Annotated in this window: 38 protein-coding genes (1 of these 38 running past the window's edge); 18 read left to right on the top strand and 20 right to left on the bottom strand. The window is 69.2% G+C overall.

Annotation, left to right across the window (positions count from 1 at the left end; translation table 11 throughout):
- The 7 genes from ABZS64_RS23950 to ABZS64_RS23920 all read right to left on the bottom strand — a co-directional run.
- A protein-coding gene (locus ABZS64_RS23950; RefSeq protein ID WP_355833148.1) for a helix-turn-helix transcriptional regulator crosses the window boundary here: on the bottom strand, positions 1 to 893 show its 5' portion. Its footprint begins 358 nt before the window's first position; only the first 893 of its 1,251 coding nucleotides appear in the window; its start codon is at positions 891 to 893; the stop codon falls past the left edge of the window.
- 388 nt (positions 894 to 1,281) lie between these two features.
- Positions 1,282 to 1,572 carry a DUF3027 domain-containing protein gene (locus ABZS64_RS23945; RefSeq protein WP_355833145.1) on the bottom strand — a complete coding sequence of 97 codons (291 nt, stop codon included), beginning with the start codon at positions 1,570 to 1,572 and terminating at the stop codon, positions 1,282 to 1,284.
- Positions 1,572 to 8,051 (bottom strand): DUF5615 family PIN-like protein, encoded by a 6,480-nt coding sequence (locus ABZS64_RS23940; RefSeq protein WP_355833142.1) that lies wholly within the window; start codon positions 8,049 to 8,051, stop codon positions 1,572 to 1,574. The genes ABZS64_RS23945 and ABZS64_RS23940 overlap by 1 nt, the downstream gene beginning before the upstream one ends.
- 155 nt (positions 8,052 to 8,206) lie before the next feature.
- Entirely contained in the window at positions 8,207 to 11,875 is a 3,669-nt protein-coding gene (locus ABZS64_RS23935) for a LamG domain-containing protein (RefSeq protein WP_355833139.1), read from the bottom strand.
- A 270-nt stretch (positions 11,876 to 12,145) separates the two neighbouring features.
- Positions 12,146 to 13,255 carry a peptide chain release factor 2 gene (gene prfB / locus ABZS64_RS23930; RefSeq protein WP_355833136.1) on the bottom strand — a complete coding sequence of 370 codons (1,110 nt, stop codon included), beginning with the start codon at positions 13,253 to 13,255 and terminating at the stop codon, positions 12,146 to 12,148.
- Positions 13,256 to 13,293: 38 nt separating this feature from the next.
- Positions 13,294 to 14,532, bottom strand: coding sequence for a serine/threonine-protein kinase (locus ABZS64_RS23925; protein ID WP_355833134.1), 1,239 nt, complete (start codon positions 14,530 to 14,532; stop codon positions 13,294 to 13,296).
- A 134-nt stretch (positions 14,533 to 14,666) separates the two neighbouring features.
- Positions 14,667 to 16,298 carry a serine/threonine-protein kinase gene (locus ABZS64_RS23920; protein ID WP_355833131.1) on the bottom strand — a complete coding sequence of 544 codons (1,632 nt, stop codon included), beginning with the start codon at positions 16,296 to 16,298 and terminating at the stop codon, positions 14,667 to 14,669.
- A 421-nt stretch (positions 16,299 to 16,719) separates the two neighbouring features.
- Between ABZS64_RS23920 and ABZS64_RS23915 the strand changes: the two genes are divergently transcribed.
- The 4 genes from ABZS64_RS23915 to ABZS64_RS23900 all read left to right on the top strand — a co-directional run bounded on the left by ABZS64_RS23915 (position 16,720) and on the right by ABZS64_RS23900 (position 23,782).
- A complete protein-coding gene (locus ABZS64_RS23915) occupies positions 16,720 to 20,016 on the top strand; it encodes an FHA domain-containing protein (protein WP_355833128.1) in 3,297 nt (1,098 codons plus the stop codon).
- A 173-nt stretch (positions 20,017 to 20,189) separates the two neighbouring features.
- Entirely contained in the window at positions 20,190 to 21,551 is a 1,362-nt protein-coding gene (locus ABZS64_RS23910) for an ABC transporter substrate-binding protein (RefSeq protein WP_355833125.1), read from the top strand.
- 3 nt (positions 21,552 to 21,554) lie between these two features.
- A complete protein-coding gene (locus ABZS64_RS23905; RefSeq protein WP_355833122.1) occupies positions 21,555 to 22,904 on the top strand; it encodes a sugar ABC transporter permease in 1,350 nt (449 codons plus the stop codon).
- Positions 22,901 to 23,782 (top strand): carbohydrate ABC transporter permease, encoded by an 882-nt coding sequence (locus ABZS64_RS23900; RefSeq protein ID WP_355833120.1) that lies wholly within the window; start codon positions 22,901 to 22,903, stop codon positions 23,780 to 23,782. The genes ABZS64_RS23905 and ABZS64_RS23900 overlap by 4 nt, the downstream gene beginning before the upstream one ends.
- A gap of 374 nt (positions 23,783 to 24,156) precedes the next feature.
- Here ABZS64_RS23900 and ABZS64_RS23895 read toward each other — a convergent pair whose 3' ends face one another.
- Complete coding sequence (locus ABZS64_RS23895) at positions 24,157 to 24,762, bottom strand: TetR/AcrR family transcriptional regulator (RefSeq protein ID WP_355833117.1); 606 nt, start codon at positions 24,760 to 24,762, stop codon at positions 24,157 to 24,159.
- 135 nt (positions 24,763 to 24,897) lie between these two features.
- On the opposite strand from ABZS64_RS23895, the gene ABZS64_RS23890 reads away from it, so the two are divergent.
- From ABZS64_RS23890 to ABZS64_RS23875, 4 genes are all read left to right on the top strand, one after another.
- Entirely contained in the window at positions 24,898 to 25,800 is a 903-nt protein-coding gene (locus ABZS64_RS23890) for an ABC transporter permease (protein WP_355833114.1), read from the top strand.
- Positions 25,793 to 26,605: an ABC transporter ATP-binding protein gene (locus ABZS64_RS23885; protein ID WP_355833111.1), complete on the top strand. Its 813-nt coding sequence runs from the start codon at positions 25,793 to 25,795 to the stop codon at positions 26,603 to 26,605. Before ABZS64_RS23890 ends, ABZS64_RS23885 begins: the two co-directional genes overlap by 8 nt.
- Before the next feature lie 36 nt (positions 26,606 to 26,641).
- The gene (locus tag ABZS64_RS23880; RefSeq protein ID WP_355833108.1) at positions 26,642 to 27,886 is read left to right on the top strand and encodes a glycosyltransferase family 87 protein; all 1,245 of its coding nucleotides are present in this window, start codon (positions 26,642 to 26,644) and stop codon (positions 27,884 to 27,886) included.
- A gap of 212 nt (positions 27,887 to 28,098) precedes the next feature.
- Positions 28,099 to 29,052, top strand: coding sequence for a serine/threonine-protein kinase (locus tag ABZS64_RS23875; protein WP_355833104.1), 954 nt, complete (start codon positions 28,099 to 28,101; stop codon positions 29,050 to 29,052).
- Between the two features lie 70 nt (positions 29,053 to 29,122).
- On the opposite strand, the gene ABZS64_RS23870 is transcribed toward ABZS64_RS23875, so the two are convergent.
- Positions 29,123 to 34,060 carry an NAD-glutamate dehydrogenase gene (locus tag ABZS64_RS23870; RefSeq protein ID WP_355833101.1) on the bottom strand — a complete coding sequence of 1,646 codons (4,938 nt, stop codon included), beginning with the start codon at positions 34,058 to 34,060 and terminating at the stop codon, positions 29,123 to 29,125.
- A gap of 449 nt (positions 34,061 to 34,509) precedes the next feature.
- Here ABZS64_RS23870 and ABZS64_RS23865 point away from each other — a divergent pair, with 449 nt between their 5' ends.
- Entirely contained in the window at positions 34,510 to 35,076 is a 567-nt protein-coding gene (locus ABZS64_RS23865) for a DJ-1/PfpI family protein (RefSeq protein ID WP_355833099.1), read from the top strand.
- A gap of 136 nt (positions 35,077 to 35,212) precedes the next feature.
- Here the strand turns inward: ABZS64_RS23865 and ABZS64_RS23860 are convergent, their stop codons facing one another.
- Both ABZS64_RS23860 and ABZS64_RS23855 read right to left on the bottom strand, forming a co-directional pair.
- Positions 35,213 to 35,878 (bottom strand): HAD family hydrolase, encoded by a 666-nt coding sequence (locus ABZS64_RS23860; RefSeq protein ID WP_355833096.1) that lies wholly within the window; start codon positions 35,876 to 35,878, stop codon positions 35,213 to 35,215.
- 83 nt (positions 35,879 to 35,961) lie between these two features.
- The gene (locus tag ABZS64_RS23855) at positions 35,962 to 36,468 is read right to left on the bottom strand and encodes a hypothetical protein (protein WP_355833093.1); all 507 of its coding nucleotides are present in this window, start codon (positions 36,466 to 36,468) and stop codon (positions 35,962 to 35,964) included.
- A 288-nt stretch (positions 36,469 to 36,756) separates the two neighbouring features.
- Here ABZS64_RS23855 and ABZS64_RS23850 point away from each other — a divergent pair, with 288 nt between their 5' ends.
- The gene (locus tag ABZS64_RS23850; protein ID WP_355833090.1) at positions 36,757 to 37,191 is read left to right on the top strand and encodes an Rv3235 family protein; all 435 of its coding nucleotides are present in this window, start codon (positions 36,757 to 36,759) and stop codon (positions 37,189 to 37,191) included.
- A gap of 101 nt (positions 37,192 to 37,292) precedes the next feature.
- On the opposite strand, the gene ABZS64_RS23845 is transcribed toward ABZS64_RS23850, so the two are convergent.
- Complete coding sequence (locus ABZS64_RS23845; protein WP_355833087.1) at positions 37,293 to 37,736, bottom strand: MarR family transcriptional regulator; 444 nt, start codon at positions 37,734 to 37,736, stop codon at positions 37,293 to 37,295.
- A gap of 95 nt (positions 37,737 to 37,831) precedes the next feature.
- Here ABZS64_RS23845 and ABZS64_RS23840 point away from each other — a divergent pair, with 95 nt between their 5' ends.
- The gene (locus tag ABZS64_RS23840; protein ID WP_355833084.1) at positions 37,832 to 38,323 is read left to right on the top strand and encodes an SgcJ/EcaC family oxidoreductase; all 492 of its coding nucleotides are present in this window, start codon (positions 37,832 to 37,834) and stop codon (positions 38,321 to 38,323) included.
- An 89-nt stretch (positions 38,324 to 38,412) separates the two neighbouring features.
- Here the strand turns inward: ABZS64_RS23840 and secA are convergent, their stop codons facing one another.
- Positions 38,413 to 41,226: a preprotein translocase subunit SecA gene (gene secA / locus ABZS64_RS23835; RefSeq protein ID WP_355833081.1), complete on the bottom strand. Its 2,814-nt coding sequence runs from the start codon at positions 41,224 to 41,226 to the stop codon at positions 38,413 to 38,415.
- Positions 41,227 to 41,466: 240 nt separating this feature from the next.
- On the opposite strand from secA, the gene ABZS64_RS23830 reads away from it, so the two are divergent.
- Together ABZS64_RS23830 and ABZS64_RS23825 are read left to right on the top strand one after the other, a co-directional pair.
- A complete protein-coding gene (locus tag ABZS64_RS23830) occupies positions 41,467 to 42,042 on the top strand; it encodes a GNAT family N-acetyltransferase (protein ID WP_355833078.1) in 576 nt (191 codons plus the stop codon).
- Positions 42,043 to 42,163: 121 nt separating this feature from the next.
- Entirely contained in the window at positions 42,164 to 43,327 is a 1,164-nt protein-coding gene (locus ABZS64_RS23825; RefSeq protein ID WP_355833075.1) for a crosslink repair DNA glycosylase YcaQ family protein, read from the top strand.
- Positions 43,328 to 43,340: 13 nt separating this feature from the next.
- Here ABZS64_RS23825 and ABZS64_RS23820 read toward each other — a convergent pair whose 3' ends face one another.
- The 7 genes from ABZS64_RS23820 to mtnA all read right to left on the bottom strand — a co-directional run bounded on the left by ABZS64_RS23820 (position 43,341) and on the right by mtnA (position 51,935).
- Positions 43,341 to 44,102, bottom strand: coding sequence for a response regulator transcription factor (locus tag ABZS64_RS23820; protein ID WP_355833072.1), 762 nt, complete (start codon positions 44,100 to 44,102; stop codon positions 43,341 to 43,343).
- A 191-nt stretch (positions 44,103 to 44,293) separates the two neighbouring features.
- The gene (gene raiA, locus ABZS64_RS23815) at positions 44,294 to 44,983 is read right to left on the bottom strand and encodes a ribosome-associated translation inhibitor RaiA (RefSeq protein ID WP_355833069.1); all 690 of its coding nucleotides are present in this window, start codon (positions 44,981 to 44,983) and stop codon (positions 44,294 to 44,296) included.
- A gap of 332 nt (positions 44,984 to 45,315) precedes the next feature.
- Positions 45,316 to 46,041 (bottom strand): ComF family protein, encoded by a 726-nt coding sequence (locus ABZS64_RS23810; RefSeq protein ID WP_355833066.1) that lies wholly within the window; start codon positions 46,039 to 46,041, stop codon positions 45,316 to 45,318.
- Between the two features lie 197 nt (positions 46,042 to 46,238).
- On the bottom strand, positions 46,239 to 47,996 hold the full coding sequence (locus ABZS64_RS23805) for an LpqB family beta-propeller domain-containing protein (protein ID WP_355833230.1): 1,758 nt from the start codon (positions 47,994 to 47,996) through the stop codon (positions 46,239 to 46,241).
- Positions 47,997 to 48,081: 85 nt separating this feature from the next.
- Entirely contained in the window at positions 48,082 to 50,094 is a 2,013-nt protein-coding gene (mtrB, locus tag ABZS64_RS23800) for an MtrAB system histidine kinase MtrB (protein WP_355833064.1), read from the bottom strand.
- A gap of 1 nt (position 50,095) precedes the next feature.
- Positions 50,096 to 50,785: a two-component system response regulator MtrA gene (gene mtrA, locus ABZS64_RS23795; RefSeq protein ID WP_326765901.1), complete on the bottom strand. Its 690-nt coding sequence runs from the start codon at positions 50,783 to 50,785 to the stop codon at positions 50,096 to 50,098.
- A 4-nt stretch (positions 50,786 to 50,789) separates the two neighbouring features.
- Positions 50,790 to 51,935 carry an S-methyl-5-thioribose-1-phosphate isomerase gene (mtnA, locus tag ABZS64_RS23790; protein ID WP_355833060.1) on the bottom strand — a complete coding sequence of 382 codons (1,146 nt, stop codon included), beginning with the start codon at positions 51,933 to 51,935 and terminating at the stop codon, positions 50,790 to 50,792.
- 182 nt (positions 51,936 to 52,117) lie between these two features.
- On the opposite strand from mtnA, the gene ABZS64_RS23785 reads away from it, so the two are divergent.
- The 5 genes from ABZS64_RS23785 to ABZS64_RS23765 are packed head-to-tail and all read left to right on the top strand — an operon-like array spanning position 52,118 to position 57,536.
- Positions 52,118 to 53,344 carry a glycerophosphoryl diester phosphodiesterase membrane domain-containing protein gene (locus ABZS64_RS23785; RefSeq protein ID WP_355833058.1) on the top strand — a complete coding sequence of 409 codons (1,227 nt, stop codon included), beginning with the start codon at positions 52,118 to 52,120 and terminating at the stop codon, positions 53,342 to 53,344.
- Positions 53,345 to 53,348: 4 nt separating this feature from the next.
- Entirely contained in the window at positions 53,349 to 54,038 is a 690-nt protein-coding gene (locus ABZS64_RS23780; protein WP_355833055.1) for a DUF4129 domain-containing protein, read from the top strand.
- Positions 54,035 to 55,234 (top strand): DUF4350 domain-containing protein, encoded by a 1,200-nt coding sequence (locus tag ABZS64_RS23775; RefSeq protein WP_355833053.1) that lies wholly within the window; start codon positions 54,035 to 54,037, stop codon positions 55,232 to 55,234. Before ABZS64_RS23780 ends, ABZS64_RS23775 begins: the two co-directional genes overlap by 4 nt.
- Positions 55,231 to 56,214 carry a MoxR family ATPase gene (locus tag ABZS64_RS23770; RefSeq protein ID WP_355833050.1) on the top strand — a complete coding sequence of 328 codons (984 nt, stop codon included), beginning with the start codon at positions 55,231 to 55,233 and terminating at the stop codon, positions 56,212 to 56,214. Before ABZS64_RS23775 ends, ABZS64_RS23770 begins: the two co-directional genes overlap by 4 nt.
- An 11-nt stretch (positions 56,215 to 56,225) precedes the next feature.
- Positions 56,226 to 57,536 carry a DUF58 domain-containing protein gene (locus tag ABZS64_RS23765; RefSeq protein WP_355833047.1) on the top strand — a complete coding sequence of 437 codons (1,311 nt, stop codon included), beginning with the start codon at positions 56,226 to 56,228 and terminating at the stop codon, positions 57,534 to 57,536.
- Positions 57,537 to 57,671: the final 135 nt, after the last annotated feature.

The following is a 57,671-nucleotide window of genomic DNA, read 5'->3' as shown; positions in this document are numbered from 1 at the left end:
TAGTAGTCGGCCGGCAGCCGCTCGGCCATGGCGCGCGCCACATCCCAGTACCCCCACGCAGAACCGGTATCGCCCCGGCGCGCTGCCGTGTATCCGGCCTCGAACTGGAGAGCTCCCGCGATGGCGAGTACGTCATCACCCGCCTCCGGCAACAGCGGCTCCAGGTAGCGGACCGTCTCCAAGGTCACCGCATCAGCCGCATCGAAATGAGCCGGGCCACTGTCGCGGTGCGCCTGCGCGGCAAGCCAGGCCGCCACCCCGAGCGTGTGAGGGTCTTCCGATTCCAGCGCCGCGACCATCCCCCGCTCGACCACACGCCACAGCAGCGAAGCGTCAGGCTGATAGGCGATGAAGAACTGGCAGAGGCTGTACGTCTGCGAAAGCAGCGACTGCGCGAGGCGCCGCTCAGCCGCCGTCTCGGATTGCCGCACGCCGAGCTGCGCGTCACGGATCAACTCGGGCAGCAGAGAGCCGACGACGTCTCGATGGTTCGGTGACAAGTGCCGAGCTCTCCAAGCCCGCACAAGGCGAGCCTCCAAGTGGGCAGCAGGCGGAGCCTCAACGTCAGCCATGAACGGATACGCATCGATAGCCGCACGCACCTGCGGAAGTCGCGCATGCCCCGGACCGGCGAACAACGCGGTAGGTACGGACTGATCACCCATGAGCTCGGAAAGGTCCCGCACGCGCAACGCCTCGGCGATCCGCAACACCATGGGCAGCTTGGGCATCTGCAACTGCCCGCCCTCAACCTGCTTCACCCAGCTCGGAGACTTGCCAACCAGCCCGGCGAGCACAGTGCGACTCATCCCACGGCGGGTCCGCAGGACCTGCATCCGCTGGCCGAACGCGATGGGCTCGATGAGGGGGTTAGTGGTGACATCGGACGGCATGGCCCAGCCTCTCTCTGCGCAACCCACGTCACACGCAGAGTACGGCGCAAGGCCAATACGGGCATGAAGATCGGCCCACTTCACACGAAACGACGCTCAGCGGGCCAACTCGAACTTGGCGACATCTCCCAGGGCTTGGCTGCTGCCCTCGTGGTCCCCGCCCTTGCCTTGCCCAACGCGGGCCTAACCCCAGTCGTCCACTCTTGCCAAAACGGCTCGTGCGTTACGAGAGGTCACCGTGCGGCGGGCTGGCGACGCCAACACCAATCCCTCGGGACGCCACCTCAACTCGATTATCGGGGCCGCTGAATTCCTGTGCTGAACATCCAGTCAGCGCGCCATTGATCCGTGAGGCGTAGGTGACCGATCGGTGGTCTCTATTCACTGCTCATAGGTCACCAGGAACCATCCACTGTCCAGACTCCTCGAAAGCCTCACACCCGTCATGCTCGAACCGCACAGTTCCGTCGAACGGTGAGAGTCTATTTGCGCAAGCACCATAGTCAGATCCGAGATCCCCCGCCAACGGGAACCAGAACCTACAGGCGCCACACTGCTCGTCGTACCAAGCTTCCTTGTATTCAGGATCGTCAGTGCGCCGGTTACGGTTCTGAATCCAACGAGCGTGGATCGTCTCAAGCTCTTTCGAGCTCTCACCTGCATGCCCACTGCTTTTCACTAGTTACCTCTCATGACGCGCAAGATTCCATCTATCGACGTTATGCGACGGTCAATCTGTATCGCACGCGAGCCAAATCCGCCGTCCATTTGCCGTCCACGGTCTCGGGTGAGGACTCGTGCATCGAGTTGCTCGGCCAGCGTCATGAGCTCGGGGTCCAGTGTCCCACTGAGCCCCATTTCGGATACGCTCCGTGCATCGTATCCAGCCGCTCGAAGCTGCCCAGCAAACCTCGGAGACATGTTCTCGTCCACAATGATCCGCTGGCCATTACCAGTGAACCCAGCCTTCGCAGCGAGCAGCTCGTTCATCCCTGCCGCAGCTTCTGCAGAGCCACAGGCGCTACAGGCGAGTCCCTTCGGCAGGCTCCGAGCGGCCCCTCTAGCCGCGGCCCACTGCCATCCGGCTTCCACCAGATACAGGCCTATAGTGACGGCGGCCTCACCGCAGTTCTTTCCCTTGAAGACACACCGCCCGACAACCTTTACTCCCCACGGGTCGTCGCCGACCTCAAGAAGGCCCGCCTTCTTCGCGGTACTGCAGAAGCCCTTGAAGTCGGAGCTGACCCCATTGGGCCCAAAGCACTGGCCTTTGGCCCACTTCTCTATGCGGTAGCCATACGTGTCCTGAGATCGGTAAGCGGCGGCATAGAGGCTCAGCTCCTCGTACTTGGGCATTCGGATACCGCCGACCAACGGCTGGCCGTCTTTAGAGCTACTCACATTGCCAACGCTGTCAGTGGACGCGGTGCCGGGGTCGCCCGCGGAGTTGATTTTGCTGGGGCGACCGTTTCCTGTTCCATTAGGTCCACCCGGACACGCTTCGCCGGAGCCTCCCGCCCCGCCGCAGGCGAGGCCGAGGCCGCTGGGGTCGGAGAAGGTGACAGGGTTCTGCGCGCCGTAGCTGTAGCCGTTGAGGGTCTGGTGCTTGTCGAGTTCCATGAGCGGGTCGACGCTGATGAACTGGCCGATGCCGGGGTCGTATTCGCGAGCCCCCATTTGTGTGAGGCCGGTCGTGGCATCGGCCGGCTTGCCCAGGAACTGCTTGTCGTCCGGCCACGTGCCCACCGCTCCCCCGCGCGGAGCGCCGAACGGGGTCGTAGAGCGCTTGGTGATCGCCTGAGTCGTGGCATCCAGCGCCAGACTGCCCGTGCCGTGCTGATCGCCCGCCAGGAATGAGAGCTTCGACGTGCCGGACTCATTCGTGCGGAGCGCGATCGCCTGCGGGCCGGCCGAGTATGTGCGGCTCGCCCAGGTTTTCTTGGTCGTGCCCGCGACCTTGTGGTGGATCTCCGTCGCGCCCAGGTACAGGACGCTCTCCCCGTCGCCGCCCGCCCGGCGGATCAGGAGCGTGCCGTCCGCGTCGTAGAGATAGCCCGTCTTCTTCGTCCCCTCGGTCAGGGTGGCGATCTTGCCTTCGACATTCCAGGTGAGGGCCTGGGCGACTCCGGTCGGGCCTGGGCGCCCGGTGGTGTTTCCCGTCTTGTCGTAGCCGTAGCCCGGCGTGACGCCCGTGCAGTCCGGCGTCTTCGTCGTCGCAGTCAGCGTGTGGCGCTGAGACGCGCTCATGTAGCAGTAGTTGGTGGTCGTCGCGGCGCCGGTCACGGGAGTCACGGTCTCGGTGGCTCGCTGACCTGCCGGGTTGTACGTGTACCCGGTCCGGTACGGTGCCGGGCCGCCCTGGGTCTTGCTCGTGCAGTCGTCCGTCGACGGCGTCCATGCCTCCGTCAGACGACGTTGACCGTCGTAGGCGAAGCACTGGATGTCGGTCGCGAGCGCAGGCGCCACATTGGGGGTGTCGGTGATCTTCGTGACATTGCCCGCGTCGTCGTACGAGTAGCTCAGATCCTGTGGCTTGTACGGAGCGGTCTGAGGCGTCGTCACAAAGGATCGGGTGAGGCGGTCCGTGCCCTGCTCGTACCGGTTGTCGAGGTAGGTCGTTTTGGCTTCCGCCGAGGCGGAGACACCGAGCGTCAGCTGCTGGGGCAGCCCCAGCTCGCTGTAGCTCGCGCCTTGCAAGTAGCCGGACGTTCCCGAGTAGACGGCAGTCGGCTGGCCGGTGGGCGTGTAGCGGTTTTCGATGGTCTCCGCGGGCAGTCCACCGGCTGCCGGTTCGGTGGAGTTCTGCACAGTGCCGTCGAGGTTGTAGGCACTGTCGAAGGTGTAACTGCTCTGTGCGGCACCGGCCAGGACCAGCGGCTCGTTGGCGTCCAGCAGCAGCTGTGTCTTCGTGGGCCGGTAGAGGGTGTCGTAAGTGACGACCTTCTTCGTGTACGCCTTGCCGGTCGCCCCGCCGTCGTAGCGCGTGGAACTGTCTCCGTACCCCTTGGCCAGCGTGTCGAAGGTCCAGGCGGCAAGCTTGTTGGCGTCGGTACGGGCCGACGACCAGCGGCCGGTCCGGCGGCCGAGCTCGTCATAGCCGTAGAGCAGTCGCTTGCCCGCCGAGTCTTCGGTCCAGTCGACCTGGTCCAGGTCCGTGTATGCGGTCTTGGAAGTGCCCTTGTCCGGGTCCGTCGACGTGACCTGGCGGCCGAAGAGGTCATACGTATAGGACCACTTGGCACCGTCCGGCCCGGTGATCGTGTCCTGCTTGGCGTCACGGGTGTACGTGAAGGACGTGGAGGTGTACGGGACGCCGAGACCTCCGCCGTAGGCGACATCGGTGGGGTCCGGGCCCGCGTACTCGCGGCGCTCGACCGGCCGGCCGAGGGCGTCGTTGACGACCCGGGTGGCCTGTCCTCCCTTCACCGTGCTCGTCGCAGCGGAGTCACCCGTGTAGCTCGTGGTCGTGGTCCACTTCTCCACACCGAAAACAAGGAAGCTGCTGCTCGTGGCACGCCCGGCACCGTCGAAGACCGTGGCGGTCTGCTTGGGCGCACCTCCGTATTCGGCCCGGGCATACGTGCCGTTCGGTGTCTTGGCGGAGTCGTAGATGTCTGCGTACGTCTCGTAGGCCAGGCCCCGAGAGTCGTATCGCGTGTCCGTGAGCAGACGGCCGCCGTTCGGCGTCGGACTCTGTGTCTGCAGCGGGCGGAGCAGCGAGTCGAAGATCGCGTACGACGTCGTCACCGTGTCCGAAGACTTGATCGTCGAGGTGGCAACGAAGGGGGCCACGCCCCGCTTGACCGTGTACGCGAAGGTCATGCTGGCCGACTGGCCGCCGTCCTTGTTGCGGTTGGGCAGCCACACTCCCGTGAGACGGCCCAGAGCGTCGTACGTCTGCTCTGTCTTTTTCGAGTTGGCGTCGTAGGTGCGCAGTGGCAGGCCGCGCACGCCGTCGAAGAAGGTGATGGCCTTGTGGGTCATGGCGTTGGTGACAATCGTCTTCGTGACGATTCCGGCGCCGACCGGGGTGTAGTCCGTTGTCGTCGGCCGGCCGGCCGTGTCCGTCACCCTGCGGGGACGGCCGAGAGTGTCGTACGTGGTCTTGGACATCGTCTGCCAGGTCGACGGGTGGCGTTCGCCACCCGTCGCGGTGGCCGGGTAGGCGGAAGCGCGGCCGGTCCAGGTCGCCTCGCCCTTCGTGAGGGCCTGGTTGGCCGACCAGGCAGTGGCAGCGGCGTTGTCGTAGACGGTCGCGGTGTCGGACAGGACGTCTTCGCGCGTGGCCGCCGACGCGGGCAGTTTCAGCTGCGCATCCGCGATCGCGCAGATCCGGCCGACCGTACGGGTGCGGGAGACCAGGCTGTTGATGCCCTTCGCGTCATCGCGGGCGTACCAGGTGCGGGTGCATGTGTCGTCGTTGCCGTCGTCGATGTCACCCGCGTTGTCGGCCTCGTACGCCATGCCGTAGGCGTCGTACTTCGTGATCGTCCTCGCTGTGCGCCAGGTCTTGGGCACAGTGAGATAGGTGTGCGTGGACTGGGTCCCGGTACGCACGTAGTACGACTCGATGTCGGCGTAGGACTTGTGCTGCGTGGCAGTCCTGGCCGACCAGGGGGTGTTGACGGTGACGCCGACGGGGGTGCCGCCGTTGTAGGTGATCTGCTGGCGGGTGAAGCCGGCGTACTGGTCCGCGTCGACGGCGTCGGGAACGTCCAGCCCGCTGAAGTCGATACCGGGCACGTTCACACTGCGGGTGCCGCCCGCCTTTCGGGGGTCGCCGTGCATGCCCTGGAGGTAACTCGTCACCGTCCGGGAACGGGTGCCGGTGGAGGCGCCGGTCTGGACGGTGACCTTCTGGTAGCCGCGCCAGATGGACCAGGTGCGCTCGTCGGTGGGGACGAAGGGGCTGTCGTTGAAGTGCCAGGCGGGGTCCTCGTACGTGTACGCGTGCTCGACCAGTTCGCCAAAGCCGGACGGGTCCGCGGTGGTCACGGCGGTGACGCGGTACTTGTGGAACCAGTCCAGACTCGCGTCCGTCGCGCCGTTGATGTTCCAGTACTGCGGATAGCAGGACTCGGCGTTGCTGTCCTCGGCAGCAGGCATCCGCGAACCACGCACGCACTCCGGGTCGTTGTACGTGACCGTCGTGATGGCGCCCGCCTCTGACGTGATGGTGCTCACGCGAGGACGGGTGAGCGGGAGGATGTTGCCTCCGCCCGGCTGAGTGCCGCCTGCGACCCGGTTGGGTCGCTTGAGATACGTGAACGACACCGGATCGAGTGTGATGGCCGTCCCTGTGTGACCGGTGCGCTGGATGCTGTCCAGCCTTAGCGTCTGGTCGGAGGAGTCGGCGATGTCGCCGTTGTCGGCGTACTTCTGCGTGAACGCCCAGGAGTCGACCGGCGTGTAGGCAGCGCCCGAGTACACCGCGGTGTCGATCTTGGTGAGACGCTTCCGGGAGAAGAACGCCGGGCTCTCGGCAAGGCAGTCGGTGTCATTGGCCCCGGAGGCGCAGATGGCGTCGTAAGGGACGTCGGGCCAGTTTTTGGACGTGTCGTCGCCGAGCGGGGAGCAGTTGGAGACCGTGCAACGTTCGGCGTACGTGAAGTTGACCCGGCCCGGCGCCTCGGCGGTGAAGAGGGTGTCGAAGCGCTGTCCGTAGAGGATCTTGTTCAGATAGCCGCTCGGCGTGTACGGAGCGTTGGCGGTGCCGGCCTTGTGCCTGCGGTAGTGGTTGGTCTCGGCCGTGTACCAGTACGACATGGCGTTGCCGTGGGTGTCTTCGACGTAGTCGAGGTTCCAGCGCCAGGCCTGGTCGACCGCGCGGTCGGCGAAGGTGTCGCCCTTGGAGTAGCCGGGTTCGCCGAAGTCGTCGCCGAAGACGGGGACGGTCCATACGGAGTTGGTGCGCTCAGTGTCTGCGCCGCTCAGCTTGTTGAGACCGAACACGTACTTCGTGCCGTCGCCGGTGGTGACGGTCCAGTGTTCGCCGTTGTCGTCGCCGTTGGCGGCGCCCGTGCCGTAAGCGACGGTCGACGCGTCGTCGTTCTTCAGCCGCCACTTGCCGGTGATGTCGTCCTTGACGAGTTCGGTCGACTTGCCGTTGAGGACGAGGGAAGCGTTCTCGTACTTCCAGCACAGGTCGTACTGCTTGTCGTGCCCGTCCTTGTCGCACGAGCCGTACTGCCGCTCGACGTAGGAGACGGTGGACAGGTCGAAGCCCTCGCCGACCGAGGTGCCCTGGTTGTTCGTCGCGGCGGTACGGCCGTCGATGCTGCCCGAGTCGTACGTCAGATTCAGGGTCGGTGACGGACCCGCGGCGGGCTTGGGGGTATCCATCGGATACGACCAGGTGAACGAGCCCGACGATCCGCCGGACTCCCAGGCCGAGGAGGAGGCGAGCGGGGTGGCGGAGTAGTCACCGGCCCCGGAGGGGGACTGCCCGGGGCCTGAGGCGGTCACGGCGAGCACGGTCGGGGCGGCCAGACTCACGTCGGCCGACAGGCTCTGGGCACGGACGGCATTGCGGGAGTTCAGTGGCGTGAGCGTGCGGCACTTGGCGACCTTGGGCGTGGTCAGCGCACAGGCGGGGAGCTGTGAGAGCCGCAGTCGGCTGGACCAGCCGCCGCCGATGGCGGAGGCGAAGGAGGCGTAGTCGACGGTCAGTTCGGCCTTGCCGGGCTGGTGCGTCTGCGCGGTGAGCAACACACCGCGCACCCCGGCCGCCTTGGTGGTCTTGCGGTCGAGGACGCTGATCGTGGCCTGGCCCGCGGTCCCGTGGGCCGTCTTGACCGTCACCGGGACCCCGCCGAGCGTGGCTCGGGCACTCGCCGCGGTGAGCGGCACGGTGGCGCTGCCGGGCCCGGGCCAATGGGCGCGTTGCTGCTGGGAGGCCCGAGCGGCATCGGAGGCGTTGCCGGCCTTCCCCTGGGCCACTCGCTCGCGCGCCTTCTTGGCACCGGTGGCGCTCAGCTCCTTGACCTTGCCCTCGCGCGGCTTGGGGACCACGGGGCGGCCCGGACCGCCGTCGGCCGCCTGTGCCGCTTGCGCGACGGGGCTCAGCCCCGCAGGCACGGCGAGGACCGCGGCGAGAGCCGCGATCACCCAGGCCCGCGCGCCGGCGTGTCTGTGACGTGCTGTTGAACCCCTGCCCATGACCCCAACCCCCACGATGTCGCGTACGCACCAGGCGTACGCACGCGCCGATGCAGCTCAAGAAGTGCGTTGTGGAACGCGATGGCTCGATCGCCCGGTCCGGGTGGACCACTCGCCGTGGAACGCGATGTGGTGGTCCACCCGGAGCTGGGCGATCAGTCGCCGATCACGGCCTTGATCTGGTCCTCGCCGTCCATGGCTCCTGCCCAGAGGCGGACCTCACCGATCCGCGCAGGGAGGAAGTGACCCCAGGCCGTGGAGCTGTAGCCCTTGCCGACGGCGAGGTCGCCCGAACCGACGAGGGCGGAGTAGGCCTTGTCGCTGTCGTTCTGTCCCAGGCCGACGTGCAGGCGGATGACGGAACCGCCTTCGGAGAGGGCATCGAAGATGCCGGTCAGCCTGACGGACGGGCCCACAGCGGCTTCCTCGTCGGAGCTGACCCAGGTGCTGGTTCCGTCCTTGTTGACCCGGCCGAACCGCCAGTAGCCGACGGGCACGGCGTGCTCGTTGCCGTCGTCGTCGACCTCGGTCTGCGTGCCGGTCAGCTCGAACCAGAGGCCCCAGGAGGAACCGTCGGCAGTGCGCTGTCCGACGACCTGCCCGACGTATCCGGCCTGTTTGGTCAGCAACTTGGCCGTGTCCAGCTGAACGGTGGTGGTGACGGTGAAGGACGCGGAGTCGTCGACCACGGGGCCTGCAGTGGTCGCAGCACCGTCCGAGCCGCCCAGGACGATGGACTGACCATCCAGCGTGGCGCCGCCGGCCAATGACACAGTGCGCCCGTAGCCGGAGGTCGTGTCGGCGACGGCGGTGCCGCTCGCGCCCTTGGCGTTCCAGCTCCCGACCAGCTCGACATCCGGGAGGCCGGAGGTGCCGGACAGGGTGCGGGCTTCCCTGGCGACTTCCTCTGGCTCCAGAGCGCGCTGCCAGACGGCGACTTCGTCGATGGATCCGGCGAAGTAGTCCGTGTACACGTCGCCGTACATCAGGCGGCCGATCTGCAACGGGCCGTCAGCGCTCCAGGCAGTGCCAGTATCGGTAGTTCCCTGCAATTGACCGTTGATGTAGAAGCTGGCCTTGTGGGCAGCCACGTCATGAATTGCAGCGACATGCGTCCAGACCCCCTTCGGCACAGACTGCTTCGCCCTGATCTCATGCGCGTTCGAACCGCCGACGGACGACGTCGACAGCACACGCATTCTCCAGCCCGATGTTCCGTGGGACACCATGAAAGGGCTGTACTGACGACCCCATGGGCTGCTGGTTGCTGACTGCTGGCTCAAGGCCGTGACGTTTGTGGTGACCGAGGGATTCAGCCGCACCCACGCTGAGGCCGTGTACGACGATCGGGTCTCAAGCACTGGCCCGGACGTTGCCGCGTAGCCCGTTGCACCGTCGAGTTGCAGGCCCTTGTCCTGCTTCGGCGTCTCCAGCGGATTGCCCTGAGCGTCGTACCCGAGTTCCCCTCGACGCCCCTGGTCGTCGCGAACCGCACCCGCAGAGAGCGTCGCGTTGTCCTGGTTGGCGGCGTCCGCGGTCGACGAGTCCATCGCCTGGCCCGAGTCCTCGTCGAAGTGCCACCGCCCGACGGGCCCCGGCCCTTCCTGGACCAGGAAGGACACCACCTGCGACGCACCAGGGCGGCCCACATTGTCCACGGCCCGTACCTCCAGTTGGTACGTACCCGGGAGCTGCGGAGTGATCGTCTCCGTCACACTCGCGCCGGTGTTCTTCGGTGTTCTCCACACCGTCTCGGTCGACTGCTTGTACTGGTAGGCAACATTGTTCGCGTCACCGGCCGCAGGAGAGAAAGTGAAAGAGCCTGCTTTGCCCGGCTCGCCGCCCGGTGCACAGGCCGTCGTGGTGCACGGCGTGTATGTGGAGTTGATCGTCACCGTCGGCGCCTTGGGGGCTGTCTTGTCGACCTTGAAGTAGCAGGCCACGCTGCCGGGTGAGGTCAGCCAGTTCCCGAAGTTGTTCCAGTACGACCTCGTCCACGCCTGCACGCGATAGAGAGGCCCCTCCTCGAGTGCCTGCGGCACCGAGGGCCTGGCCGCCTGCCCCGTGCCGAGATAGCCGGATGTCGGTGACATGAAGTCGGGCAGCGCGGTCCACGTCGTGCCGGTCTGCTTCTCCACCTGAAAACGGACCCGGAGCTGCGCTTCGGGTGACCCGCCGACCACGGTGCGCGCGGTGGCCGACACCTGTGGCGTGGGGTCGCTGATCGTCCCGGGTTGATCGATCTTCGGCGAGCAGGACAGTCCCGTTCCTGTGACGAAGCCGAACGGTGTGGGGTAGTTGGGCTTTCCGACGTAGTCGACGACGAGCGTCGCGTCGTTCTTGAACCTCTTCCAGGCGCCGGTGTCCCCCTCGTCGTGCGCCCTGAGCATGAGCGTCAGCCGCGCGAACTTGCCCGCGGCGAAATTGCGTACCGTCGCCGTGAGGTTCTCGTTCGTCTCTTCCGGGTTGTCTGTGAAGTCGATGGGCGCATCAGGGGAATCCGGGTCGCACAGCGAGCCTCGGCCCGCGGATATGTTGCGGTCGACCATGAGGTCCAGTTCGCCGGGCCTGCTGGACCAGGCCGTCGACGAGGAAATGTTGTTCGTACGGACCAGATCCACCCAGCGCGGGTCGCACTGGAACGCCCAGGGTTCGGTCACCCGGAAGGTCGCACCCAGGATGTGCTTGCCCGCAAGATTGGCCGGCGAGAACTCGTAGTAGAGCCGCTGCACATAGCCGGGGCCGCAGTAGTAGCCGCCCCATGTGCCGCACTTGCCGACACCCTTGCCGCGCTCACCGCCGCCTTCGTCCTGGTTGTCGAAGTTGTAGAACCTGTAGCCGTCGGAGCGCAGCAGGGTCCGCTCGTCCTCGCCCCAGCTGACCGTCGGGTCGATGTAGAGCGGGAAGGCAGAGGCGTCGGTCTCCTTGAGCATCTTCGCGTCAGGGGCCAGGCTAATGGCGTCCTTACCCACCTGAATGCGCAGATCAGCCGTCTCATCTCCCGGAACGGGTCCGGCGGTGCGGTCCGCCTGCGCGGCGGGTCCCGTCGTCGTCGCCCGTGCCGAGGCAGCGTGTCCGGCCGCCGGTGAGGCCTTGCCCGACGAGTCCCACATCATCGCCGGAGGGGCGGAGAACACCTCGGTGGCGTTGGCGTCCACCGCCGTCATTCCGCCGCCCTCGGTCGGAGACAGCTTCAACCTGGTGGGCTTTGCCGAGAACGTGATCTTCTTCAGTTCCGGGTTGGAGGCAGCTTCGGGCGTCTTGACCACCAGAACCTCGCGAAAGCCCTCGACCGTGGCCGTCATCCGCAGGTCGATGTCCGGGAGGACGTTCGCGTACACGGCGCTGTTGCCGTCGAGCGTGGGCTCGGGCAGCCGGCCAGGCCAGCCCAAGGCCAGGGTCCTGCCCTCGCGGGTGATCTTCACCAGGCCGGTGCCGGCGCCGCCACCCGAGAACGTCAGGTCGACTGCTGCCGCCCTGGGCGCGACAGTCCCGTCAGAACGCTTCTCCAGCGTGGCGTCCGGCTTGGCCCAGGAGCCGCCTGGGCTCTTCACCCGTACCGGGACCACTGACTGTTCGAGCCGGAACGTGAACCCGTCGGGATTGGCGTACGTAGTGGCGAACTCGGTTCGCGCACCGACAACCTCGACCCGCTGGCCCGTTTCCGCGGCACGGGCGAGTGCCTGCTGCTCCTCGCCGGCCGGCGGACCAGCGGCATGTGCAGGAGCGGATAGGAGCACCGGCATCCCGGCCCACGCCAGCGTCCCCACCAGGACTGCCGTGATGGATCTTCGGCGCCACCACTTCACGGCACGTTCAGTCATTCCCCGTCCCCCCACCCCTGTGAGAACAAATGTTCCTGAGCTGCCGAATGCTCTCCGTTACGTCTTGTGCACGTCAAAGCTTTTGGAGGCTGAATCCCGCGCGTCGGAAACGACTGGCCGGTTCCGCACCCTGGGATGGCCGGGATTACGGGCCGACAGGCAAGTTGCACATGTCAGAGGTTGGCTCAAATTGGATCACCGGCTATCGCCGGACACAGCAGCGGCGCCGACTCCCGAAGGAGCCGGCGCCGTGGCATGAGGCGTGTGCGGTTACTTCTCCTGCTGCTTGCGCCAGCGAATTCCGGCCTCGAGGAAGCCGTCGATCTCACCGTCAAGTACCGCCTGCGGGTTGCCCACTTCGAACTCCGTACGCAGGTCCTTGACCATCTGGTACGGGTGCAGGACGTACGAACGCATCTGGTTGCCCCAGGAGTTGCCGCCCTCGCTCTTGCCGAGGGAGTCCATAAGGGCCTGCTCCTCCTGGCGGCGGCGCTCAAGGAGCTTGGCCTGAAGGACGTTCATCGCGCTCGCCTTGTTCTGGATCTGGGAGCGCTCGTTCTGGCAGGAGACCACGATGCCGGTCGGCACATGCGTGATGCGCACAGCGGAGTCCGTCGTGTTGACGCCCTGGCCGCCGGGGCCCGACGCGCGGTAGACGTCGATGCGCAGCTCGGACTCGTCGATCTCGACATGGTCGCTCTGCTCGACGACGGGCAGCACCTCGACGCCCGCGAAGGACGTCTGACGGCGGCCCTGGTTGTCGAACGGCGAGATGCGCACCAGGCGGTGGGTGCCCTGCTCGACGGAGAGCGTGCCGTAGGCGTACGGCGCCTTCACGACGAACGTGGTCGACTTGATGCCGGCCTCTTCGGCGTACGACGTCTCGTAGACCTCGGTGGAGTAGCCGTGGCGCTCGGCCCAGCGCAGATACATGCGCTGCAGGCGCTCGGCGAAGTCGGAGGCGTCGACGCCACCGGCCTCGGCGCGGATGTTGACCAGCGCCTCGCGCTCGTCGTACTCACCGGACAGGAGCGTGCGTACTTCCATCTCGTCCAGCGCCTTGCGGACGTCGGCGAGCTCGGACTCGGCCTCGGCGAGGGTGTCCGCGTCGTCCTCGGCCTCGGCGAGCTCGAAGAGGACGCTCAGGTCGTCGATCCGGCTGCGGAGTGCCTGGGTCTTGCGGAGCTCGGCCTGGAGGTGCGAAAGCTTGCTGGTGATCTTCTGCGCCGCCTCCGGGTCGTCCCACAGGGACGGGGCCGCGGCCTGCTCCTCGAGCACGGCAATGTCTGCCCTCATCTTCTCGAGGTCCAGGACGGCCTCGATCGACCCCATGGTCGAGGAGAGGGACTTCAGCTCTTCGGATACATCGACGACTGCCACGGGTCCAGCGTAACGGCTGGGCGCGACACCCCGACCCCCTAGGGCTCTGCCGGGCTCGACTGCTTCGAGTCCTGCGGGGGCGCCTGAGTGCCGTCGTCGCTCGTGGCGAGCCAGCCGCCGACGCCCACCGCGGCGGCGACCACGAGTGCCGCGACGCCCAGGGTGATACGGCGCTTGCGGACCGCGTCGGACTTGTGGCGGGCCGAGCCCGGGCGGCGTTGGCCGGGGGTTCGGGGGGCGCGGGCCGTGCCGCGGGCGCCGCCCGCGAGCTCGTCCGGGGCCGGGACGCGCATCGAGGTGTGGGTGTCACGGTTGGAGTCCGCGGGGGCTGCGCCGGGGACGAGGGGGACGGCGCCGCGGCGGCGGGGTTCGCCGGGAGTGGCCGGTGTCACGTCCTCGTACGGCTCGGGTGCGGGTTCGGAGTCCGGCTCGTCGACGTCCAGCGGCGGCATGCCCGCCAGCAGCGGGAGCAGATCGTGCAGGCGGGTGGCCAGCTCGGACGCGCGCAGCCGCGAGGCGGGCGCCTTGGCCAGGCACTGGACGATGAGCTGCCACAGCTCGTCGGGGATGCCCGGCAGCGGGACCACGGTCTCGGTGACATGGCGGCGCAGGACCGCGCCGGGGTGGCCGCCGCCGAAGGGTGTGAAGCCCGCGAGCAGCTCGTACAGAACGGTCGCGAGGGCGTAGATGTCGACCGCCCCCCTCGGCGGCAGTCCCTCGACGATCTCGGGGGCGAGATAGTCCGGGGTGCCGATGATGCGGGTCGCCTTCGTACGGCGCGGGGTGTCGATCAGCTTGGCGACGCCGAAGTCGGTGAGCAGCGCGGGGTGGGATCCGGCGGGGCCGAGCGGGCCCTCCATGTCCAGGAGGATGTTCTCCGGCTTGACGTCGCGGTGGACGATTCCGGCGGCGTGGGCCGCGGCGAGGCCCTCGGCGACGTCCGCGATGATCGCGACCGCGGCTTCGGGGGCGAGGCGGCGCTCCCGGTCCAGGCGGGTGCGCAGATCGGTGCCGCGTACGAGGTCCATGACGAGCGCGAGGTCGTTGCCGTCGACGACGAGGTCGCGGACACCGACGACCCTGGGGTGGTCGAGTGCGAGCAGGGCTGTGCGCTCCTGTACGAAGCGTCCGACCAGCTCCTGGTCGGACGCCAGGTCCTCGCGCAACAGCTTGATGGCGACGGGCCCTTCAGGCCCCTCGCCGAGCCACACCGTGCCGGCGCTGCCCCGCCCCAGGATCTGGTGGGCCGTGTACCGGCTGCCGATATTCCGTGCCAAGACTGCTCCCTCAGCGGCTGGCGTTGCCCACAAGGTACGCGGGCATCCGGGGGCTGTGTGCCCCGGATGACGCCAACCTTCACTTCTGCGGGGGAAATCACGCCGCAGAAGTCGACAAATCCGCAGAGTCGTGACTACTGCCGGGTGTTGGGCGTGTTGGGAGTGTCCGAACTGCTGCCGAGGTCGGAGATCCAGCCCGTCACCTTCGAGATGCCGTCGCCGATCGCCTCCCAGTAGCTCTTGCCCTGGGCGACCCAGTCCTGGAGCGGCGTCAGCTCCCAGATCAGCCAGCCCGCGACGACGAGCAGGATCACCGAGAACAGGCAGCCCTTGAGGCAGCCGAGGCCCGGGATCCGCATCGGGTTGGCGTTGCGCTGACGCGGCGGCCGCGGCGCGGGCTGCTGGGGCGGCGGCTGCGGGGGCGCGTACTGCTGTTGCTGCGGCGGCGGGGCGTACTGCTGCCGCTGCGGCTGGCGGCGCTGGGGCTGGGCCTGCGGCGCGTACTGCTGCTGTTGCGGGTGCGGGCGCTGCGGCGGCTGCTGCTGGGGCCGCTGCTGCTGGCGCTGCGGGCGCCGCCGCAGCGGGTCCTGGCTCGGGTCGAGGTACTGGACCTGCGTCTGCTCATTGCGGTCGCGGGCCGCCTGCAGCTGGGACTGCCAGGGGTGCGGGTCCTCCGGACGCGGCGGGCCCGGCGGGACGGGCGGCATGACAGCGGTCGGGTCGGCACCGGGCTGCGGGTTGCCGGTCTGCTGCATGACGCTGGTCGCGCCATTGGGATCGTACGAACCGGCATTGCCCGGCAGGACCTGCGTCGGGTCGGAGGCGCCCGGCATCCCGGGGACCGTGGCCGGTGAGGGGTCGGGCGCGAGCAGCGCGGCGACCCCGAGGGCGGCCTCGACCTGTGCGGCGGACGAGTGCACACCGATACCGGACGCGACGGTGCGCAGCCCGCGGGCCAGGTTCTCGGCGCTGGGCCGCTGGGCGGGCTCCTTGCGCAGACAGCGCTCTATGACCGTCCACAGCGGCTCGGGGACGGTGGTGGGGCGGCGGGGCTCCTCGCTGAGGTGGCGGTGGAGGACTTCGAGGGCACTGCCGCCCGCGAACGGGGGCCTGCCGGTGACCAGTTCGTACAGCAGAATGCCCGCGCCGTAGATGTCGACGGCGGAGGTCTGCGGGCGGCCCTCGGCGGATTCCGGCGCGACGTAGGCGGGCGTGCCGACGAATTCGTGCGTACGGGTCAGGCCCGGGGAGTCCGCGAGGCGCGCGATGCCGAAGTCGGTCAGCATCGGGTGCATCTGGCCGTCGGCGTCGGTCTTGAGCAGTACGTTCGCGGGCTTGAGGTCGCGGTGGACGACGCCGTCCGCGTGGCTGGCGGCGAGCGCGTCGGCGATCTGGGCGGTCAGCAGCGAGGCTGCGACCGGTGTGAGGGGCCCGTTGTCGCGGATGTAGCGGTGCAGGTCGGGGCCGTCGATCAGGTCCATGACGAGCGCGAGGAGATCGCCCTCGACCACGAGGTCGCGGGTGCGCACGATGTTCGGGTGGGTCAGGCGAAGCAGGACGGAGCGCTCGCGCAGGAAGCGCATCACCACGTCCGCGTCGTTCGCCAGCTCCTCCTTGAGGACCTTGATCGCGACGGTCTCGCCGGGCTGGCCCGCTACGGCCGCCTCGGCGCCGGCGGTCTCACGCTGGCTCGCTCGCCAGACGGTGCCCGTGGCGCCGCGCCCGAGGGGCTCCTCGAGCAGGTACTTGCTGCCTACCGGCCGCACGTCATGTGCTCCCTGCTGATCGTGGTCCTTGCGTGGTCCCGTGGCACTGTGCCCGGCCCGGGTGTCCGACCCACTTTAGTGCCGCCGAACGGGGCACCGGCCGGTCATGGCCATGTCCCCTCTTCCCGGCGGTGTTCGAAAGAAGGACGCGGGCATCGTACGGATGGTTGCCGAACGGCCGTGCCGCACACATCACTGTCGTTCCGGATCAGATCCCAACCAGGCATTTTTACGTCCAGAGCCGAACAATCAAGATCACTTACGGGTAGCCCCCGGGCGTGTTGTCAGTGGCAGGTGCGAGGATGCCCTCAGCACGGAGTCGTGAGGGAGGGAGCCTCGCGTCGCGTGCCGACCTGCCGGGTGGGGGATCACAGGCGGCTCCCCTGCCGGGCACCCCGCGCAGAAGGGATTGCCGACGGCGATGCAGATCCGGCTGACTGTCCTCGCGCCGCGCAGCGGGCAATCCGCGGCCGCGGGACACTCCCCTGCGGGCCAGTCCTCGGCGGGCCGCGCCTGCGACGTGCTGATCACCGCGCCTGCCGGTACGGCGCTGGCCGCCGTGGCCTCCGGCCTGGCGGCGGCCGTGTCGGGAGCCGATGCCTCGGGCTCCGTCGTGCTGTACGCGGGCCAGGAACGGCTGGACGCGCAGCGCCGCACGCTGGGCGAGCCGCCGCTGGTGGACGGCGCGGTGCTCTCCCTCCAGGTCCCCGGCGAGGACGATGCGCCGGGCACAGACGCGTCGGCGCACCTCCATGTGGTCGCGGGTCCCGACGCGGGCGGAGTCCATCTGCTGCACGGCGGCCAGATCAGGATCGGCCGCTCGGCGGACGCCGACGTGCCGCTGGACGACCCGGACGTCTCGCGCCTGCATTGCGCAGTCACCGTCGCCGAGGACGGCCGCGTCACGGTCGCGGACCTCGGCTCGACGAACGGCACGACGCTGGACGGCACGACGGTGGGCACGAGCCCGGTGCGGCTGCCCGCGGGGGCGCTGCTGCGCCTGGGCGAGTCGACGCTGCGGGTCACCCAGGGCGACGGCGGGGAGTCGCTCCCGACGGCGCCGGACGGCGAGGGTCACTTGCGGGTGACGCGACCGGAGGGGGACGAGGAGGAGGTCTCGGGCCCGGGTGGCTACGGATCGGCTCGCGGAGGCTCCGGTCCGGGCGGCGCTGGCGGTGGCGGCTCCTCTCCGGGTTACGGATCCCAAGGCTCGGGCGAGACGGCCCCGCGTACTTACGGCTCCGGCCACTCCGGTGCAACCGTGGCCGGCCGACGGACCCCCAGCTGGGCCCGCCAGGACGACCCCGACATGGGAGACGTCGACCGGGCGCCCGGCCATCCCGACCCGCATCGTGTGCCCCCGCAGTACGACCCCGCCGCTCCCGCAGCCCCGACCAGCGCAGGCCGTGGCGACGCCGGGACGCTCTATACGTACAGCCCGGAAGGCAGCACCCCCGGCAGCACCCCAGGTGACGCCGTGCACTCCAGGGCGGCCGCCGACGTCCCCGACGAGGCTCCCTCGGCCCACAGCCGAACCGCCGGGACGACGCCCCCGCGTGGCACGCGGCTGCCCGACAGCACTCCCCGCAAGCGCGGCATAGGCGCCTGGGCGCGGCGGCTCGCCGGAGGGCGGGAGGAGCCCGTCGCCGAGCTTCCGCCGCAGCCCGGACCGCCGGTCGCCGCCACACCCGTCGTGGAGAGCTGGCCGGACCCCGCCGCGGTTCTGCTGACCGCGCTCGGCCCCGGCCCCCGCCTCTGGGAGCGCGGCCCCTCGCACCCCGAGTCGCTCGTGCTGCGGCTCGGCACCGCCGACCGGGCAGAGCTCCCCTCCGTGCCGGTGACCGTCGCCCTGCGCGAGGCCGGTTCGCTCGGACTCGCCGGGCCCAGGGCACGGCTGGCCGGTCTCGCCCGGTCCGCCATTGCCCAGCTCGCGGCGCTGCATTCGCCGGTGGATCTGGAGATCGTGCTGATCAGCACGGACCGGGCCCGGAGCCTGGACGAGCGCACAGCGGAGTGGGGCTGGCTCGGCTGGCTTCCGCATCTGCGGCCCGCCCATGGCCAGGACTGCCGTCTGCTGCTCGCGTACGACCGGGACCAGGCCACCGCACGCACCGCCGAACTCAGCCGCCGCCTGGACGACGGCCCGCTCGGCCCCGGCTGGCCGAGCGCGGACCGCAGGTCGATCGAGGCTGCCGCAGAGCGGTACGACGGCGCGCGCACGGTCGTCATCGTCGACGGTGACCCGGGCTCGGCCGTGCTGCGCGAGACGACGGCCCGGCTGGCCGGAGCGGGCTCGGCGGCCGGAATCCATCTGATCTGTCTGGCCGAGACCCCGGCCGCCTCACCACTTTCCCCGGTCGCCGCGACCTATGAGTCGGCGTGCGCGGCCTCGCTCGCGTTCCGCGAGTGCGGAGCGGTCGCCCTGCTCAGCGGCGATGTGGCGACCGCGCTGCGGCTGATGCGTACGGCAGGCGGGCAGCCCGTGGGCCACGGCACAGTCGGCGCGGTGGACGCGGTGTCGGCCCCCTGGGCGGAGCGTTTCGCCCGGGCGCTCGCGCCGCTGCGCGCCGAGGGTGGGGGCACCCACCCCGGCAGGGCCACGGCACTGCCCCGTTCCGCCCGGCTGCTCGACGAGCTGGAGCTGGCCCGCGCCACCCCCGCCTCGCTGTTGGCGCGCTGGGCCTCGGCGGGCGACGGCACCGCGGTGCTGGGCGCGGGCCCGCGCGGCCCGCTGGCCGTCGATCTGACCGAGGAGGGCCCGCATCTGCTGATCGAAGGCCCGGCGGGCAGCGGCCGCACCGAGCTGCTGCGCTCGGTCGCGGCCTCGCTCGCCGCCGCCGGCCGGCCCGACCGCCTCGGCCTGCTTCTCGTGGACGGAGCAGGCGGCGAGCGCGGCGAAGGACTCGCGGCCTGTACGGAACTGCCGCATGTCACCGAGCACTTGGTCGCCTCCGACCCGGTCAGGATGCGGGCCTTCGCCCAGGCGCTGGGTGCCGAGCTGAAGCGGCGCTCCGAGGTGCTGGGCAGCGTGGGCTTCGCCGAGTGGCACACCCAGCGCGAGCTGGCGGACCGGATGGTGGGCCAGCGCCCGCCGAGCGCCGCCGAGCAGCGCGGCGACCTGGACTCCTCTTCCAGCGGGACGCTACGGCTGCGGCCCGGTGCTCGTACGAAGGCGGAAGGCCCGGCGCCCCTGCCGCGGCTCGTCGTCCTGGTGGACGACTTCGACGCGCTGGTTGCCCCGGCGCTCGGCAGTACGGGACGGCCCGCGGCGGGCTCCGTCGTACGGGCGCTGGAGGCCGTGGCCCGTGACGGCGAGCGGCTCGGCGTACATCTGGTGGCGACGTCCGCCCGCCCGGACCGCACGGTCGACACGGATCTGACGCAGGGCGCGCGGCTGCGCGTCGTGCTGGACGCGCCGCCCGCCTCGCCCGGACCGGAGGATCCCGCTCCGGGGCGGGGCAGGCTCGGGCATCCGGACGGCCGGGTGACGCCGTTCCAGAGCGGCCGGGTGACGGGTCGCATTCCGCGTACGGCGACCTCGCGCCCCACCGTGGTGCCGCTCGAATGGGAGCGGATGGGCGACCCGCCGACCCGCCGCCCGGTGCGTGAACTGGGCAATGGGCCAACGGACTTGGCGCTTCTGGCCAGTGCGCTGGAGCGTGCGGCGCGCTCGGTGGATGCCGCGCCGGTCCCTCCACTCTCGCCGACCCGCCCCTGATCGATGGCGCAGTCTCGCCAATTGACCTGACATCACGTCACAAGGCCATCACAAAAGCCTGGTTGACGCCTGACGCGGTATTGCGACACCCGCATACCGGGCGTACACCTGTCGGGCACGGGAAGGCGTTCGGGACAGCGCACGGATCGCGCACGGAAGAGAACGGGGCAGTGATGCGCACAACTCTTCGTACGGGCAGGGCCGCAGTGGTGTTCGCCGCCATCGGCGCTCTCGCCATCGCCGGTTGCGGTGACAACAAGGACGACAACAAGACGAAACCGGGCGAGAGCGGCGGCAAGGAGCCAGCGGCAAGCGTCCAACTGCCCAGGCTGAACGGTGAGAAGTTAGAAGTCGCGGCGGTCTGGAGCGGACCCGAGCAGGAGAACTTCACCAAGGTCCTCAAGGAGTTCGAGAAGCGCACCGGAGCGACGGTGACCTTCGTGCCCGCGCAGGACCCGATCGTCAACTTCCTCGGTACGAAGATCGCAGGCGGCGCTCCCCCCGATGTGGCGATGCTCCCCCAGGTCGGCGCGATCCAGCAGGCCGTACAGCGCAAGTGGGCCAAGCCCGTCGGCGCGGAGGCCAAGGCGCAACTGGCGAAGAACTACTCCAAGGGCTGGCAGGATCTCGGCGCTGTGGACGGCACGCAGTACGGCGTGTACTACAAGGCCGCCAACAAGTCCCTGATCTGGTACAACAACGCGGCCTTCGAGAACGCGGGCGCGAAGGAGCCGAAGACCTGGAAGGACTTCCTGTCAACGGCGGAGACGATCTCCGCGTCGGGTGTCACTCCCGTCTCGGTGGCCGGCGCGGACGGCTGGACGCTGACCGACTGGTTCGAGAACGTCTATCTCTCCCAGGCGGGGCCCGAGAAGTACGACCAGCTCGCCCAGCACAAGATCAAGTGGACCGACGCGTCCGTGAAGACGGCGCTGACCACACTCGGTGAGCTCTTCGGCAAGCCCGCCCTGATCGCGGGCGGCGCGGACGGCGCGCTGCAGACGGAGTTCCCGGCCTCGGTCACCCAGACCTTCAGCGGGGGCGACCAGCCCAAGGGAGCGATGGTCTTCGAGGGCGACTTCGTGACCGTCAACATCGCGCAGACCGAAGCCAAGATCGGTACGGACGCGAAGGTGTTCCCCTTCCCGGCGGTCGGCGCGCTGGCTCCCGTGGTGACCGGCGGCGACGCGGCGGTGGCGCTCAAGGACAGCAAGGGCGCGCAGGCGCTGCTGACCTTCCTCGCCTCCCCGGACGCGGCCAGGATCTCGGCCTCGTCCGGTGGCTTCCTCTCCCCGAACAAGGCGCTGGACCTGTCCGCGTACCCCAATGATGTGCAGCGCAATATCGCCAAGGCGCTGATCGCGGCGGGCGACGACTTCCGCTTCGACATGTCGGACCAGATGCCGCAGTCGTTCGGCGGCACGCCCGGCAAGGGTGAGTGGAAGGCGTTGCAGGACTTCCTGAAGAACCCGAAGGATGTGGCCGGGGCCCAGCAGAAGCTGGAGTCGGACGCCGCCAAGGCGTACAAGAGCTGACGGGTGAAAACCGCGGCGACCGCGGGGGGTCCGGCACGCCCGGCACCCCCCGCCGACAAGCGCAAGAGCGTGACAGGCACACGGAAAGTAGTCGCGGTCGGCTTTCTGCTGCCCGCGCTGGTGCTGCTGGGCGCGCTCGTCGTCTACCCCATCGGGTACTCCCTCTACCGGTCCTTCTTCGACCAGGCCGGCAGCTCTTTCGCCGGGCTCGACAACTACAAGGAGATCTTCACCGAGGACAGCATCCTGACCGCGGTCAAGAACAACGCGATCTGGGTGGTGGTCGCGCCGACCGTTTCGACGGCGCTCGGTCTGATCTTCGCCGTACTCACCGAACGGGTGCGCTGGGGCACGGCGTTCAAGCTGATCGTCTTCATGCCGATGGCGATCTCGATGCTCGCGGCGGGCATCATCTTCCGGCTGGTGTACGAGCAGGATCCGGATCGAGGGGTCGCCAACGCGGTCTGGGTGGGGGTACACGACACCTTCGCCGAATCGGCCGGTTTTCCGAAGGCGCATCCGCTGGCACTGCATCCGCTGAAGGAGGGCGGCGGCGGGTCGTTCGTCACCAAGGAACCGGTGAGCGCGGGCCGGCAGGTCCAGCTGCCGCTGGTCGGTGTCGCAGCCGAGAAGATGCCGTCCGACGCGAAACCCGCGAAGGCGGCGCAGCCGCACGACGGGAAGATCACCGGCACCGCGTGGCTGGACTTCACCAAGGGCGGCGGCGGCAAGCCGAATGTCATCGACGCGAAGGAGCTCGGCCTCAAGGGCATCAAGGTCGAGGCGGTCAAAGACGGCAAGGTGGTTGCCTCGGCACGGGCGGGCGCGGACGGCACGTTCACGCTGCCGGCGTCCGCGGACGGGGCACAGCTGCGGCTGCCCGCCGACAACTTCCGCGAGCCGTACAACGGCGTCAACTGGCTCGGCCCTTCGCTCGTCACCCCCGCGATCATCGGCAGTTACGTATGGATGTGGGCGGGCTTCGCGATGGTCCTGATCGCGGCCGGGCTCGCGAGCGTGCCGCGTGAACTGCTCGAAGCGGCGCGGGTGGACGGCGCGAACGAGTGGCAGGTCTTCCGCAGGGTCACGGTCCCGCTGCTCGCACCGGTCCTCGCAGTCGTCCTCGTGACCCTGATGATCAATGTGCTGAAGATCTTCGACCTGGTCTTCATCATCGCGCCCGGCTCCGCGCAGGACGACGCCAACGTCCTTGCGCTCCAGCTCTATCGCTCGTCGTTCGGCACGGACTCGAATCTGGGGCTCGGCAGCGCGATTGCCGTACTCCTGCTGCTGCTGGTGGTCCCGGTGATGCTGTTCAACATCCGGCGCATGCGAAGGGAGGCCCGCCGATGACCACGACCGACGGTGTGGTGAAGGCGAAGCAGTCCCTCCCCGCACGGATCGCGGCGCGCACGGGCGGTGGCGTGATGCGCGTCTTTCTCGTCCTGGTGGGCCTGTTCTGGCTGCTGCCGACGTTCGGGCTGCTGCTGTCGTCGCTGCGAGGGCCGGCGGACATCAGTGGGAGCGGCTGGTGGAAGGTGTTCAGCGCTCCCGCGCAGCTCACCTTCGACAACTACTCGCGGCTCCTGGACAACGAGGCGATCACCGACTCGCTCGTGTCCAGCATCCTGATCACCGTCCCGGCGACGCTCCTGGTCGTGGTGATCGGCTCACTGGCCGGTTATGCCTTCGCCTGGATGGACTTCCCGGGCCGCGACTGGTGGTTCATGGCGGTCGTGGGCCTGCTGGTGGTCCCGGTCCAGGTCGCGCTGGTGCCGGTCTCCAAGCTGTTCGGCCAGATCGGCATCTTCGAGACAACGATCGGCGTCGTCATCTTCCATGTGGCGTTCGGGCTGCCGTTCGCGATCTTCCTGCTGAGGAACTTCTTCGCGGAGATCCCGAGGGAACTGCTGGAGGCGGCGAGGCTGGACGGCGCGGGGGAGATCCGCCTGTTCACGCGCGTCGTGATGCCGCTGGGCGGCCCGGCGATCGCGTCGCTGGGGATCTTCCAGTTCCTATGGGTCTGGAACGACATGCTGGTCGCGTTGATCTTCGCAGACTCGGAGAGCGCGCCGATCACGGTGGCACTTCAGCGCCAGGTGAGGCAGTTCGGCAACAACATCGATGTGCTGGCGCCGGGGGCGTTCGTCTCGATGATCATCCCGCTGGCTGTGTTCTTCGCGTTCCAGCGGCAGTTCGTGACGGGGGTGATGGCGGGGGCGGTGAAGTAACGCGGGGCGCCGCGCGGCCGTCCGCGGCGCGCGGGTGACGGTGCGCACCGCGGTTCGCCAGCGAACAGCCCCCGCCCGGGTAGCAGGGCCCGTCCGGGGTTCGCCCGCGAATCGTCCGCGGTTCGCCGGCGACCGAACCCACCCCTCACGAGCGTCCCCGGTACGCGGGTTGCCGTACCCGCCGTGGTTCGCGGCGTGAACCCACCGTCGGACAGCAACCCTCCGCCGGTCTGTGCGGCGCGAAGCTGCCGCGCCGCGGGGTCTGGGGCGCAGCCCCAGGTCCCCCACCCCCACAGGGTTCCGCGGCGAAGCCCCCGGTGACGGGAAGGGGCGGGTAGGGGGACACCCCCCCCCCAGCCCACCCACCGGCTCCGTCAAGCCTTCAGCGCCGCCACCGCCGAGCCCGCCAAATCGTCCAGGTACCCCTTCGGCAGCCCACCCCGCACCACCACCAGCCGCCAGTAGAGCGGCCCCACAATCAGGTCCAGCGCCCGTTCCGGGTCCGCGCCTTCCGGGAGTTCGCCGCGGGCCACCGCCTCGCGGACCACCACCGCCGCCACGCCCTGCTGGCTGTCCAGCAGCGCCGCCTTGATCGCGTCGGAGATTTCCGGGTGGCGGGCCGCCTCCACCAGCAGGTCCGGGATGACCTGCGAGGCCACCGGGTGGCGCAGGGTGTGCGAGGCCACCTCGAGCAGCGCCCGTACATCCCCGTACAGCGAACCCGTCTCCGGCGCCGGCAGCCCCTGCGTCGCGAACGCCGAGACCAGGTCGAGCACCAGCGACAGCTTCGACTTCCAGCGCCGGTAGACGGCCGTCTTGCCGACGCCCGCCCGCCTCGCGATTCCTTCGATCGACATCCGGGCGAAGCCGACCGCCGCCAGCTCCTCGAAGACGGCGGCGCGAATCGCATGGGTCACGTCCTCCCGGAGCACTGCGGCTCCCGCGGGGGCGCGGCGTGGCGTTCCAGGGTCCGTGGTCATGCTCCGGATCCTACCGTCACGACGACACGGTTGCGTTGCGACGTTGAACCGTCCTACTCTCGCCGTAGCGACGATACGGGTCCGTCCCATCGCCAGCGTCCACCCTGCCCCCCCCCGTCGAAAGTGGCCGCCCCTGTGAGCACCCAGACGATTGCCTCTCCCCCCTTCGTGGAGGATTTCGGTGAGCTCGCCCTACGGCACGGGCTGACCGTCAGCGGTGCCCGGCCGACGCTGACCGACTACGTCCGGCAGCTCTGGTCACGACGCCACTTCATCGGCGCCTTCGCCACCGCCCGCCTCACCGCGCAGTACAGTCGCGCCAAGCTCGGCCAGGTCTGGCAGATCATGACCCCGCTGCTGAACGCGGCGGTCTACTACTTCATCTTCGGCATCCTGCTCCAGACCAGCCGCGGCGTCCCCGACTTCGTCCCGTTCCTGGTCACCGGCGTCTTCATCTGGACCTTCACCTCCAGCTCGATCATGACCGGCAGCGGCGCCATCCGCGGCAACCTGGGCCTGGTGCAGGCGCTGCACTTCCCGCGCGCCACCCTCCCCATCTCCTACGTCCTGCTCCAGCTCCAGCAGCTGCTCTTCTCCATGGGCGCGCTGGTCATGATCCTGATGTGCTTCGGGGAGTTCCCCAAGCTCACCTGGCTGCTGGCCGTCCCCGCCCTGATCCTGCAGGCCGTCTTCAACACCGGCCTCTCGATGATCATGGCGCGGCTGTGCGCCAGGACCCCCGACATCGCCCAGCTGATGCCCTTCATCCTGCGCACCTGGATGTATGTCTCCGGCGTGATGTGGAGCATCGAGAAGGTGCTCAAGGGCGAGCACCTGCCGCATGTCGTGATGGTGGCCCTGGAGTGCAATCCGGCCGCCGTCTACATCGACCTGATGCGGTTCGCGCTCATCGACAGCTACACCGCCGCCCAACTGCCCCCGCACGTCTGGGCCGTCGCCCTCGGCTGGGCGCTCCTCTTCGGAGTCGGCGGGTTCATCTACTTCTGGAAGGCAGAGGAGGAGTACGGCCGTGTCTGACTCCCAGGTAATCCACGCATCCCAGGACACGCAGGAGACCGACGACCGCGTCCCGACCGTCGTCGTCGACAACGTCCACATCAAGTACACGGTCCACGGCGCCCGTGGCGGCAAAGGCAGCGCCACATCCGCGCTCAGCCGGATCGCCTCCCGCAAGAAGTCCCCCGGCGTCCGCGAGGTGCACGCCGTCAAGGGCGTCAGCTTCGCGGCGTACCGAGGCGAGGCCGTCGGCCTGATCGGCTCCAACGGCTCCGGCAAGTCGACGCTGCTGAAAGCGATCGCGGGCCTGCTGCCGGCCACCGAAGGCAGGGTCTTCACCCAGGGCCAGCCCTCCCTCCTCGGCGTGAACGCCGCGCTGATGGGCGATCTGACCGGCGAGCGCAACGTCATCCTCGGCGGCCTGGCGATGGGCATGACCCGCGAGCAGATCCAGGAGCGGTACGAGCAGATCGTGGACTTCTCGGGGATCAATGAGAAGGGCGACTTCATCTCGCTCCCCATGCGTACGTACTCCTCCGGCATGGGCGCCCGCCTCCGCTTCTCGATCGCTGCCGCCAAGAGCCACGACGTGCTGCTGATCGACGAGGCGCTGTCCACCGGCGACGCGAAGTTCCAGCGCCGAAGCCAGGAGCGCATCAACGAGCTGCGCGAGGAGGCCGGAACGGTCTTCCTGGTCAGCCACAGCAACGGGGCGATCACCCAGACCTGCGACCGGGCGATCTGGCTGGAGGCGGGACGGATGCTGATGGACGGCCCGGCGGCGGAGGTCGTCGCCGCGTACGAGAAGTACAACAACACCAAATAGCCAGAAATGCCCTAAGACGCCCTAAACTTCCGGTCGATGACGACCCATCGGATCGGCCCGCCCCCGCCCTCCTTCGGCCTTCCCCCGGTGCCGGGGATCACCCTCCTCGGCACCGCCCGCTCCCGCATCCGCCCCAGGCGAGCCACCGCGCTCGCCACCGTCTGGGCCGCCACCCGCCTCGGCATGCTCGGCCTGCTCCTCGTCGACCATGTCGGCGACAGCGGTGTCGCGGGCGAGGTGTACACGCTCTACCGGCGCTGGTACGAGCAGCTCGTCCACGGCGCGTTCCCCCTGGACGACGTCACCTGGCAGTACCCGCCCGGCGCCGCGCTCGTCTTTCTCGCCCCCGGCGCGCTGCCCTGGCTGACGTACTTCCAGGCTTTCGTCGCCCTCACCCTCGCCGCCGACGCGGTCATCACGCTCGCCCTCGCCCGGGCCGGTCTGCCCGGCGCCTGGCTGTGGGTGTGCGGACTGCCGCTGCTGCTCCACCTCCCCTACGCGCGCTACGACGTCATGGTTACCGCCGTCGCCGTACTGGCCCTGCTGGCCGTAGGAAAGCGCCCGCACATCGGGGGCGCGCTCGCCGGGCTGGGCGCGATGATCAAGGTGTGGCCGCTGCTCACCGTGCTGGGCACGCCCCCGGGACGTACGACACGTGCCGCCTGGTTCTCGGCCACCGCCTCCGTCACCGCGCTGCTCACCGTCCTCATGCTCGGCTTCACGCACTCCCTGGACTTTCTGCGGCAACAGGGCGCCAGAGGCGTCCAGATCGAGTCGCTCGGAGGGACCGCGCTCCAGCTCGCGCGGACGATGGGCTGGCCGGGCACGGTCCGCTACCAGTACGGAGCCTTCGAATTCGTCGGCCCGTATGTGTCGAGCATCGCGCGGCTCAGTCTGTTCTTGAGCATCGCGGCCGTGTGCTGGCTGCTGCTGTGGCGGGCCAGGTCGCGGCGCTGGACGCCCGCCACACCCTTCGACGCGGCGTTCGCCGCCGTACTGCTCTTCACCGTCACCAGCCGGGTCATCAGCCCGCAGTATCTGGTCTGGCTGCTGGGTCTGGCCGCCGTCTGCCTCACCTCCCGGCACACCACCCAGCGCACGGCCGCGCTCCTGATACTGCCCTCAGCCGCGGTGAGCGCGCTCGCCTACCCGGTCCTGTACGACGATGTCCTGGCGGGCACGCCGGTCGGCCTGCTGCTCATGGTCGTACGCAACGGGCTGCTGCTCACCGCCGCGCTGCTGTCCTGCCGTCGGCTGTGGGCAGCCACGGCCGCGCGATAGGCTCCCGTCGCGCTGAACGGCAGGCGCACGACAGGGCCTAGGTCCTGTCCGGTCGATCAGGCTGGATCAGTGAGCGGGGTCTGGCGTGGTGCATCGCAAGGCGGAGGAGGGAGCCGACGCGGAGCGTCGGCGACTGACGACAACGCAGCGAGGTGCCGTGCCAGGGCACGCGAGCCCGGCAAGATCGACCGGACAGGACCTAGGGGGCCGGCATGCGGAACGGGGGCCTTGAACCGCTGCGCGCGGACGACCCGAAGGAGATCGCCGGCTATGTCCTCGAAGCGCGGATCGGCGAGGGCGGCATGGGCACGGTCTACCTCACCCGCACCGCCGAGGGCAGGCCCGTCGCGCTCAAGCTGATCCGCCGCGAGCACGCGCAGAGCGAGAACTTCCGGCAGCGCTTCGCGCGCGAGGTCGAGGCCGCACGCAGGGTTCACGGCCACCATGTCGTACCGGTCGTCGACCATGACGCGGAAGGACCGCGGCCCTGGCTCGCCACCCGTTACGTACCGGGGCTGGCGCTCGACGACGCACTGACCGAACACGGGCCGCTGCCGCTCGCGTGCGTGCTCCAACTGACCGCGTGCGCTGCGCACGCGCTGGCGGCGGTGCACGCAGCCGGAGTGATACACCGCGACGTGAAACCCGGCAATCTGCTGCTCACCGCCGAAGGACCCTGGCTGCTCGACTTCGGCATCGCGCGGGCCGTCGGGACGGCGTCGCTGACCACGGTCGGCCGGATGGTCGGCACACCCAAGTACATGTCGCCCGAGCATGCGCTGGGCAAACAACTCACGCCCGCGTCCGACGTGTTCACGCTCGGGCTGCTCGCCGCGGAGGCCGCCGCAGGGAGCCATCCGTACGGAGAAGGCGGCGGTCTGGTCGTCGCCACACGGATCGCGGGCACCGACCGGGAGCCCCCGGACCTCGGCGCACACCCGGCGGCGCTGCGCGAGGTGCTGACGGCCTGCCTCGCCGCCCGGCCCGAGGACCGGCCGACCGCGGCGGACGTGGCCGCGATGTGCGGGCGGGCGGCGGGACGCGACGTACGGGACTTCCGCGGCTGGCTGCCCAAGCCGCTGGCGGCGGCGGTCGCGGGTGTCGGCCGGGCCGCGAGGGACCCGAGGTCCTCGGGCTGGCTGAGCCGGATCCGTCGCACCCCCTGAACACGAAGGCGCCCGGCACCGATGCGGTGCCGGGCGCCTCCTTACAGCCCTGTCGGCCGTGTCAGCCCTGTCAGCTGTGCGCCCTCAGCAGCTGGCGCATCGTCCGCATCGCCACCGACAGATTCGCCAGGTCGAAGGTGTCCGAGCTCTGGATCTCCTCCAGAGTCGTGCGCGCCCGGCCCAGGATCGCCGCGTTCTTCTGCTCCCAGGCCTTGAACCGCTCCTCGGGCGTCGAAGTGCCGTTGCCCACGGAGAGCACGTCCGCCGTCAGCATGGCGTGCGCCGCGTACAGGTCCTCGCGGATGGAGGCGCGGGCCATCGACTGCCAGCGGTCGGCCCGCGGAAGCTCGACGATGCGGTCCATCAGCTGGGTGATCCGCAGCCGGTCGGCGAGGTCGTAGTACACCTCGGCGACCGCCATCGGCTCCTTCTTGGTGCGGTCCGCGATCGCGACGATGTCGAGCGTCGGGAACGCGGAGGAGAACCCGGCGACCCGCATGGCGAGCTCCTCGGGGACGCCCTCCTCGGTGAGCTCCTCGAGGATGCTCTCGTACCACTCCAGATCCGTGCCGCGGAGCATCTTCGCCAGCTCGGCCCAGACCTGCTCCACGCGCTCGGCGAAGAAGCCGATGGTCTCGGCGAGCTCCAGCGGCTGCGGCCGGTTACCCAGCAGCCAGCGCGTACCGCGCTCGACGAGGCGGCGCGAGTGCAGCCGGATACGCGTCTGGACGGCGGCCGGGACCTTGTTGTCCAGGGCCTCGACGGCGTCCCAGACTGCGCTGAGTCCGAAGATCTCGCGAGCCGCGGTCTGCGCCCGCACGACCTCCTCGATCGACGCGCCCGTCTCTTCGCGCAGCCGGTGCAGGAAGGTCGAACCACCGGTGTTCACCGTGTCGTTGACCAGCACCGTGGTGACGATCTCCCGGCGCAGCGGGTGCGCGTCGATCGCCTCGGGGAACTTCTCGCGCAGGGGCTGCGGGAAGTACGCGTGCAGCAGTCGGCGCAGATACGCGTCGTCCGGCAGCTCGGTCCCGATCAGCTCGTCCGCCACCGTGATCTTGGTGTAGGCGAGCAGTACGGCCAGCTCCGGCTGGCTGAGTCCCTTGCCCGCGTTCAGCAGCTCACGGATCTGCCGGTCGTTCGGCAGGAACTCCAGGGCCCGGTCCAGATGCCTGTCCCGCCCGAGTCGCCGCATGAAGCGCTGGTGGGCGTGGAGCAGGGAGGGCGCCTGGACGACGGCGTTCGCCAGGGCGACGTTCTGCGCGTAGTTGTTGCGCAGCACCAGCGCCCCGACCTCGTCGGTCATCTCGGCGAGCTGCTTGTTGCGCTGCTTGACGGTCATGTCGCCGTCCGACACCAGGCCGTTGAGCAGGATCTTGATGTTCACCTCGTGGTCGGAGGTGTCCACGCCCGCGCTGTTGTCGATGGCGTCGGTGTTGACCTTGCCGCCGTTGCGGTCGAACTCGATCCGGCCGAGCTGGGTCAGACCCAGGTTGCCGCCCTCGCCGACGACCTTGACCCGCAGGTCCTCGCCGTTGACGCGGATCGCGTCGTTGGCCTTGTCGCCGACGTCCGCGTTGGACTCGGTGGAAGCCTTGACGTACGTACCGATGCCGCCGTTCCACAGCAGGTCCACCGGGGCCTTGAGGATCGCCTTCATCAGATCGGCGGGGGTCATCTTGGAGACGCCCGCGTCGATGCCGAGGGCCGCGCGCATGTGCGCGTTGACCGGGATCGACTTGGCCGCACGCGGGTGGATGCCGCCACCGGCCGACAGCAGATCCTTGTTGTAGTCGGCCCAGGAGGAGCGGGGCAGCTCGAAGAGCCTGCGGCGCTCGGCGTACGAAGTGGCCGCGTCCGGGTTCGGGTCGATGAAGATGTGCCGGTGGTCGAAGGCCGCGACAAGGCGGATGTGCTCGCTGAGCAGCATGCCGTTGCCGAACACGTCGCCGGACATGTCACCGACTCCGACGACCGTGAAGTCCTGGGTCTGGGTGTCGTGGCCGAGCTCGCGGAAGTGCCGCTTGACGGACTCCCAGGCGCCGCGGGCGGTGATGCCCATGCCCTTGTGGTCGTATCCGGCGGAGCCGCCCGATGCGAAGGCGTCGCCGAGCCAGAAGTTGTACGCGACCGCGACCTCGTTGGCGATGTCGGAGAAGGATGCGGTGCCCTTGTCGGCGGCGACGACGAGGTAGGTGTCGTCCTCGTCGTGGCGTACGACATCGGCCGGCGGCACGACTTCGCCCGCCACCAGGTTGTCGGTGATGTCGAGCAGGGCGGAGATGAAGATCCGGTAGCAGGAGATGCCCTCGGCGAGCCAGGCATCGCGGTCCACCGACGGGTCGGGCAGCTGCTTGGCGACGAAGCCGCCCTTCGCGCCGACCGGCACGATCACGGTGTTCTTGACCATCTGCGCCTTGACCAGGCCGAGGATCTCCGTACGGAAGTCCTCACGCCGGTCGGACCAGCGCAGACCACCGCGCGCGACCTTGCCGAAGCGCAGGTGCACGCCCTCGACGCGCGGGGAGTAGACCCAGATCTCGTACGCCGGGCGGGGCGCCGGCAGATCCGGGATCGCCTGCGGGTCGAACTTCATCGACACATAGCTGTGGTGCGAGCCGCCCGCCGCTTCCTGGAAGAAGTTCGTGCGCAGCGTCGCCTTGATGACGGTGAGGAAGGAGCGCAGGATCCGGTCCTCGTCCAGGCTCGCGACCTGGTCGAGCGCGCCGTCGAGCTCCTCCAGCAGACCGTCGGTCAGCTCGGTGCCCGCGCGCTGGCGCTCGGGGGACATCCGGGCCTCGAAGAGGGAGACCAGCAGCCGCGTGGTGTGGACGTTGGTACGGAGGGTGTCCTCCATGTAGTCCTGGCTGAAGGTGGCACCGGCCTGGCGCAGGTACTTGGCGTACGCGCGCAGCACCATCGCCTGCCGCCAGCTCAGACCGGCGCGCAGCACGAGGGAGTTGAAGCCGTCGTTCTCCGCCTCTCCGGTCCATACGGCGGAGAAGGCTTCCTGGAAGCGCTCGCGGGCGTCGTCGGCGAGGTAGTCGCCGTTGCCCGTGGCCTGCGGCATGCGCAGACCGAAGTCGTAGATCCACGCGGTCGTACGGTCCGAGCAGCGCAGCTCGTACGGACGCTCGTCGACGACCTCGACGCCGAGCCGGTTGAGGACCGGCAGGACGGCGGAGAGCGAGACCTGCTCACCGGTGCGGTAGATCTTGAAGCGGCGCTCGCCGGGGCCCGCGCCGACCGGCTCGTACAGGGAGAGCGCGAAGTCCTTGTCGGAGTGGGCCAGTTGCTCGACATGGACCAGGTCGGCGACGGCTGCGCGCGGCGAGTGGTCGGCCTTGTAGCCCTCAGGGAAGGCATGGCCGTAACGGCGCAGCAGCTCGGCGGCGCGCTCCTCGCCGCACTCGGCGTTCAGTGCCTCACCGAAGCCGTCGGCCCAGGAGCGGGCCGCCTCGACGAGCCGGGCCTCGATGCGGTCCTTGTCGGCGTCGGTGAGGTCGGGGAGCTCGGTGCCGGGCTGGACCCGGATGACGAAGTGCAGCCTGGAGAGCACCGACTCGGTGTGCAGGGCGGTGAAGTCGACCGGCGTGCGGCCGTTCAGCTCCTCCAGCAGGATGTCGGTGAGGCGCAGCCGTACGTCGGTCGTGAAACGGTCGCGCGGCAGGTACACGAGCGCGGAGTAGTAGCGGCCGTACTCGTCCTGGCGCAGGTACAGCCGCAGCCTGCGGCGCTCCTGGAGGTAGAGGACGGACGTGACGATGGAGCGCAGCTGGTCGACCGGGGTCTGGAACAGCTCGTCGCGCGGATAGGTCTCCAGGATCTGCAGCAGGTCGCGGCCGTCGTGGCTGTTGGACGCGAAGCCCGCACCTTCGACGACCTCCTGGACCTTGCGGCGGATGACCGGGACACGGCGCACGGACTCGGTGTACGCGGCGGAGGAGAACAGGCCGAGGAAGCGGCGCTCACCGATGACATTGCCCTCGGCGTCGAACCTCTTCACCCCGATGTAGTCGAGGTAGGAGGGCCGGTGCACGGTCGAGCGGCTGTTGGCCTTCGTCAGCACGAGCAGCTTGTGCTCGCGGGCCTTCGCTCGGGCGTCCGCAGGGAGCCGGCTGAAGGACGGGCTGACGGGGTGCGCCTCGTCGGTGCTGTGCTGCGGGTCGGAGCGCAGAATGCCGAGGCCGGTGCCGGCCACAGCGGCCAGCGCGTCGGTCTCGGTGAGCTCGTACTCCCGGTAGCCGAGGAAGGTGAAGTGGTCGGCGGAGAGCCAGCGCAGCAGCTCGCGCGCCTCCTCGACCTCCTGGTCGCGCAGATCGTCGGCGGTCGGCTCGCTGGGCAGCTCTTCGGCGATGCGCAGCGCGGCGTCGCGCATCTTCTCCCAGTCCTCGACGGCCTCGCGGACGTCGGACAGGACACGCAGCAGATCGGCGGTGATCTGCTTGAGGTCGGACCGGTCGGTCTCACGGTCGATCTCGACATGGATCCAGGACTCGACGACCGCGTCGTGCGGCAGGTCCTTGCCGTTCGCCTCCAGCGGCAGCACCTCGATGAGCTTGCCGGTGAGATCACGGCGGACCGTGACCTGCGGGTGGATCACGACATGGATGCCGCGGCCCTGGCGGGAGAGCTCATTGGTGACCGAGTCGACGAGGAAGGGCATGTCGTCGGTGACGACCTCGACCACGGAGTGGCTGCAGGTCCAGCCGTTCTCCTCGACGGTCGGGGTGTGGACCCGCACGTTCGCCGTCCCCTGCGGGCGGTTCTCCGCCAGCCGGTAGTGCGAAAGTGCCGCGCCGAAGACGTCGACCGGGTCGCGGTCGGCGATGTCCTCGGGAGCGGTGTGCAGGTAGTAGCGCTGGAGGTACCTGAGCACGGTGCCCTCATCCGGCCTCTTGCCGTGCTCGGCCCCAGTCGGAAGGTGCCCCCCGACCGGGCTGTTCTCAGCTACCCGGGCAGCCCGTGCGAGCAGCTCGGCCTTGGCTTCGTCCAGCTTGGTCTGCATGTCCTCTGGCTCCTGTCGCGCGCCGTTGCGTGACGTAGGGGAAAGAAGCGACGCAACGCCACGACGCGGGGTGTCCGGTCGGAGTCGACGTTATGCCGCGATGAGAGATGTCCGAGCCGTTATTGGCCAATGTTGGCAGCGGGGCCGGAACGGGGTGATCAACGATCGCCCGGGCGCTGTGGCGCACCGGGCGCGGGCCGGGGGCTTCGCTGCCCCCACGGCATATAGCGCTGATCACGGGTCCAGGCTATCGCCCCGCCCCCCCGACCCGTCATGAGCCGTATGTGTACAAAAGCGGGGCCGGAAGTTTGACACTCTGGACAGCGACACAGGCCCTCTCTTGGCAAACAGCCCGCCGCGGTGCAGGTTGGCGGTGACGACACGGCACCCCGTCGACGCCCTGCACCGACGGCAGGGGCACCGTCGACAGCCCGACACCGGGAGCAGCCATGACACCGAAGATCCTGATCGTCACCGGCGATGCGGCCGAGTCCCTCGAAGTCCTCTACCCGTACCAGCGCCTGCGGGAAGAGGGTTACGAGGTCGACATCGCGGCCCCCGCGCGCAAGAAACTGCAGTTCGTGGTGCACGACTTCGAGCCGGGCTTCGACACGTACACCGAGAAGCCGGGCTACACCTGGCCCGCGGACCTGGGCTTCTCGGAGGTCGACCCCGGACAGTACGTGGCGGTGGTGATCCCGGGCGGCCGCGCCCCGGAGTACCTGCGCAACGATCCGGAGCTCCGCAAGATTCTGAAGTCGTTCTTCGACGCCGACAAACCCGTGGCCCAGATCTGCCACGGCCCGCTGCTGACGGCGGCAATCGGCAGCCTGGAGGGCCGCAGGGTGACGGCCTATCCGGCACTCGAACTGGACATGCAGGCGGCAGGCGCCAGCTTCCAGGACACGGAGGCGGTGGTGGACGGCACCCTGGTGTCCTCGAGAGCGTGGCCGGACCACTCGGCATGGATGAGGGAGTTCCTTACGGTGCTGCGGGCAAAGGCACCGGTGACGTAGGAGGCGCGGCCCGGGGTAGCGGCGCGGCCCGTGGGGCGGGGTGACGGGTGCGCGGGCTGATCCGGCGGCTGGTCCGCACAACCGGCGCCGCGAGGCGGAGCTTCTGCGGGCGCCCGCGCCGCAAGACGTCAGCCCGTCACGCCACCAGTCGCGTCGCCACCTCCACCGCCTCCGCGAGGCTGTCCACCACCGGCACCCCGACCGACTCCAAGCTCGCCCTGCTGTGCGACCCGCCCGTGTACAGCACGGCCCGCGCCCCCACATGCGCCGCCGCCATCGCGTCGTCGACCGCGTCGCCGATCACCACCGTGCGATCCGGCGCAGCGACGCCGTCCAGCGCCGCGAGGTGGCGCTCCATGTGCAGCGCCTTGGTGCCGCCGGACGGCCCGGTCCGCCCGTCAACCCGTATGAAGTGGCTCTCGATGCCATAGCCCCGCACGACCGGGACCAGCTGCTCGTGCCCGTACATGCTCAGCAGCGACTGGCTGCGCCCGGCCAGCCGCCACTCCCGCAGCAGATCCTCGACGCCGTCGGTCAGCCCGCACCCGATCCGGTGTTCGCTGTAGTGCCGGTGGAAGGCTTCGTCCATGACCTCCCACTCCGCGTCCGACGGCAGCCGGCCCATGAGCCGCTCGTAGAAACGGGGAATCGGCACGCAGTAGACCTCGCGGTAGCGCTCGAGCGTGATCGGCTCCAGGCCGATCTCCTCGAAGGCGGCATTCGTCGCCCCGATGACAGCCGTGATGTCGTCGAGCAGTGTGCCGTTCCAGTCCCAGACCAGATGCGTGCTGTTCTTCCCCATGCGAAAACCGTACCGGCCAGGTCTGACAAACGGCCGGTACGGCCATGAGCCAGCCGCCTCAGCCGCCCTCCGGGATCCCCGGATCAGCCGATGAGGTTCGCGATCTCCTGCACCCCGTACCAGAGCAGCTCGTGGTCCTCCGCCCCGTCCACCGTGAACTGCGCGTCGTCGTCGCCCTGGTCCGCCGCCCCCAGCGCGTCCGCCGCGGCCGCCACGTCACCGATCGCGTCGTCGGCGTCCACATGCACCGCCGCCGCCTTGGACAGCGGCACCGCGTTGGCGACCCGCACCTCGCCGAGCGCGCTGGCGACCAGCACCCCGTCGGGATCGGCGACCGCGTCCTGGTCCCTTACGTCGACCGCGACGACGACCCGGCGCCTGACCGCGTCCGGGTCACCGGCGAGCAGCCGCAGCGACGCGGCCGCGGCACGGTTCAGCGCCGCGTACTCCAGTTCTTCGATGTCGTCGGAGACGTACCACTCGCGCAGTCCCGGCGTGACGGCATACGCGGTCAGCGGCCCGGGGCCGAGCTCGCCCGTCTTGTGCGCCTCAGCGAGACCGGGAAGCGTCAGAGGGACGTAGACGCGCATGGCTGACCGCTTTCGTAGTCGGAAACGCCCTCAGGATACGTGCGAGGCCCCGCGCCAGGTCCCCTTTCGGGCTGCCGCTATCGGCCTCGCGACCGTCCACCGGAGACGTGTCGCGCATCCCCTCCTGACGCCCCGTGGCGGCCCCTCGTCACCCTGATAGGTGATCTATGGCGCCTGCCGCCGCCGCGGGCCGCCGCATTGCGGTCCGCCGAGTCCGCCCCGTAGAAGATCACCAGCGAAGTTACCGCCCGGTATTGCACCGGGCCCGGCATATCGGGGGCGATCTGCATGAGCATGAACAGGACCCGGCCCGCGGGGCGGCACGACGAGCGCCGACCCGCCGCGGCGGCGGCAGCGGCGATGGCACGCGCACGGCGGCAGCACAAGCCGCACTACTGGTTCGCCGACCGCCTTCTCGCGGTGCTGAGCGGCCGGCGCCCGGTGCACTGGATGCTCGGACACACCATCGGGGAGGCGTACGAACAGCTCGTGCGGCTCGCCCCGGGAGCCCCGCTGCGGCCGGCGGAGCGGGTGACACCGGTCGTACGCCACTGCGGGGAGTACCACCCCGGCCCGGGCGTGATCGAGGCCTTCGCCAGGATCGGCTCCGGCGACCGGGTCAGCGCGATGGCCTTCCGCCTGGAACAGGGCGCCGACCAGCGCTGGCGCTGCGCCGCGGTGGAGCTCGGCGGAGAACGCGCCGCCGCGTCCGCCGCCCAGTAGCCGGCCGACAACCAAAATGCCGCCGCCCAGTAGCCGACCGACAGCCAAAATGCCGCGGGCACTCCGCTCGCCCGCCGACGAAAAAGCCGCAGGCGCCCCGCTCAGCCGCCGTCCGCGCCGAGCCGGGCCGCCTGCCCCTCCTGCACCTGCCGGGCCGTCTGGAGGAAGTCCAGGATCGTGGCGAGCTGGTCCTCGTCGTAGCGGCTCAGAGCCTCGGCCCCGGCGGCGCCGACGGGCACATAGACATCGACCTCGGCCTCGCGCGCGGCATCCGTGGCGCTGACGAGAACCCGCCGCCGGTTGGCCGCATCCCGGCTCCGTACGACCAGTCCGATGCGTTCGAGCCGGTCGATGACCGTGGTCGTCGCCGCCGGGCTGAGCTTCAGCGCGGCGCTCAGTTCACCGGCCGACAGCTCCCCCGCACCCAGCACCAGATCGAGACAGCGCAGGTCGGTGCGGTTCACGCCGAGCCGCGCGGCGGCGGCCTCGTCGAAGGCGTCGAAGCTCTGCTGCAGGGAGCGGAGCTGCTGGGCGACGTTCCTCATCAACGCTTCTTTCGACATTCGAATCTTTCTGTTATCGTAAGCTTCGTTGGTCGAAATAATAGCACTGCCCAAGGAAAGAACCCGGAGGACATGCCATGAGCACCAGCGACATCCAGATCCAGGACCTCTTCCAGCGCTTCATGCAGGCCTGGAACGACGGCGACGCGGTCGCCTTCGGCGCCTGCTTCACCGAGGACTCCGACTACGTGTCGTACGACGGCACCCGCGCCGTGGGCCGCGCCGAGCACCAGGACAACCACGACCAGCTCTTCCGCGGCGTCCTCACCGGCTCCGCGCTGGTCGGCGAGATCGAGGACATCAGGCACATCGCCCCGGGGGTCGCCATCCTGTACGGCACCGCCTCCGTGCTGATGCCCTGGCACTCCAGGCTCCCCAAGCGGCGCCTGTCACGGCAGACCGTCGTGGTCGTGAACACCGACGAGGGATGGCGGATCAGCGCCATCCACAACGGCCGGGTCCGCCCCGTCACCGTCCCCGCCCCCGACTCGATGCCGTCGAAGATGTCCCGCGCCATGACCCGCGCCGCACGCCGCCTCGGTCTGGGCCGTGCCACAGCGAGCCCTTGAGCAAATCGGCCGGGGCCGGACACCGCAATGGGTGTCCGGCCCCGGCCGTTCAGAGCAGACAAGCGCTCACAACAGACAAGCGCAGAGAGCTACTTCTTGCGGCGGCGCCCGGCGCCCTTCTGCGCCTTGCGCCGCTCCGCCCGCGTCAGCCCGTCCGTCTCCGAGCGGGCAGGCTGGCCGTCGTTGTCGAAGTCGCCCTCGACCACGCCGCCCTCGCCGTCCACCGTGGGAGCGGAGAAGTGCAGCCGGTCCGGCCGCTGCGGGGCATCCAGCCCCTTCGCGCGGATCTCCGGCCGGGAGGCTCCCGCCGGAACGGCGTCCTCCTTGGCGAGCGAAGGAGCCGCGTCCTGCACCGGGATCTCCTCGACCTGCTGCTCGACCTGGACCTCCAGGTTGAACAGATAGCCGACGGACTCCTCCTTGATGCCCTCCATCATGGCGGTGAACATGTCGAAGCCCTCGCGCTGGTACTCCACGAGCGGGTCCTTCTGGGCCATCGCGCGCAGGCCGATGCCCTCCTGGAGGTAGTCCATCTCGTAGAGGTGCTCACGCCACTTGCGGTCCAGTACGGACAGCACCACGCGCCGCTCCAGCTCACGCATGATGTCCGAGCCGAGCTGCTTCTCACGGTCGTCGTACTGCTCGTGGATGTCGTCCTTGATGGACTCGGCGATGAACTCGGCGGTGATCCCGGCACGGTCGCCGGCCGCCTCCTCCAGCTCCTCGACGGTGATCTTGACCGGGTAGAGCTGCTTGAACGCACCCCACAGCCGGTCCAGGTCCCACTCCTCCGCGAAGCCCTCGACGGTCTCCGCCTGGATGTAGGCGTCGATGGTGTCGTCCATGAAGTGGCGCACCTGCTCGTGCAGGTCCTCGCCCTCCAGAACGCGGCGGCGCTCGCCATAGATGACCTCGCGCTGACGGTTGAGGACCTCGTCGTACTTCAGGACGTTCTTACGCGTCTCGAAGTTCTGCTGCTCGACCTGCGACTGCGCCGAGGCGATCGCGCGCGTGACCATCTTGTTCTCGATCGGGACGTCGTCGGGGACGTTGGCCATCGACATCACGCGCTCGACCATCTGCGCCTTGAACAAACGCATCAGGTCGTCGCCCAGGGAGAGGTAGAAACGGGACTCGCCCGGGTCGCCCTGACGGCCGGAACGACCGCGCAGCTGGTTGTCGATACGCCGCGACTCGTGACGCTCGGTGCCCAGCACATAGAGCCCGCCGATGTCGGTCACCTCGTCGTGCTCGGCCTTGACGGCCGCCTCGGCGCGCTCCAGCGCGGCAGGCAGGGCAGCCGCCCACTCCTCGACATGCTCGACCGGGTCGAGGCCGCGCTGGCGCAGCTCCGCCTCGGCGAGGTCGTCGGGGTTGCCGCCGAGCTTGATGTCCGTACCACGGCCGGCCATGTTCGTCGCGACCGTGACGGCGCCCTTGCGGCCGGCCTGGGCGACGATCGTCGCCTCCCGGTCGTGCTGCTTGGCGTTGAGGACCTCGTGCTGGATGCCGCGCTTGTTGAGCTGCTGCGAGAGGTACTCGGACTTTTCGACCGAGGTCGTGCCGACAAGGATCGGCTGGCCCTTCTCGTGCTTCTCGGCGATGTCGTCGACGACGGCAGCGAACTTCGCGACCTCGGTCCGGTAGATCAGGTCGGACTGGTCATTGCGGACCATCGGCCTGTTCGTCGGGATCGGCACGACGCCCAGCTTGTAGATCTGGTGGAACTCGGCGGCCTCGGTCATGGCCGTACCGGTCATGCCGGAGAGCTTGCCGTAGAGGCGGAAGAAGTTCTGCAGGGTGATCGTGGCGAGGGTCTGGTTCTCGTCCTTGATGTCCACCCCTTCCTTCGCCTCGATCGCCTGGTGCATGCCCTCGTTGTAGCGGCGGCCGGCGAGGATACGGCCGGTGTGCTCGTCGACGATCATGACTTCGCCGTCGATGACGACGTAGTCCTTGTCGTTCTTGAACAGTTCCTTCGCCTTGATGGCGTTGTTCAGGTAGCCGACGAGAGGGGTGTTCACCGACTCGTAGAGGTTGTCGATGCCGAGCCAGTCCTCGACCTTCGCGACGCCAGACTCATGGATGGCGACGGTCCGCTTCTTCTCGTCGACCTCGTAGTCGCCGGTCTCCTCGATGCCCTTGAGGGGGTTGCCCGCCTCGCCCTTGGACAGGCGCGTGACCAGCTTGGCGAAGTCGCCGTACCACTTGGTGGCCTGGTCGGCCGGGCCGGAGATGATCAGCGGCGTACGGGCCTCGTCGACGAGGATGGAGTCGACCTCGTCGACGATGGCGTAGTTGTGGCCGCGCTGGACGAGCTCGTCCTTGGACCACGCCATGTTGTCGCGCAGGTAGTCGAAGCCGAACTCGTTGTTCGTTCCGTACGTAATGTCGGAGTTGTACTGTTCGCGACGCTGAGCCGGCGTCATGTTGGCGAGGATGCAGCCGACGCTCAGGCCCAGGAACTTGTGGACCCGGCCCATCATCTCGGAGTCACGCTCGGCCAGGTAGTCGTTCACCGTGATCAGGTGGACGCCCTTGCCGGAGAGCGCGTTGAGGTAGGCGGGGAGCGTGCCGACGAGGGTCTTGCCCTCACCGGTCTTCATCTCGGCGACGTACCCGAGGTGCAGCGCGGCGCCGCCCATCATCTGTACGTCGTAGTGGCGCTGACCGAGGACGCGCTTGGCGGCCTCACGGACGGTCGCGAACGCCTCGGGGAGCAGGTCGTCCAAGCTCTCACCGTCGGCGTACCGCTCCTTGTACTCATCGGTGAGAGCCCGCAACTCGGCGTCGGAGAGGTTGATGAAGTCCTCTTCGATGGAAGCGACCTGGTCCGCGATGCGGTGCAGTTTGCGCAGGATCTTGCCTTCGCCTGCACGCATGAGCTTGTTGAAGACGGACACTGAGGTTGGTCTCCTTGCCGATCGGGCCTGGCACTGGGTCTTGTTATGGACACTGGCGCGGGCACGGCAGGTGGGCCCCACCGCAACGGCCATCGTAAGCGAGGACCACGCCGGGTCGGGAGGTCCGCCGTCAGCCAGGCCTGCTGTACCCGCAAAGAAGAACGCGCGGGACGCGCGGAAGGTGCCGGTGAGGTACGAAAAGTGCTCGCATCCCTTCGCGGACATGACCAGAATCCCGTCATGGAGCCCATCACCCTCACCACTGAACGTCTGCTGCTGCGCACCTTCACGAGCGACGACACGGAGGCGGTCTATCAGGCTTGTCAGGATCCCGACATCCAACGGTGGACGACGGTCCCCTCACCCTACGAACGGCAGCACGCGGCCGAGTTCACCGGGCACATGGTCCCGGACGGCTGGCGCTCCGGCACGATGTGCACCTTCGCGGTGCTGCCGCGCGCGGGCGGAGCGCTGATGGCGTCGGTCGCGGTCACCCTGCGGACTTTCTCGGGCACCTGGGAGATCGGCTTCTGGACGGACAAGGAGCACCGGGGTCGCGGGATCATGGCGGAAACCGTCGGCGCGGTGGCGCACTGGGCCTTCACCAGGCTGGGCGCGACGCGGCTCGAGTGGCGGGCAGAGGTCGGCAACGAAGGATCACGGGCCGTGGCCGAGAAGACCGGTTTCGTGGTCGAGGGAGCGCTGCGGGCGGCCCTGCTCAACAAGGACACGCTCAGGGATGTGTGGGTGGGCGCGCTGCTCCCATCGGACCTGGGGCTGTCGAGCACCCATCTGTATCTGCCGCCCCGGAGCTGACCGGGCGAAGCCGGGGCCTGGGTATCACCGGACTGGGCTCTGCCGGGCAGGGCCTGCGGGTCCGGCGGCCGGGATCTGCGGCCCAGGCCGATTGTCAGTGGCGCCGTCTAGGGTGCGGACCATGACCAGTGTGCCGCCGCCCGCCGCCGAACTGTCCGCCGACGAAGCACGCCGCATAGCGCTGCGCGCCCAAGGCTTCCTTGGCGCCCCGGACCGGCGCGGCGGGGTGCGGGGCGTGCTGCGGCATCTCGGCGCCGTCCAGCTGGACACGATCTCGGTGCTGGCCCGCTCGCACGAGCTGATTCCGTACGCGCGCCTCGGGGCGGTGGGCCGCAGGACGGTCGAGGATGCGTACTGGACCGAGGGCCACAGCTTCGAGTACTGGTCGCACGCGGCCTGCATCCTGCCCGTCGAGGAATGGCCCCACTTCGCTTTCCGCCGCCGCTCCTATCGCGCCCGCCCGCACTGGAACCACGACCTTCCGGACGGCGCCTACGACACGGTGATCAAGCAGCTTCGAGCCGAAGGCCCGCTCACCGCGACGGAGTTGGGCGGCGCGAAGAACGGCGGCGAGTGGTGGGACTGGTCGGCGTCGAAGGTCGCCGTGGAGCGTGCGCTGATGTACGGCGAGGTGGTGTGCACCGAACGGCGCAGCTGGAAGCGGGTGTACGACCTCGCCGAGCGGGCCATCCCCGATGTTCTTCTGCACGACGAGCTGGACGACACGGAGTGCCTGCGCCGGCTCGTCCGGCTCGCGGGCCAGTCGTTGGGCGTCGGCACCCGCGCGGACATCGCGGACTACCACCGCATCAAGGGCGAGCAGTTCGACGCCGTGGTGGCGGACTCCGGGCTGGTCCCGGTCATGGTCGAGGGCTGGTCCAAGCCCGCGTGGGCGGACCCGCAGGCGCTCGCCTCCGAGCCGCGCGGCCGGCATCGTACGACCCTGCTCTCGCCGTTCGACTCACTCGTCTGGGAACGGGCGCGCACCGAGCGGATCTTCGGCTTCACCCACCGCCTGGAGGCGTACGTCCCCAGGCCCAAGCGGGTGTACGGCTACTTCGCGATGCCGCTGCTGTCGGGCGGAAAGCTGCTGGGCCGCGTCGACCCGGCCCGTGAGGGCACGACGCTGGTGGCGCGCCAGGTGTCCCTGGACAGCGCGAAGGCGGTCGCTCCCATGGCCCAGGCGCTGCGCGAGGCGGCGGCGTGGGTCGGCTGCGATTCCGTACGCATCGAACGGGTCGACCGTGCCGAGCTGACCGCGGACCTGGTCAAGGCCGTCTCCTGACCACCGGTGACCGCTACCGAATCTCGAGGATCTTCTCCCGCATCGCGTAGACCACGGCTTCCATCCTGGAGTGCAGCTGCAGCTTCTCCAGGATGTTGCGCACGTGGTTCTTGACTGTGTTCTCGGAGATGAACAACTCCTTGGCGATGTCCCGGTTGTTCATCCCCGTGGCCACGAGCTTGAGCACTTCCAGCTCCCGGTCGGTCAGCCGGGGCGCGGGCACGAGCCTGCGCTCGTCGGTGCGCTGGATCATCGACTTGAACTCGGTCAGCAGCTTGGACGCCATGGACGGGCTGATCTGCGACTGCCCGTCGGCCACCGCCCGGATCGCCGTGGCCACCTCGTCGGTGGAGATCTCCTTGAGGAGATAGCCGGTGGCACCCGCCTTGATCGCGTCGTAGAGGTCGGCCTCCTCGTCACTGATCGTCAGCATGATGATCTTTGCACTGGGGGCCACCTCCTTGATGGAGGTGCAGGCTTCGATGCCGCCGCGCTTGGGCATCCGCACGTCCATCAGCACGATGTCGGGAAGGAGATCGGCGGCCTTGTCGACCGCTTCGGCGCCGTCGCCCGCCTCGCCGACGACCTGGATGTCCTCCTCCTGCGCGAGGACAATTTCCAGTCCCCGCCGGAACAGGGCGTGGTCATCCACCACCAGGACCCGGATCGGCTCCTTGCGGGAGCCACCGTGGTCCGCACCGGCTGCGGCGACTGTGGCGCCGGCATCGCCCGCGTCGTCCGTGTTGTCATGAACCGGCCCGAAGCTGTCCGCCATCGTTCCTCCCCCTGAAGGCCGCGGCCTGAAGATCATGTCTGCTCCGCCAACGTCATTACAGAGTGCATCGGTTGGCCTGGGACGCCATGCTTTCATGCCCGGACGACAGAGCGGTGATCCTGTGGTCGCACGATGGTGCCCCTGGGGGCGCACACGGCACGCCAGGGGCACCACCTACCTGTCGGCGGCACTCAGCCGCCGAGCGCACCTCCGGCACCGCCCGCCTCGGATCCGGCCAGGGGGTCGGTCTCCAGGTGGATGACGCCATAGTCATAGGCGTGCCGTCGGTAGACGACACTGGGCTGCTTCGTCTCGGAGTCGACGAAGAGGTAGAAGTCGTGCCCGACCAGTTCCATCTCGTAGAGGGCCTGGTCAAGCGTCATAGGTGCTGCGGTGTGGATCTTCTCGCGGACCACCAGCGGTCCCTCGCCCTGGACTTCGAGCGAGCCGATCCTGGTGGTGGGAATGGGTTGCGGCGCCTCTTCGGCCTGAGGCCGGCCGTTGGCGTTCAACTCGGCGACGCCGGGGACGACGTCGGCCACCTCGGAAGCCGAAATCCGGCCGTTTCCACGGCGGTTGTGGCGCTTCTCGTGCTGCTTGCGCAGCCGGGCCTCCAGCTTGCCGGTGGCGATGTCGAGCGCTGCGTACGGGTCGCCGGCTGCGGCCTCCGCCCGGATCACCGGGCCGCGGGAGTGAAGAGTGATCTCCACACGGTCGGAACGGTCGGCCTGCCGCGGGTTGTGCTCCTTGGACACCTCGACGTCCAGGCTGATCACCTTGCCGTCGAGCTTCTGGATCTTCTCCAGCTTCAGCTTCTCGGCCACGTGCTTGCGGAACCGCTCGGGCACCTCGGTCTTGCGGCCCTTGACGACGATGTCCACGCAGAACTCCGTTCCCGGATAGCTCCGTCCGCTCGCTGGCTGCGGAGCCTCTCCCTCTTGCACCAGACTCCGGTGATCACCGGAGCCTCGGACTTGGCGACTTTCACCTCCTCCTCCCCAGTCGACAAGATCCCCACCCCACCACTTTCGAGGTTTTCTCTCCCTCGAATCCCTGGCCGGAAGCACCACAGTGCATTCGGTGAGGTACGGCAATCGCCATTCCTCACAACCGAACATAGCTCGCTCGGACGGGTGTCGGCACCCGCTACCAACGCGTACCTCCATTCAGGGGTTTTTCGTCTCTCACTACCTGCAACGATGCAAGTTCTCGGTCAGTTCCGGTTTATTTCGAAAGACAGCGGTGGCACTGCGACGACCGCCGCGCTCAGCGATGCGAATCCGGAGAATCGCAGCCCGGGGGCCGCACGGAGCGCCCGCGCTGCCTCGGTCAGCGAAGCCCCGGTGGTCATGAGGTCATCCACCAGCACCGCTCTGCCCCCCTCCAGAAGCCGTCCACCGCCGGCGACGACCTCCAGGGCCCCCGCCAGATTCGCCACCCGCCGGCGGGCCGTGAGACCCGACTGGTCGGCCACCTCACGCCGCTGCCGCAGCACCGGGAGCGCCCTGGCCTCCGTCCCCGTACGCCTCAGCTCACCCGCGGCGGCAAGAGCGATCCGCCGCGCCGCGTCGTGCCCCCGCGCCCTGACCGCACGCCGCGCCGACGGCACCGGTACGAGCAGCAGCGGACCAGTCCCCAGGGTGGCCCGGGGCACTGCGGCCCGCACCGCCCCGGCGAGCGCGACACCAAGGGGCCGGGCCAGCCCCATCGCGCCCCGCTCCTTGTGCGCCAGCAGCACGGCACGTACCGCATCGGCATACGGAGCAGCGGCGTGCACCACCGGCAGGCCCTCGGGCTCGGGCACCGGCCTCGCTCTGCGCGCCGCCGTGCCGTACAGCGCCCACGCACACTCCTCGCACAGCGGCGTACGAGGAGTGCCGCAACCACCACAGGCAACGGGCAGCACCAGACCGGAGATTTCCCGCCACCAGCCCCGCATGACAACCACTGTGCCTGCGGCTGGAGCGCCGCACCACCCCTGTGGATAACTCCCACCGGGGCAGCGCCAGGAGGCCTTCCACGGCCCTGCCGGGGCGCCTCAGGGGCCCTTCCCGGCAGGCCGCAGCGCGGCTCAGACGCCCTCGGCGCCTCTCCGGGTGGTTCGGCAGACGCGGGCGCACTCTCGTCCGGGCGTGACTACCCCGGGTAGACCGGCGACGAGCCCTTCTTGACGAGCGTCTGCCAGTTCGCGCCGGGCGGCAGCCGCACGATGCCGTCGTCCTCGGAGTACGCCACGAGCGGGCGGCTCTCGTCGTCGGAGGCGGCGACCGCCTTGACCCGGTTGAGCCCCGGCAGCGCGCTCGCGTCCGAACTCGAGCCGTCGGTCTGCATGTAGCGCACCTGCTGGACTCCGCCGGACTCCTTGCCGACCACCACGAGCCTGCTGGGACCCGCCCAGGAAACGGCCGTCACCGTCTCCATCTGAGGCGCGGCGGGCCGCAGTTCCGCGACGGACACCACCGGGTTGGCCGCAGGGCCCTGGCGCTCCACACGTCCGATCTGCAGCGTGGTCTTACCGTCCTTCGTCAGCAGCAGTGCGATGCGCACACCGTCCGCCGAAACCCTGACCGCCTCGATCCGTGCACCGTCCAGCCCGGGGATGACCTTGACCTTCTGCGGGGTACCCGCGCCGTGCGCCAGACGCAGCAGCGCCGGATGGCGCGGATCGCGGTCGGCGACCCACAGATCGTTCCGGCCGTCCCAGCTGGGTGCCGAGAGACGGTTTGCAGGGCTGTTGCCGTGGCTCTGGACCACCGCTTGGCCCAGCTCGCTGTTCGCCATGATGGAGGACACGTACAGGTTGCTGTAGTCCTTCGAGACCGCCGCCGCGGTGCGCTCGTCGCGAGCCACCCCGACCAGGCTCATTTGCAGCCGGCCATTGCCGAACGGGCCAAGCACGTTCTCCGGCTCGCCTATGTCCTTGGCTGCGCCGGACAGCAGAGCCAGCTGGCTCTTGCTGTCGACGAAGTACTGGTTCGTCGACTGGCCCGAGACATGGTCCCGTGCGTAACCCTCGGCCTGGCTGCTGTTGACCACACACAGCTGCGAGCCGTCCGCACGCTGCAGCTCCACCTGCTCGACCCTGGTGGACGTCAGGTCCTTGAGGGTGAACAGAATCTGCGCCGCCATCCTCGAACACTGCAGGCGGCCCACATTGGACGCCTTCTCGTTGAGCGGCACCTTCAGCGCGTTCCGGTCGTCGAACGCCAGCGACCTGGTGCCCTTCTTCAGCGTCGTGCCGGTCGGGAAGGGCGACTCGACCACAGGCCTCAGCCAGTTCGTCGGGCCGTCGAGCAGCGCCTTGACCGACTGCGTGACCGGGTCCATCCGGGTCACAGGATCCAGCCGCTGCCGGATGTAGACCGGGTCGGCGACCAGGGTGGAGGCCCGCCCGGAGGCGAAGTAGTACTTGTTCACCGAGATGTAGTTGCGCCGGAAGTCCGACGCGCCGAGCACCAGCCCCGGCGGCAGGCGGTCGATCCGCCACTCCTTGCCGTCCGGACCGTTCTGCTGCGACAGATGAATCATCTCGCTGTAGGGGGTGGGCGTGACCGCCTGATAGGCGTGCTGGGGGTCCACCGTTGCGATCTGCGTGCCCAGCAGCGGAATGTCGATGCCCGGGTTCTCCCGGCCACCGGTTGTGGCCTGCCCCGAGCCCGGGGCAGCCGACAGCACCGTGGTACCCACCTCCGGCCGCCACTTCTTGGAGGTCTCCGGCATCAGATAGGTCCGCGCGGTGGCGAAGTTCGTATCGTCGCTCACCATCGCCTCGAGGAAGCCCGTGACGATCTGGTCCGGACTGGCGCCCTTCCGCGGCGCCACGGCGTACACGCGCACCTGCGAGTCGGCACGCTGGGACGCCTTCACGGCATGGATGTCACCGCTGTCGGGCATCGATGCGCACCCCGCGAGCAGCACACCGCTGCAGCCGAGCAGGACAGATGCGGTGAGCGTGCCTCGGCGGCTGTTGCGTCGGGGGTCAGCGCCCACGAGTCGTGTCCTCCCGGTCCGATGAAAGCTGTGCTGCCGAGTCGTCGCGCCGCTCGCCCGCCGGACGTGACACCACCCGGGCACCGTTGCCGGGCAGTGCCGCCGGGTTCACACCCGCCGGGGCCGCAGGAGGCGGTACCGGAGCACGCGGCGGCACGGGCAGGGGCGACCGGTCGGTCGCCGACTGCACGGGCACGGCCGCCAGCCGGTGCCCGTTCGTCTTCGGGGCGGCGGACTTGGCGCGCTCCCGGTTCTGCCGCGAGTCCTCCGGCTCCAGCGGTATCGGCGAACCGCGCAGCGGCTCGTCCGCCGTACGCGGCAGCGTCAGCCGGAACTGCGAGCCCCCACCGGGTTCGCCCCATGCCTGTAGCCAGCCGCCGTGCAGCCTGGCGTCCTCGACTGCGATGGACAGACCGAGGCCGGTGCCGCCCGTCGTCCGGGCGCGCGCCGGATCGGCCCGCCAGAAGCGGTTGAACACCCGGGTTGCCTCCCCCGGTTTCAGGCCCACTCCGTAGTCGCGTACGGCGACGGCGACGGCCCCGCCTGCGACCGCCATCCGCACCACCACGTCCCGGCCCTCGCCGTGCTCGACCGCGTTCACGACCAGGTTCCGCAGCACACGCTCCACCCGCCGGGCATCGGCCTCGGCCACGACCGGCTGCTCGTCGCCGATCACCCGTATCCGGGTGCCCTTGCGCTCGGCGAGCGGCTCGGCACCGCCGATCACCCGTCGTACCACCTCGCGCAGATCTATCGGCTCGGCCTCCAGTGCCGCGGCACCCGCGTCGAAGCGGCTGATCTCCAGCAGATCGGAGAGCAGCGACTCGAAACGGTCGAGCTGGTCCCCGAGAAGCTCCGCGGAACGCGCTGTCACCGGATCGAAGTCGACCCGCGCCTCGTGGATGACGTCGGCGGCCATCCGTACGGTCGTCAGCGGCGTACGCAGCTCGTGCGACACATCCGACACGAAGCGCCGCTGCATCCGCGAAAGCTCCTCCAGCTGCTGGATCTTGAGCTGGAGGTTCTGCGCCATCTTGTTGAAGGCCTCGCCGAGTCTGGCGATGTCGTCCTCGCCGGTGACCTTCATCCGCTCCTGCAGGCGGCCGGCGGACAGCCGCTCGGCGATCCCCGCAGCCATCCGCACCGGCGTCACGATCTGCCGCACCACGAGCCAGGCGATGGCTCCGAGCAGAACGACCACGAACAGCCCGGCAGTGGCGAGGGTGCCTCTGACCAGGTTGAGTGACTGCTCCTCCTGCGCCAGCGGGAAGAGGTAGTACAGCTCGTACGGATTGCCCTCGATGTCGTTCAGTCGCGTACCGACGACCAGCCCGGGCTCGGGCTCGTGCTCGTTGTTGTACTTGATCTGCATGTACGTCTCGTACGTACCGGTGCCCTGGTCGACCGCGTTCCGAAGGTCCTCGGGAATGCTTTCGAAGGCAACGCTCCCCGAGGTGCGCGGCCCGCGGCCCGCGTCTTCGGAGTCGGCGCTGAGCGCCACCACGTGGAACGCGCCCTGACCGCCACTGGAAAGCTGTTGCACCAGGTCGGACCGCCAAGAGCTGCCAGCGGCCCTGCCGTCCGTGGCAGCGCCGTTCTGCCTGCCCGACCCGATGAGGAGATTCGCCTTCTCACGCGCCACGGCGAAGCCACCGGCCGCCTGACTCTGGGCAGCCTTGTCCTTGGCGTCGAGCAGACCGTTGCGCACCTGGCCGATGACGACGAAGCCCAGCAGCAGCACCACGCCGAGCGACATCAGCAGCGTGCTGGCAACGACCCTGAGCTGGATGTTCCGCCGCCACAGCCGCACAGCGGGCAGTAGCGGACGGCGCACCCAGCGCATCAGGAGCCGGAGGACCGGGCCCCCGGGCGCAGCGCCCTGGGGCAGCCGTCCCCCCTGGAGCAGACGGCCGAATCGCGAGGGCTCATGCCCCGGTCCGGCAGCCCGCCCCGTACGGACTCCCGGCTCACCGGGCTTCGGAGCAACGCTGCCTCCGGACATATCAGCTCGGCCCGGCCTTGTAACCGACACCACGGACGGTCACCACGATCTCCGGGCGCTCGGGGTCCTTCTCGACCTTGGAACGCAACCGCTGTACATGCACATTGACCAGCCGAGTGTCGGCGGCGTGGCGATAGCCCCACACCTGCTCCAGCAGCACCTCACGGGTGAACACCTGCCACGGCTTGCGCGCGAGTGCCACCAGCAGGTCGAACTCGAGCGGAGTCAGAGCGATCGACTGCCCCTCCCGCTTCACGGAGTGACCGGCCACATCGATGACCAGATCCCCGATCGCAAGCTGCTCCGGCGCCGGCTCCTCCGACCTCCTCAGCCGCGCCCGGATCCGGGCGACCAGCTCCTTCGGCTTGAACGGCTTGACGATGTAGTCATCGGCCCCGGATTCCAGGCCCACCACCACATCCACGGTGTCGCTCTTGGCCGTGAGCATCACGATCGGCACGCCTGACTCGGCCCTGATCAGCCTGCACACCTCGATGCCGTCCCGTCCGGGCAGCATGAGATCCAGCAGTACAAGATCGGGTTTGGCCTCACGGAAAGCGGCCAGTGCCTTGTCGCCGTCCGCTACGAACGACGGCTCGAAACCTTCACCACGCAGCACAATCCCGAGCATCTCGGCCAGTGCGGTGTCGTCGTCGACGACAAGGACTCGTCCCTTCATATTCGACATCATCCCATTAGCTAATCGTTACCTGGCGTGACCTGGCACACAGCTCCGCTATTCCGCCCCCGGTGACCGGGGACAACGCTCCCTGCTCGGTGACGATCGCCGTCACCAGATCCGGCGGTGTTACATCGAACGCCGGGTTGTACGCCTGGGTTCCCAGCGGCGCGACAGGCAGCCCGCCACCGACTCCCCCAGCCACCGCCAGCTGCGGCGATGTGACCTCCGTCACTTCCCGCCCAGGCCGCTGCTCCACTTCTATCGCGGCCCCGTCCGGCGTGCTCGGATCGATCGTTGTCGTCGGCGCGACCACGATGAACGGCACATGGTGGTACTTCGCCAGCACCGCCAGCGGATAGCTCCCCACCTTGTTCGCCACCGATCCGTCGGCCGCGATTCTGTCGGCCCCGATCAATACCGCATCCACCTCCCCCGCCGCGAACAGCGATCCCGCGGCATTGTCCGTGAGCAATGTGTACGGCATCCCGGTCCGCGCCGCCTCATAGGCGGTCAGCCGGGCACCCTGCAGCAACGGTCTCGTCTCGTCCACCCACAGCCTCCGCAGCCGGCCCGCGCGATGCGCCCTGAGCGCCACGGCGAACGCCGTGCCCTCCCCGCCCGAGACCAGCGCACCGGTGTTGCAGTGAGTGAGGATCCGGTGACCACCGCCCGGCAGCAGCTCCTCGAGCAGCACCAGCCCGTGCTCAGCCATCCGAGCACTGGCCTCGGCGTCCTCCCGGTGCAGCCCCTTGGCCGCGGAGAGCGTCGCACGTGCTGCCTGCTCGGCATCCGCTCCCTTGTCCACCGCCACCCTGTACGCGGCCGCCGCACGCCGCACGCCGTACCCCAGATTCACCGCGGTGGGCCGCGCCCGCTCGAGCAGCTCCGCCGCCTCTTCCACGTCGTAGCCCCGCACGGCCGCGAGGGCCACCCCATAGGCACCGGCGATACCCAGCAGCGGCGCCCCACGTACGGCGAGTGTCTGGATCGCCCGCACCAGGGCCGGCACATCGGTGCAGACCAGCTCGACCTCCTCGGCGGGCAGCCGGGTCTGGTCGAGCAGCACCAGTACGGGCCCTTCCGGTGGCTCGTCCCAGCGCAGCGCCGGAAGCGTGGGCGGCTCGGTACCGGCCGGGTTTTGTACGTGCTGATCAGCCATCCGCCCAGTCTGCCCCGTGAGCCACGGACATTGAAGGTGCGAAGGAGATACAGGCCCCCGCCCGCCCGCGGCCCACGCGTGGCACGATGGCCACCAACCTGCCGTCCCACCACGGGGACAGGCACCTTGAACGTGCCGGCTCGCCGAGCCGGTGCCGCGACCAATTCATGAGGTGGACGACCGTGAACGACACTCCGGGCTGGGCCTCGCCCGGATCTGCTCCCTCCGACGGGCAGGACGCCGGCGTTCCCCGGCCCGCCGAGCCTGTCGGCGAGAGCGGCCCCGCCTCGAAGTGGTCCACCGAGCAGCCGCCCCCGGGACAGTGGTCCGCACCGACCGTCCCAGGTGCCGACCGCGTCCCTATGCCACCGCCCGCCCCCGGCTGGGGCGGTCAGCCGCACGGCAGTTGGGGCCGGCCACCCGCCGCGGCCAAGCCCGGTGTCATCCCGCTGCGTCCCCTGGGTGTCGGAGAGATCCTCGACGGCGCTGTTTCGACACTGCGCGCCCACTGGCGCACGGTGCTCGGCATCACGATCACCGTCTCGGTGATCTCCCAGATCTGCAACATCCTCGTCGAGCGCTACCTGCTCCCCGACCCGCCCGAGGTCGACCCGGACGCAACGCCCTCGGAGGCTCTGAGGCAGTCCGTGGACTCGCTCCAGGCCAGCCTGCTCGCCATGGGCCCGGCGCTGGTCATCACCCTGATCGCCACCCTCTTCACCACGGCACTTCTCACCATAGTGATCAGCCGTTCCGTGCTGGGCCGCCCGGTGACACTCTCCGAGGCATGGCAGGAGGCGCGGCCCCGGCTTCCTCAACTGCTGGGCCTGACCCTGCTGTTGCCCCTGATGGGCGCCGCCATCATGACCGTGGCGATTCTGCCCGGACTGCTGCTGGGCGGCGGAGGGGGAATCGCGCTCGCCGTGCTCGGGGGCCTCGCAGCCTTCGCCGCCATCATCTGGCTCATGATCCGGTTCGCCCTCGCCTCCCCAGCGCTGATGCTTGAGCGCCAGGGTGTCGTCGCGTCCCTCCGCCGCTCCGCCAAGCTGGTCCAGGGCGCGTGGTGGCGGACGTTCGGCATCGTCCTGCTCACGCTGCTCCTGACGCTGCTGGTTTCGATGATCATCGCCATACCGTTCAGCGTGATCGCGTTCGCGGTGGACGGCACCGGGTTCAGCGACCTGTTCGCCGGAAACAACCCCGACTTCGGATGGCCGTTCCTGATCATCACTGGTATCGGCTCGGTGATCGCCTCCTCGATCACCTACCCGATCTCCGCCGGCGTGACGGTCCTCCTCTACGTCGACCAGCGCATCCGCCGCGAAGCTCTCGACCTGGAACTCGCACGGGCCGCGGGCGTCCCCGGCTACGGCTCCGAGCCGTCGGGCAACGACTCCTCCAGGAGCTGATGCGGTGTCCATTGCGGGGGGCGTGATGACGGCGCGGTCAACGATCCGCGCAAGCGACGACGTACCGGTGGACACCCCCCGCATCCCTGCACGGGAGGCAGCGGAGCGGGAACTGTCCAAGCCGATGTACCACGAGAACGACCCGAGCCTCCTCCAGCGCGCCCTCGACCGCTTCTGGGACTGGGTCGGCGGCCTCTTCGACTCCGCGTCCGGCGCCACCCCCGGCGGCCCGCTCGGACTCGTCGTCGTCATCCTGCTCGTGATAGGTCTGATGGCCGCCCTCTGGTGGCGACTCGGCACGCCGCGGCGCACCCCCGGCTCCGCGGATTCCCTCTTCGGCGACAGGCCACGCAGCGCATCCGAGCACCGTGCCGCCGCCGAGGCCCACGCAGCCGCAGGGCGCTGGAACCAGGCCGTCCAGGAACGCATGCGGGCCATCGTCCGCTCCCTGGAGGAACGGACTCTCCTCGACCCGCGCCCCGGCCGCACCGCCGACGAGGCCGCCGCCGAAGCCGGACGTTCTCTCCCTGCCCAGGCCGACGGACTCCGCGCCGCCGCGAGGGAGTTCGACGACGTGACATACGGCGGCCGGACCGCCGACCGGCAGGCATATCTGCGTCTGCGGGATCTCGACCTCGAGCTGGAGCGCACAAAGCCCCAACTGAGCGGCGTGGCCCAAGGAGCAGCCGAATGACTGCGGCCTCCGTCAGCTCCACCTCCATGGCCCCCACGAAGCGCCAGGTGTGGACCCGCACCCGCGGCCTGCTGCTCGCACTCGTCATCCTCGTCGCAGCCGGGATCGCCATGGCTGCCCTGCGCTCCGGGGACCAGCACGGCCGCCTCGACCCCCGCTCCGCCGACCGCTACGGCAGCCGCGCCGTGGCCGAACTCCTCAAGGACCGCGGCGTCACCACTCGCGTGGTCACAACCCTCGACGGGGCGACCACCACCGCCGGGCCCGACACCACTCTTCTCGTCACCGTCCCCGACCTGCTGACGGAACAACAGCAACGGACGCTCCGCACCGCAGCGGCCAACTCCGGCGGCCGCACGATCCTCCTCTCCGCCGGCTCCGCGTCGCTCCACGCCCTGGCTCCCGGCGTCCACAGCGAAGCACCGGCCGCCGTCTCGGCACGCACCCCCCAGTGCTCCTTGCCCGCTGCCCGCAGCGCGGGCGATGCCGAGCTCGGCGGTGAGCGGTACTCCACCGAAACGCCCGGCGCCGACAGCTGCTTCCCGAGCGACGGCCTGCCCACGCTCCTGAGGATCGACGAACCCGGCAACGGCGACACCGTCCTGCTCGGCTCCCCCGACATCCTCTACAACCACCGCCTGGACAAGCACGGCAACGCCTCCCTCGCCCTGCAACTCCTCGGCTCCCGCAGCCATCTGGTCTGGTACCTCCCTTCGCTCGGCGACAACTCCGCCGCACAAGACGGCACTAACGGCAACACCGAAAGCTCGTTCCTGGACCTGATCCCCTCCGGCTGGCTGTGGGGGACACTCCAGCTCGCACTCGCCGTCGTCCTGGCCGCGATCTGGCGCGCCCGCCGTCTGGGCCCCCTAGTCACCGAACGGCTTCCCGTCGCCATCCGTGCCTCCGAATCCACCGAGGGCCGCGCCCGCCTCTACCGCAAGGTGAACGCCCGCGACCGCGCGGCCGCCGCCCTGCGCTCGGCCACCCGCACCCGCATCGCCCCACTCCTCGGCGTCCCACCTGTCGACGCCCACTCCCCCGACGCGCTGCTCCCGGCCGTCTCCGCCCATCTCCCAACCGGCGAGCGAGACCTGATGGACCTGCTCTTCGGCCCGGCTCCGGCCGATGACACCGCCCTCATCCACCTGGCTGACCAACTCGACGCCCTCGAAAGAGAGGTACGTACTTCATGAGCGCCCCGACCCCCGAGACAGCTGAGAACTCGGACCGCGCCCGCACCTCCCTGGAGGCTCTGCGCACCGAGATCGCCAAGGCCGTGGTCGGCCAGGATCCCGCTGTCACCGGACTCGTCGTGGCTCTGCTCTGCCGCGGCCATGTTCTCCTCGAAGGAGTGCCCGGCGTAGCCAAGACGCTGCTGGTCCGCACCCTCGCGGCATCCCTTGAACTCGACACCAAGCGAGTCCAGTTCACTCCCGACCTGATGCCCAGCGACGTCACCGGTTCCCTCGTCTACGACGCACGCACCGCCGAGTTCTCGTTCCAGCCCGGTCCCGTGTTCACCAACCTCCTCCTCGCCGACGAGATCAACCGCACGCCACCGAAAACCCAGTCCTCGCTCCTCGAAGCGATGGAGGAGCGCCAGGTCACAGTCGACGGCACACCCCGCCCGCTGCCCGACCCCTTCCTCGTCGCCGCGACCCAGAACCCCGTTGAGTACGAAGGCACTTACCCACTCCCCGAAGCCCAACTGGACCGGTTCCTTCTCAAACTGACGGTCCCGCTGCCCAGCCGCGCTGACGAGATCAACGTGCTGACCCGTCACGCGGAAGGCTTCAACCCCCGCGACCTGGAAGCTGCAGGCGTACGCCCCGTCGCCGGACCGGCCGACCTGGAAGCCGCCAGGGATGCCGTCGCCAAGACCTCGGTGTCCGCCGAGATCGCCGGCTATGTCGTCGATATCTGCCGCGCCACCCGTGAATCCCCCTCACTCACTCTCGGTGCTTCCCCCCGAGGCGCCACAGCGCTGCTCTCCACCGCCCGCGCATGGGCCTGGCTCACCGGCCGCGACTACGTCATCCCCGACGATGTGAAAGCCCTGGCCCTGCCCACCCTGCGCCACCGGATCCAGCTGCGGCCCGAAGCGGAGATGGAAGGAGTCACCGCCGACTCCGTCATCACCGCGATCCTCACCCACGTCCCCGTCCCCCGCTGAGGCGCTGGCCCATGGCCCTCACCGGACGAACCGCACTCCTCGCCGCACTCGGCTCTCTCCCCGTGGGCATCCTGGCCCCGAGCTGGACCGGGATGCTTGCTGTGAATGCCCCTCTTTCCCTAGCAATCTTGTGCGACTACGCCCTCGCCGCGCCAGTGCGAACGCTCCGATTCACCCGAAGTGGTGACACATCAGTTCGATTGGGTGACAGGGCTGAAGTCCAACTCACCGTCACGAACCCCTCCAACCGCCCCCTGCGCGCCCACCTCCGTGACGCCTGGCCCCCAAGCAGCTGGATCACCGGCACCGAACAGGCCGCATCGCGCCACAAGCTCACCGTCCCCGCCAGCGAACGCCGACGCGTCACCACGGCCCTGCGCCCCACCCGCCGCGGCGACCGCCAAGCGGAGCGCGTCACCGTCCGCTCGTACGGACCGCTGGGCCTCGCCGCCCGCCAGGGCACCCACAGGGTCCCCTGGACCGTGCGCGTCCTGCCGCCCTTCACCAGCCGCAAGCATCTGCCTTCCAGGCTGGCCAGGCTGCGCGAACTGGACGGCCGCACCAGCGTCCTGATCCGCGGCCAGGGCACTGAGTTCGACAGCCTCCGCGACTACGTACCCGGCGACGACACTCGTTCCATCGACTGGCGCGCCACCGCCCGCCAAACCACCGTCGCCGTACGCACCTGGCGCCCCGAACGCGACCGCCACATCCTCGTCGTCCTCGACACAGGCCGCACATCGGCCGGTCGAGTCGGAGATGTCCCGCGCCTCGACGCGGCCATGGACGCAGCACTGCTCCTCACCGCGTTGGCCTCACGCGCAGGTGACCGCGTTGACCTCCTGGCCTACGACCGCCGTATCCGCGCCCAGGTCCAGGGCCGTTCGGCCGGCGATCTCCTCCCCGCCCTGGTCAACGCGCTCGCTCCCCTTGAACCCGAGCTTGTCGAGACCGACGCCCGTGGCCTCAGCGCGACCGCCCTCACCTGCGCCCCGCGCCGCTCGCTGATCGTGCTGCTCACGAGCCTCGAGGCTGCTCCCATCGAGGAAGGGCTGCTGCCGGTCCTCCCCCAGCTCACACAACGGCACACGGTGCTCGTGGCCTCGGTCGCCGACCCTCACATCCAGCAGATGTCCACCTCCCGACGCACTATCGAGGCGGTGTACGACGCCGCAGCCGCCACCCAGGCGCAGGCTCAGCGCCGTCGTACGGCAGAGCAGCTCCAACGCCATGGCGTCACCGTCGTCGACGCGACTCCTGACAACCTTGCACCTGCCCTCGCAGATGCCTACCTCGCGCTGAAAGCCGCCGGCCGACTCTGAAAGGGGTCGTAGCAGGAAAGGAGTTCGGGGCTCCGGGTCTTGAACGCAGAAAAGCCCCGCACCAGAAGGTGCGGGGCTTTCCCACAATGATTGTTCGGCGGCGTCCTACTCTCCCACAGGGTCCCCCCTGCAGTA

Origin of the sequence: Streptomyces sp. NPDC005408 (assembly GCF_040606445.1) — a bacterium.
Taxonomy (GTDB): Bacteria; Actinomycetota; Actinomycetes; order Streptomycetales; family Streptomycetaceae; genus Streptomyces.
The sequence above is the reverse complement of the archived record's forward strand: the minus strand, read 5'-3'. Positions and strand labels throughout refer to the sequence as shown.

Coding starts and splice junctions, on each gene's coding strand:
- ABZS64_RS23910 (WP_355833125.1), top strand. CDS start 20,190: ATGCGCACAACTCTTCGTACGGGCAGGGCCGCAGTGGTGTTCGCCGCC.
- ABZS64_RS23845 (WP_355833087.1), bottom strand. CDS start 37,736: ATGAGGAACGTCGCCCAGCAGCTCCGCTCCCTGCAGCAGAGCTTCGAC.
- ABZS64_RS23870 (WP_355833101.1), bottom strand. CDS start 34,060: ATGCAGACCAAGCTGGACGAAGCCAAGGCCGAGCTGCTCGCACGGGCT.
- ABZS64_RS23840 (WP_355833084.1), top strand. CDS start 37,832: ATGAGCACCAGCGACATCCAGATCCAGGACCTCTTCCAGCGCTTCATG.
- ABZS64_RS23830 (WP_355833078.1), top strand. CDS start 41,467: ATGGAGCCCATCACCCTCACCACTGAACGTCTGCTGCTGCGCACCTTC.
- ABZS64_RS23855 (WP_355833093.1), bottom strand. CDS start 36,468: ATGCGCGTCTACGTCCCTCTGACGCTTCCCGGTCTCGCTGAGGCGCAC.
- mtrA (WP_326765901.1), bottom strand. CDS start 50,785: ATGATGTCGAATATGAAGGGACGAGTCCTTGTCGTCGACGACGACACC.
- ABZS64_RS23775 (WP_355833053.1), top strand. CDS start 54,035: ATGACTGCGGCCTCCGTCAGCTCCACCTCCATGGCCCCCACGAAGCGC.
- ABZS64_RS23895 (WP_355833117.1), bottom strand. CDS start 24,762: ATGACCACGGACCCTGGAACGCCACGCCGCGCCCCCGCGGGAGCCGCA.
- ABZS64_RS23875 (WP_355833104.1), top strand. CDS start 28,099: ATGCGGAACGGGGGCCTTGAACCGCTGCGCGCGGACGACCCGAAGGAG.
- ABZS64_RS23935 (WP_355833139.1), bottom strand. CDS start 11,875: ATGACTGAACGTGCCGTGAAGTGGTGGCGCCGAAGATCCATCACGGCA.
- ABZS64_RS23825 (WP_355833075.1), top strand. CDS start 42,164: ATGACCAGTGTGCCGCCGCCCGCCGCCGAACTGTCCGCCGACGAAGCA.
- ABZS64_RS23765 (WP_355833047.1), top strand. CDS start 56,226: ATGGCCCTCACCGGACGAACCGCACTCCTCGCCGCACTCGGCTCTCTC.
- ABZS64_RS23915 (WP_355833128.1), top strand. CDS start 16,720: ATGCAGATCCGGCTGACTGTCCTCGCGCCGCGCAGCGGGCAATCCGCG.
- mtrB (WP_355833064.1), bottom strand. CDS start 50,094: ATGTCCGGAGGCAGCGTTGCTCCGAAGCCCGGTGAGCCGGGAGTCCGT.
- ABZS64_RS23880 (WP_355833108.1), top strand. CDS start 26,642: ATGACGACCCATCGGATCGGCCCGCCCCCGCCCTCCTTCGGCCTTCCC.
- ABZS64_RS23810 (WP_355833066.1), bottom strand. CDS start 46,041: ATGCGGGGCTGGTGGCGGGAAATCTCCGGTCTGGTGCTGCCCGTTGCC.
- ABZS64_RS23805 (WP_355833230.1), bottom strand. CDS start 47,996: ATGCCCGACAGCGGTGACATCCATGCCGTGAAGGCGTCCCAGCGTGCC.
- ABZS64_RS23865 (WP_355833099.1), top strand. CDS start 34,510: ATGACACCGAAGATCCTGATCGTCACCGGCGATGCGGCCGAGTCCCTC.
- ABZS64_RS23900 (WP_355833120.1), top strand. CDS start 22,901: ATGACCACGACCGACGGTGTGGTGAAGGCGAAGCAGTCCCTCCCCGCA.
- mtnA (WP_355833060.1), bottom strand. CDS start 51,935: ATGGCTGATCAGCACGTACAAAACCCGGCCGGTACCGAGCCGCCCACG.
- ABZS64_RS23820 (WP_355833072.1), bottom strand. CDS start 44,102: ATGGCGGACAGCTTCGGGCCGGTTCATGACAACACGGACGACGCGGGC.
- ABZS64_RS23850 (WP_355833090.1), top strand. CDS start 36,757: ATGAGCATGAACAGGACCCGGCCCGCGGGGCGGCACGACGAGCGCCGA.
- ABZS64_RS23940 (WP_355833142.1), bottom strand. CDS start 8,051: ATGGGCAGGGGTTCAACAGCACGTCACAGACACGCCGGCGCGCGGGCC.
- ABZS64_RS23860 (WP_355833096.1), bottom strand. CDS start 35,878: ATGGGGAAGAACAGCACGCATCTGGTCTGGGACTGGAACGGCACACTG.
- ABZS64_RS23770 (WP_355833050.1), top strand. CDS start 55,231: ATGAGCGCCCCGACCCCCGAGACAGCTGAGAACTCGGACCGCGCCCGC.